The organism is Ensifer sp. (assembly GCF_035999135.1).
Lineage (GTDB): Bacteria > Pseudomonadota > Alphaproteobacteria > Rhizobiales > Rhizobiaceae > Ensifer.
On the sequence record NZ_DASYGZ010000182.1, the window covers coordinates 1 to 57,671 of the forward strand.

A 57,671-nucleotide genomic window follows, 5' to 3' on the forward strand; every position below is an offset into this window, starting at 1 on the left:
GCAATCCACAACATCTTGTGGCCGCGTTCTTGACAAGAGAGCGCGGCCGCTTTTTTGGGCGCCTCCCTTCCCGACGATTCGACGAGGAAGTATGCTCTAACCCATTGATTCGTGATGCCGGTGCGGACCTTGGGCATCGCGAATGGGATGTCTTGTCGAATAGGCGGCAAACAGACGGAGACAGACCGGGGATGCAATCGGAACTGACGCAGGCCCCTGACCAGGGCCTCGATGGACCTGTGCAGGGCGCAACAAGGCCGGCAGCACCTCTCGGACAGACGGGGATGGCAGCGCCATGAACACAGATCAGACAACGTTTCCGGGCACACGCCGCAAGGGCCCGAAGTTCCTGCGCCAGCTCCTCGCCGGCACCGCCCTTTTTGCAGCGACCGATGCGCTTGCGCAGGTCGCTCCGCAGAAGGCCAACATCTTCGGCTCGTCCGAAGTCGTGACCTTTTCCGTGCTGATCGGTGTCATCTCGGCCGCGATGATTTCGGCCATCTGGCTGATCCGCCAGCGCGGCAACATCGAGGCCGAGAACCGGGACCTCCGGTCCGACCTGTCTGACGCCAACCAGCGTCTTTCCCGCTATCAGGCGCTGGTCGCCGACAAGAACCGCCGGATCGTCATCTGGGACGGGCTTGCGGAGCGCGCGGAACTGCTCGGGCAACTGCCGACAGAGACCGGCGCGCCGGCGGATGACCGCGATTTTCTCGCCTTTGGCCGCTGGATCAAGGCGCAGTCCGCCGGCAAACTGGAAAAGGCAATCGACGCCCTTCGTACCCAGGCGCGCAGTTTTGACCTGGTTCTTGAAACCCAGCGCAACGAGGTGCTGGAAGCGCAAGGACGCGTCTCAGGTGGACGCGCCTTTGTGCGCTTCATCGCGCTCAACAACATGCGGGCGGAGCTTGCCGAGCTGAAGCTCGAGCACGACCGGCTCAACTCCGCACTCGTCTCCTTCCGTTCGCTGCTCGACGCGATCGACCTGCCGGTCTGGCAGCGCGGCACCGATGGGGCGCTCACCTGGGTCAACGAGGCCTATGCCGACGCTGTGGAGGCTCCTGACGTGGGCGTCGCCGTCAGCGAGGGGCGCGAGCTGCTCGCCACGGTGGCGCGTGAGAAAATCCGCTCCGTCTCGACCTTCGACACGCCGTTCCGCGACAAGGTTTCGACGGTGGTGCGCGGCAACCGCACCTTCTTCGACGTCGTGGACGCCCGCAGCCGGGCCGGCTCGGCCGGCATCGCCGTCGATGTGTCCGGCATCGAAGCGGTGCGCGAAGAGCTCAACCGCACACTGAAGAGCCATGCCGAGACGCTCGATCACCTCGCGACCCCTGTCGCGATCTTCGACGGCAACCAGCGTCTGCAGTTTTATAACCAGGCCTTCCAGCGGCTCTGGAATCTCGACATCGGCTTCCTCGAGCGCAAGCCCGACAATGGCGAAGTGCTGGATCGCCTGCGGGCCGGTGGCCAGCTGCCGGAGCAACTCAACTGGAAACAATGGAAGGCGAACGCGCTTTCCGTCTACCAGGCGCTCGACACCCAGAGCGACCTCTGGCACCTGCCGAACGGCCAGACGCTGCGCGTCTTTGCCACCGCACGCCCACAGGGCGGCGTGACCTGGGTGTTCGAGAACCTGACCGAGAAAGTCGATCTCGAAACGCGCTACAATACGCTGGTTCAGGTCCAGGGCGAGACCATCGACCATCTGGCCGAAGGCGTGGCCGTGTTCGGGCCCGATGGACGCATCCGTCTGTCAAACCCGGCATTCCGCGCGATCTGGGGCATCAACGAGGCCGAGGCCAAGCCCGGCACGCATATCAAGGCGATCGAGCAGGCCTGCCTGATCTCCTACGACCAGCCGGACGGATGGAAGCGGTTCACCCACATCATCACCAGCTTCGATGACGAGCGCCCCTCGAGCCGCGGCATCCTTGAACTTCGCACCGGGCTGATCCTCGACTACGCCGTCATCCCGCTGCCGAACGCGCAGACGATGCTGACCTTCGTCAACATCACCGACAGTGTCAGGGTCGAGCGTGCGCTGACGGAAAAGAACGAGGCCCTGCGCAAGGCGGACGCCCTGAAAAACGATTTCGTCCACCACGTGTCCTACGAACTGCGCTCGCCGCTGACCAACATCATCGGCTTCGCCGACCTGTTGAAGACACCGGCCTTTGGCGACCTCAACGACAGGCAGGCGGAATATGTCGACCACATCGCCACCTCCTCGTCGCTGCTTCTGACGATCGTCAACGATATCCTCGATCTCGCGACGGTCGACGCCGGCATCGTCCAGCTCGACCTTGCCGACATTAGCCTCACCGACTTCCTCGACGATATCGCCCACCAGATGGCCGACCGGCTGATCGAAAGCGGCGTGACGCTCAGGATCGCAGCACCCGACAATCTCGGCCGCATGGTCGCCGACCAGCAGCGCCTGAAGCAGATCTTCGTCAAGCTCTTGACCAATGCGGCTAACTTCGCGCCGGACGGCAGCGTCATCGATCTCAAGTGCCAGCGCGAGGGCGGGGACTTCATCTTTTCGGTCACCGACAGCGGGCCCGGCATTCCCCAGGATGTGCTCGACACGGTGTTCAACCGCTTCGAAAGCCACGGCCAGCGCGGTGGCGCCGGCCTCGGCCTTTCCATCGTCGAGAGTTTCGTCAGCCTGCACAACGGCACCGTCTCGATCCGCAGCAAGGAAGGCGAAGGCACGGAAGTGACCTGCCGCATTCCTTCGGCGGATGTGCCGACGACCGTTGCGGCCGAATGATGCCGGCGATCGAACGCCATCTTTCGAACGAGGCGGCAACGATCGAACTCGGCGAGGACCTGGCGCTGGCTCTCAAGGCCGGTGACTGCGTGGCCCTTTCAGGCGATCTCGGTGCCGGCAAATCGACCTTTGCCCGCGCCTTTCTGCGGGCGCTGTCCGACGATGACGGGCTGGAAGTGCCAAGCCCGACCTTCACCCTGGTTCAGACCTACGAGCTGCGTATCCCGGTCGCGCATTTCGACCTCTATCGGCTGGCCGATTCCAGCGAACTGGACGAACTCGGTTTCGACGAGGCGCTGTCGCAGGGCATCTGTCTTGTCGAATGGCCGGAACGGGCCGACGACGCCCTGCCCGTCAGCCGCATCACGCTGGCCATACAGCATGAGCAAGACGGTCGGCGCGTCACGATTTCGGGCCCTGAGGACAAACTGCAGCGGATCTCCCGCACGCTCGCGATTCGCGATTTTCTCAACCGGAACGGTTACCCGAACGCGCGCCGCCGTCACTTGAGCGGCGATGCCTCCATCCGCGCCTATGAGCGCATCCACCCTGCCGATGGTTCCGTTAGCCGGATTCTGATGGACTCACCGCGCCACAAGCCAGGTCCGATCCTGGAAGACGGCAAATACTACCAGCAACTCGCGCACATCGCCGAAGATGTCGTCCCCTTCGTCGCGGTCGACCAGCTGCTGCTGGCGCGCGGACTTGCCGCGCCCAAGATTTACGCCAGCGACCTCGCCCAGGGAATCCTGGTGATCGAGGACCTCGGATCCGACGGCATTCTCGATAAGGCCGGGCAACCGATCGACGAGCGTTACGTCGAAAGCGCACGACTGCTTGCGCGACTGCACGCCGAGAGCGCGCCGGGGGAGATCAGCGTCGATCAGGCCATCGTCCACCGCATTCCGGATTTCGACCGCGCGGCGATGAAGATCGAAACCCGGCTCTTGACCGACTGGTACCTGCCCTGGAAACGCGGCGAGCCGGCAAGCGGCGCCGAGAAGCGCGAATTCGGCGAGATCTGGGATGGCCTGATCGATCTTCTCCGGGGCTCCGAGACCAATCTGCTTCTGCGTGATTTCCATTCGCCGAACATCATCTGGCGAGAGGAACGCCAGGGGCTGGACCGGATCGGGCTCATCGATTTCCAGGACGCGATGATCGGCCCGACCGCCTATGACGTGGCCTCACTGATTCAGGATGCCCGCGTCACCATCCCATCTTCATTGTCGAGCCGCATGATGGCGGCCTACCTTGAAGACCGGCGGGCAGACGCCCGCTTTGACGAAGCGACGTTCCTGCGCGACTGGCACCTGATGTCGGCGCAGCGCAACTGCAAGCTTGTCGGCATCTGGGTGCGGCTGATGCAGCGCGACGGAAAGCCCGGCTACATGAAGCACATGCCGCGCACTTTCGCCTATCTTCAGACAGCGCTTTCACATCAATCGCTGAAACCCTTGCACGACTGGTGTATGAAGACCGGAATCCTCGGATCCGAATCAGCGAACTGACAGAGAAGCAATGTCGATCAGCAATGCGATGGTGCTCGCCGCGGGCCTCGGCACCCGGCTGCGGCCAATCACCAACACCATGCCGAAGCCGCTCGTGACGATCGCCGGCAAGCCGATGATCGATTATGTGCTGGACTTGCTGGTTGAGGCAGGTGTGACCCGGGCGGCCGTCAACGTGCATCATTTTGCGGACCGGATGGAGGCGCATCTCGCCCAGAGGCACGCACCGGAGATCCTGATCTCGGACGAGCGCGACGCGCTGATGAATTCCGGCGGCGGCCTGGTCAAGGGGCTGAAACTGCTGCCCGAAGGTCCAGTCCTGGTGATGAACGCGGACCTCTTCTGGGTGGGAGAGAGCGCGGACAAGCCAAGCAATCTGACGCGCCTGGCCGCGGCATTCGATGCGGAGCGCATGGACATGCTGCTGCTATGCGTCCGCGACGAAGACACGACCGGACACAACGGCAAGAAGGATTTTTCGCTCGGCGCAGATGGCAAGCTCACGCGTTACGCTGAAGGCCTGTCAAACCCGGTGGTCTATGCCGGCGCGATTGCACTTCATTCCCGCCTTTTTGCCGATGCGCCCGACGATGCCTTCAACCTCAATATCTACTTTGATCGCGCCGCCGAGAACGGCCGACTCCATGGCTTGCTGCTCGATGGCCACTGGATGACGGTCGGAACGCCTGAAGCGATCGGCGAAGCGGAGGCGGCGATCCGCCGCCACCAGCCGGAGGGATGAGCATGCTCGGCCGCCGGTCCAACGTCTTCACGATCCCGCCCGGCCTCCCCTTCCTGAAGACGCTCGCCGAAAAGCTCTGCGACGGAAGCCTGACACCGGACTTCCGCTACGATGCCGCCGATCCCCTGCCGCTTGCCGGCGTCACGATCTTCGTGCCGACGCGGCGTTCGGCCCGTGTGCTTCGCTCGGAGTTCGTTGATCTGCTCGGTGGCCGCTCCACCATCCTGCCGACGATCAAGGCGCTCGGCGAGACGGACGACGACAGCGGTTTCTTCGATGCCGAAGTGCCGGCTGTCCTCGACCTCGCGCCGCCGCTGCCGGGCACCGCGCGGCTGATCGAGCTTGGCCGGCTCATTCTGGCCTGGCGCAACCGCCTGCCGAAGGTGGTGCTCGACATCCATGCGGAAAGCCCGCTGATCGCGCCTGCCAGCCCGGCCGACGCGATCTGGCTCGCGCGCAACCTTTCCGACCTCATCGACGCGATGGAGACGGAAGAGCTCGACTGGGACAAGCTCGACAGGCTCGACGCCGGCGAGCATGCGCTCTGGTGGCAGCTGACGCTCGAATTCCTGAAGATCGCCCGCACCTACTGGCCGGAACGTCTCGAGGAACTCAAGCAATCCTCGCCCGCCCGCCACCGGAACGCCATCCTCCAGGCCGAGACGCAGCGCATCGCGCTCGGCAAGATCGAAGGACCGATCATCATTGCCGGCTCGACCGGCTCCATCCCCGCGACGGCCGCCCTGATCGCCGCCGTGCAGAAGCTTCACAACGGCACGATCGTGCTGCCCGGGCTCGACCAGACGATGAGCGATACCGAGTGGGACATGATCGTCGCCGACACGGCGCTCGAGGCCAGACCCGATCCGGCAAGCCGCAGCCATCCGCAATACGGCTTTTATCGGCTCTTGAAGCGCATGGCGGTCCTTCGCCGCGACGTGGTTGCGCTTTCCGACGCCAAGGCTGACCTCGACTTCCGCGCCGAAATCCTGTCGCACGCCCTGTTGCCGGCGAAGGCGACCGATGCCTGGACCGAAATGCGCGGCAACCTTAATCGCGACGGATTGCAGGCCGCATTCGGCGACGCCGCCCTCATCGAAACCGCCAACGAACGCGAGGAGGCGGCGGCGATCGCCGTTGCCCTGCGGCTGGCGCTCGAGGGCGACGAGGACAGCCAGGCGGCCCTGATCACGCCCGACCGGAACCTTGCAAGACGGGTTGCAGTCGAGCTTGTGCGCTTCGGCATCGAGGCCGACGATTCCGCCGGCACACCCCTGTCGTCGACGCCACAGGGCAGTTTCATGCGCCTTCTGCTGGAAGCAAGCCTCCGGCCCGGCGATCCCGTTGCCCTGGTCGCGCTGCTGAAACATCCGCAGGCGCGCTTCGGACTTTCCCGTGACGCGATGCGTCGGGGCGCGGATGCGCTTGAACGCATGGCACTGCGCGGGAGCACTGCGACCGTCGATATCCTTGCGCTCGCGCCCCTCATCGACGCGGCGATCGTCCAGCACAAGGCGGATCGCCACCCGCCTGAGTGGCGATCCGGCATCGACGAGGACGATCTCGGTGCGGCACGCGATCTCGCGGAGAAAATCAGCGTCGCAGTGGCGCCGCTGGCCTCGGCACTAACGCGCAGCAAGGACGGCAGCCGCCTCTTCTCGGAGGAATTCACCTTCGCCGACTGGGCGACGCGCACCGGCCAGGCGCTGGAAGCTGCCTCAGCCGATGAACGCGGCGACCTCGGCGGCCTGTGGTCCGGCGAGGCCGCCGATACGCTCGCGACGCTGCTTCGCGGCATCATCGAGACCGACGGACAAATGACCGCGGACGGTCCGCAATGGTGCGACGTGATCGAGGCACTGGCCGCAAGTTCCGCCGTCAAGCCGCGCTCCATGCGCCACCCACGCGTTTTCATCTTCGGCGCGCTGGAATCGCGCCTGCAGAGCATGGATCTGGTGGTGCTTGGCGGCATGAACGAGGGCAACTGGCCGGGCCAGACCGCCAACGACCCGTTCCTGTCGCGCACGATGAAGACCGGCATCGGGCTCGAGCCGCCCGAACGGCGGATCGGCCAGCTTGCGCATGACTTCCAGATGGCGTGCGGCACGCGGCGACTGATCTTCACCCGCTCCATGCGCCAGGGTTCGGCCCCCACCGTCGCTTCGCGCTGGCTGCAGCGGCTGCTGGCGCTCGGAGGCGACGGTCTGGCCGAAGCTTTGCGCGCGAATGGCGCAGACTACCTTGCCTGGGCCCGCATGCTTGACGACGGCGGCCGCCAACCGCTCGCCGAGCGCCCCGCCCCCAAGTCGCCGGCCGACCTGCAGCCGCGCAAGTACTCCTTCAGCGAGGTCTCCCGGCTCCGGCGCGATCCCTACGCCATTTACGCCCGGCGCATTCTTCGCCTGCACCCGCTGCTCCCCTTCAACGCCGATCCGGGTGCAGCTGAACGCGGCACGCTCTACCACGCGATCGTCGAACGTTTCGTCCGCGGAGGAGTCGACGTCCTGTCGCCCGCCGCCGAGGAGACCATGAACCGGCTCTTGAACGAGGCCTTCGACGAAGCACGCCTGCCTGTTCATATCGACACGATCTGGCGTCCGCGTTTCGCTGCTGTCGGCAGCGCCTTCATCGAATGGGAGCGCGAGCGGAAACGTTGGCTCAGACACTCACGCACCGAAGTCGCCGCCTCGATGGAACTCGGCGTCGCCGACATGCGGTTGACCGGCATTGCCGACCGGCTCGACACCCTGACCGACGGCAGCGTCGAGATCATCGACTACAAGACCGGTTCCAGCCCCTCGGTCAGGGAAGCGCGCGTACTGCTTGACCCGCAACTCGCCCTGGAAGCGGCCGCCCTGAAGGCGGGCGCCTTCAAGGGCGTGCCGCCAAGCCACCCGCATTCGCTTCTCTATGTGAGGCTCAAGCCCGGCGCGCGCTTCAAGTCGGAGGCAGTCAACAACGAGGGCAGCAAATCCAAGGAGACCAAGTCCGCCGAACAGCTTGCCGACGAGTCGCTTGGCGAACTCAGAAAGCTGCTGAGCGCCCTGCTCTCGGGCAAGCATGGTTTCGCCTCCCGGCTGATTGTCCAGAAGGAGCGCGACTACGGCGGCGAATACGACCACCTGGCACGGGTCGCCGAATGGTCGACAGCCGACAACGACGAGGAGGACGGCGATGAGGGATGACAGCCTCGGCCCGATCGAGACCACGCCGCAGGCCTGGCTCGACTGGACGTCTCGCCGGCAATCGCTCGCCTCCGACCCTCAGCGTTCCGCCTGGGTTTCGGCCAATGCCGGTTCCGGCAAGACGCACGTGCTGACCCAGCGTGTCATCCGGCTGCTTTTGGCCGGCTGCCGCCCCTCGGCCATTCTCTGCCTGACTTACACCAAGGCAGCGGCATCTGAAATGTCGAACCGCGTCTTCGAGCGGCTGGCGGAATGGGTGACGCTCGACGACCAGGCGCTCGAAAAGCGGATCGAGACCATCGAGGGCGAGCGGCCGTCGCTGTTCAAGTTGCAGGAAGCCCGACGCCTGTTTGCCCGGGCGCTCGAGACGCCGGGCGGCCTGAAGATCCAGACGATCCATGCTTTTTGCGAAGCGTTGCTGCACCAGTTTCCGCTGGAAGCGAATGTCGCCGGGCACTTCTCTGTTCTCGACGACCGCGCCGCGGCCGTGCTTCTCGCCGATGCGCGCCGGCTGTTGCTGACCGCGGCCGCCGCCAAGGACGATCCGGAACTGACGCATGCCTTTGTGAGCGTGCTCGACCTTGCCGATGATACCGGACTGGAAAAGCTGCTGGCGGCAATCGTTGCGAACCGGACCTCCATCCAGACCTTTCTGCAACATGCGTCTGCCCATGGCGGGACCGAAGCCGAGCTGCGCCGGGCGCTGAAGCTGGCGCCTTATGAAAGCGCCGACAGTGCGATGGCTGACGTGTGGCCGCTTGCGGGGCTGAATGGTGCTGCGCTCGAGCGCTACTTCTCTCTGGCAAAGAGCGCCGGAGGGAGCAAGGTTCTGGAGTTTTCGGAGGGTTTGCGCGCCGTCTCCCGACCGATGGATCTCAAGGCCCGCTACGATGGTCTCAGACATCTGTTCTTTACCGGCACCGGCAAACCCCGCGCGCAATCCGCCTTCCTGAACAAGGCCATGCAGACGGCGGCACCCGACCTTGTGGATCTGGTTGACGAGGCCTATCGCCATGTCGTCGCCTGCATCGACCGCGTCAGCATTCTGAAAATGTTCGAAGCGACGCTTGCGGCCCTGACGCTCGCTGAGCGGCTGAACGCCGACTACGAGGAACTCAAGCGACGGCGCAGCCAGCTCGATTTCGAAGACCTGATCAACCGCACCGCCGCGCTCTTTGCCCGCGGCGACGTCAGTGCCTGGGTGCACTACAAGCTCGACCAGGGCATCGACCATATTCTCGTCGACGAGGCCCAGGATACCAGCCCGACGCAGTGGACGATCATCCAGGCGCTCGCCGCCGACTTCTTTTCCGGCGAAAGCGCCCGCGGCACGGAGCGGACGATGTTTGCGGTCGGCGACGAGAAGCAGTCGATCTATTCGTTTCAGGGTGCGCGGCCGGAACGGTTTTCGCGCGAGAGCATCGAGACCGAGCGACGGGTGCGCGACGGCGGCAAGGCCTTCGAGCCGATCCGGCTGCAGCTCTCCTTCCGCTCGACCGTCGACGTGCTTTCGGCCGTCGACGCGGTCTTTGCAAACCCTGTGCATGCGCGGGGCCTCAGCGCCCTGAACGAACCGGTCGTGCATGCCTCGAACCGAATCGGCCACCCGGGCGCCGTCGATATCTGGGATGTGCTTGCCGCCGAGCCGGCCGATACCGACGAGGAATGGACGGCGGCCTTTGACGCCACGCCCGAGAGTGCACCGGTCAATATCCTCGCCCGCCGGATCGCCGGTACGCTTGAGAGCTGGATCGGCAAGGAAACAATCGTCGAGAAGGGCCGCCGCCGGGCCATGCGGCCCGGAGACGTGATCGTGCTGGTGCGCAAGCGGGATGCCTTCGTCAACGCGCTGACCCGGGCGCTGAAGCGCCGCGGCAATATTCCGGTCGCAGGTGCCGACCGCCTGGTGCTGACCAAGCATATCGCCATCCAGGACCTGTTGGCCCTCGGCCGCTTCGTGCTGTTGCCGCAGGACGATCTGTCCCTGGCGGCCCTGATGAAGTGCCCGCTGTTCAACCTTGGCGAGGACGCGCTGTTCGAGCTGGCGGCCCGCCGCCGCGACGGCGAGAGCCTCTGGCAGCGGTTGCAGGACGCAGCCGCCGACGAGATCCTGTTTCATTCGACGGCGCGAACACTGAAATCCTATATCGCGCTCGCCAGTCAGCTCGCGCCACATGATTTTTATGCCCGCGTGCTCGGCGTTCATGGTGGCCGGGCGGCCTTCCTGGCGCGACTCGGCAGCGAAGTCAGCGATATTCTCGACGAGTTCCTGACCTTCGCGCTCGACCAGGAACGAAGCGGCCTGCCCGGTCTGCAGGCCTTCGTCTCGACGCTGGAAATGGAAGCGCCGACGGTCAAGCGAGAGCAGGACAAGGAGCGCGACGAGGTTCGGGTCATGACCGTCCATGCGGCCAAGGGGCTTGAAGCGCCCGTCGTCTTCCTTGTCGACGGTGGCGGTGCGCCGTTCAGCAACCAGCATGTTCCCGCCTTGCGTTTTCTCGAGTTGGCCGAGCGCGACGGCACCCTCCTGTCTCTTCCAGTGTGGCGTGCGCCGGGTTCGGAATCGAATTCGCGTGTCACTGCCGACAACGAGCGGCTGAAGACGCTCGCCGAGGAAGAATATCGCCGGCTGCTCTATGTCGGCATGACCCGTGCCGCCGACCGCCTGATTGTCTGCGGCTACCGGGGTCAGCGAGCGGTCGCCGATACGTGGCACGCCATGGTTCAGGCGAGCCTTTCTCAGGACGAGAAGGGCCGCGGCCACGCGGCAATGTTCCGAGCGGGCAGCGAGGAATGGGGCGGCCACGCCTGGCGCGAGACCCATGTCGATCGCGATATCCCTTTGAGCGAGGCGACATCGGCGGACCACACTCGTTCGGCCGCCGGATTGCCAAAGGCGCTCTCGACGCCGCTACCGCCGCAAAAACGCCTGCCGCGACCGCTGAGCCCCTCCGGCGTCGGCATCGCCGTCGACGAGGACGAGGGCGAGGTGCTGGTCGCATCGGCACTGTTTTCCGAGAAGGCTCCCGCCAACCTCTCGATGCTGCGCGGCGCTATCCTGCATCGCCTGCTGCAGGTCCTGCCGTCGATATCAGCCGATGAACGCCGCGCGGCGGCCGAACGCTACCTGGCCCGCTCCGTTCCGCGCTGGTCGGACGCCGAGCGAGCGGCACTGATCGACGGCGTCGAAACCGTGCTCGACCACCCCGATCTCATCGCGCTGTTTTCCAAGGGCAGCCGCGCGGAGGTGTCCGTCATGGGCACGCTCACGCTTGGAAAACGCGATCACGCCGTCTCCGGTCGCATCGACCGCCTTTCGGCCGGCAATGGTGTCGTGACGATCGCCGATTTCAAGACCAACCGGCACGTCCCCACCACGCCGGACACGGTGCCGTTCGCCTACAGGGCCCAGCTTGCCATCTATCGCGAGCTGTTGCGGCCACTTTATCCCGACCATCGGTTCCGCTGCGTGCTGATCTTCACCGAAGGACCGGCCATCCTTGTCGTTGACGACGAAGCGCTCGACAGGAGCCTTGAAGACCTCGCGACAAAGTGAGATACCGGATATTGAAAATCCAGCCTGTCCCCCTCACATGAGACACAACATCTGGATACTCCCATTCCGAACGCAAGGAGCAGCCTATGGCTACTGTAAAAGTCGATACGTCCAATTTTCAGCAGGAAGTCCTGAACTCCGCCGAGCCGGTGGTTGTCGATTTCTGGGCCGAATGGTGCGGCCCGTGCAAAATGATCGCTCCGAGCCTCGAGGAAATCTCGAACGAGCTCGCCGGCAAGGTCAAGGTCGCCAAGCTCAACATCGACGAGAACCCGGAACTGGCCGCGCAGTACGGCGTGCGCTCGATCCCGACGCTCGCCATGTTCAAGGCCGGCGAAGTGGCTGACATCAAGGTCGGTGCTGCGCCGAAGACGGCTCTCTCCTCGTGGATTTCCACGGCGGTCGCGTGAAGCAGATCTGCTGAAATGCAAAAAGCCCGGCATGCCGGGCTTTTTTGTTGCCTTCAAACCGGCCATTCAGGGGGCCGGCTCGCCGATCACTTCGGCGGCGTGCCGTTGTCGGCCAGAACGTCGCCGACCAGATAGAGCGAGCCGCCGATCAGGATGCGCGGCGGCACCGGATCCTCGTCGACCAGGTTGGCAATGACCGTCAGCGCCTCGGCGACCGAGGAGACGGCCGAGGTTTCGAAGCCGACGGCCGCAGCGTCGCTTGCAAGCGCGACCGGATCGAGCCCGGCGTCCGATGCCCGGATCGGCACGGTGAACACCTGTTCAGCGAGATCGTGGAAGGCCCGGAAGTAACCGACCGGGTCCTTGGTGTTGATCATGCCGATGATCAGGAACAAGGGGCGCGACTCGCGCTCCTCGAAGGTCGCCATCGCTTCGGCAATCACCTGGCCGGCGCCTGGATTGTGGCCGCCATCGACCCAGATTTCCGCGTCGACGGGACCATAATGTGTGAGCTTGCCGCTGGTCAGACGCTGCAGACGCCCTGGCCACTCGACGCGGGCGAGCCCGGTCTCGATCGCCGCGTCCGACACGTCGAAGCCGGCGGCACGAACGGCGCGGATTGCCGCTGCGGCGTTGGCATACTGATGACGTCCCGGCAGCCTTGGCAGCGGCAGATCGGCAAGCCCGGCCTCGTCCTGATAGACGAGCCGGCCAAATTCTTCATGCGCCATGAAATCCTGCCCGTAGACGAAGGTCGGGCATCCCAGCCGTTCAGCCGTCGAGATCAGCACGTCGCGCGCCGTCTCTTCCTCCTGCTGGCCGATCACCACGGGGCAGCCACGCTTCATGATGCCGGCCTTTTCGGCGGCGATCAGTTCCACCCGGTCGCCGAGATAGGCCTGATGGTCGAGCGAGATCGGCATGATGACGGAGACGGCCGGGCGGGCCATCACGTTGGTGGCGTCGAAGCGTCCCCCAAGGCCGACCTCGATGATCGCCACGTCGGCCGGATGCTCGGCAAAGAGCACGAAAGTAACGGCGGTCAGGATCTCGAAAACGGTAATCTTCTCGCCGCCATTGGCTTCCGCCACACGGCGCACCGCGTCGGCGAGAACCGCATCGCTGACGAGCTTGCCCCTGCCGCCCTTGACGCCGAGACGGTAACGCTCGTGCCAGTTGACGAGGTGCGGCGAGGTATGGACGTGGACGCTGAGGCCGGCAGCCTCGAGGATCGCGCGGGAAAAGGCGGTGGCCGAGCCCTTGCCGTTGGTACCGGCGACATGGATCACCGGCGGCAGGCGGTCCTGCGGATTGCCAAGCGCTGCGAGAAGCCGGGTGATCCGGTCGAGCGACAGGTCGAACCCTTTCGGGTGCAGCGCGAGGAGTTTTTCGATCTCGTAGCCTGCTTCGCTGGCTTCCACCGCTGTCATCTCACCCGCCCCGCGCCGATCGAATGCATCACTCTTTCCGCCTGGGCCCCAGCGCGGAAATGTTCAGTCTGCCTTGTCACGCACCTGTCTTCGCCGACCGGTGCGCGAAAACCCGTTAGGCGCTTGCCGCAACCGGAAGCGCTGCAGGCTGCGTGCCGCCGTTGAGCTTGGAGGCTTCCGCCGGCTTCTTCATCAGGATCTTCAGGACCCGGGCAAGCGTCGAGGGAATGTCATGGCGCTTCACCACCATGTCGACCATGCCATGCTCCAGAAGGTACTCCGACGTCTGGAAGCCTTCCGGCAACTTTTCGCGCAGCGTCTGCTCGATCACGCGCTTGCCGGCAAAGCCGATTTCGGCTCCCGGCTCAGCCATGTGGATGTCGCCGAGCATCGCGTAGGATGCCGTGACGCCACCGGTGGTCGGGTTGGTGAGCACGACGATGTAAGGAAGGCCGGCTTCCTTCAGCATGTTGACGGCAACCGTGGTGCGCGGCAGCTGCATCAGTGACAGGATGCCTTCCTGCATGCGGGCGCCACCCGAAGCCGGGAAGATCACCAGCGGGCACTTCTCGGCGATCGCCTTTTCGAAAGCCTTGATGATCGCTTCGCCTGCGGCCATGCCGAGCGAGCCACCGATGAAGTTGAACTCGTGCACGACGGCGACGAGCTTCACGCCCTGAACGCGGCCGAGACCGGCAACGATCGTATCCTCGAGCTCGGTCTTGACGCGGCTATCGCGAAGGCGGTCGGCATACTTCTTGGAATCGCGGAACTTCAGCGGATCCTGGGCAACCTTCGGCTGCGGCAGCGCTTCGAAAATGCCGCCGTCGAACAGGTCCTTCAACCGCGCCTTGGCCGGCATCTTCATGTGGAAGCCGGACTGCGGGATGACCCACTTGTTTTCCTCGAGATCGCGATGGAACACCATCTCGCCCGTTTCCGGGCACTTGATCCAGAGGTTTTCCGGGACTTCCCGGCGGCCCAGCATCGAATTGATCTTCGGCCGAACGTAGTTTGTGATCCAGTTCACTTAGTAACTCCTGAAGATTTCCTTCGGGTTGTGCGCGCTAATATAGGCAATTATTCGGCTGCTGCGAGGCGTGCGGACCGCACGCCTGCCGAGAGCCCTCTGACCAGCGCTTCGACACCCGGAACCGTCGCATCGGTCGCCTTTCCCTCTTCGGTGAGGCTCGACGCGATCTGGTTGACGATCGCCGTTCCGACGACCACGCCATCGGCGGATGCACCGATGGCTCTTGCATGTTCCGCCGTCTTGACGCCGAAACCGACGCAGACCGGCAGAGACGTGTGCGCCTTGATACGCGCGACGGCGCCGCCAATCAACGACGGATCGGGCAGAGCCGAGCCGGTGATGCCGTTCATCGACACGTAATAGACGAAACCGGAGGTGTTTTCGAGCACCTTCGGCAGGCGACGGTCATCCGTCGTCGGCGTTGCCAGGCGAATGAAGTTGATGCCCTTTTCGAGCGCCGGGATGCAGAGCTCGTCATCCATCTCGGGTGGCAGATCGACGACGATGAGGCCGTCGATGCCGACAGCCAGAGCGTCCGTCAGAAAGCGGTCGACGCCATAGATGTAGATCGGATTGTAATAGCCCATCAGCACGATCGGCGTGCGCTGGTCGTCCTCGCGGAAGCGGCGGGCGATCTCCAGCGTCTTTTCGAGCGTCTGGCCGCCCTTCAGCGAGCGCTGACCGGCGAGCTGGATCGCCGGGCCATCGGCCATCGGGTCCGAGAACGGCATGCCGAGCTCGATGACGTCGGCGCCGGCCTTCGGCAGCGCCTTCATGATCGACACCGATGTCTCGAAATCCGGATCGCCGCCCATGAAATAGGTGACGAGGACCGGACGTCCTTCGGCCGCAACATCGGCAAAACGCTTGTCCATGCGTGCGGTCATGATCTTACTGCCCCATTCCCAGCAATTTGCCGACGGTGAAGATGTCCTTGTCGCCACGGCCGGACAGGTTCATCAGGATGATCTCGTCCTTGCCCATCTTCGGCGCGCGCTTGATGACCTCGGCGAGCGCATGCGACGGCTCGAGCGCCGGGATGATGCCTTCAAGCCGTGTCAGCGTCTGGAAGGCTTCGAGCGCCTCGTGGTCCATGATCGGTACGTATTCGACGCGGCCGACATCGTTCAGCCAGGCGTGCTCCGGGCCGATGCCGGGATAGTCCAGGCCGGCCGAAATCGAGTGGCCTTCCTTGATCTGGCCGTCGCCATCCTGCAGCAGATAGGTGCGGTTGCCGTGCAAGACGCCCGGCGAGCCGGCGGTGATCGAGGCGCAATGCTCGTCGCCGTCGATACCCTTGCCGCCGGCTTCGACGCCGACGATCTTGACGCTCTTGTCGTCAAGGAAGGGATGGAAGATGCCGATCGCGTTCGAGCCACCGCCGACGGCGGCAATGACGAGATCGGGAAGCCTGCCTTCGGCGGCCAGCATCTGTTCCTTGGCTTCCTGGCCGATGACGGCCTGGAAGTCGCGGACCATTTCCGGATAGGGATGCGGACCGGCGGCCGTGCCGATCAGATAGTAGGTGTTGTCGACATTGGTGACCCAGTCGCGCAGCGCCTCGTTCATGGCGTCCTTGAGCGTGCCGCTGCCGGCGGTCACCGGCTTGACCTCGGCACCGAGCAGCTTCATGCGGAAGACGTTCGGCGCCTGGCGCTCGACATCGGTCGCGCCCATGTAGACGACGCAGGGCAGGCCGAAGCGGGCGGCGACGGTCGCCGACGCCACACCGTGCTGGCCCGCGCCGGTTTCGGCGATGATGCGGGTCTTGCCCATGCGCTTGGCGAGCAGGATCTGGCCGATGCAATTGTTGATCTTGTGAGAACCGGTGTGGTTCAGCTCTTCGCGCTTGAAGTAGATCTTGGCGCCGCCAAGTTCGGCAGTCAGCCGTTCGGCGAAATAGAGCGGGCTCGGCCGGCCGATGTAGTGGGCGCCGAGATGTTCCAGTTCCGCCTTGAAGGCAGGGTCGTTCTTGGCGTTGTCCCACTCGTTCTGCAGGTCGAGGATCAGCGGCATCAGGGTTTCGGCGACGAAGCGGCCACCGAAGATGCCGAAACGACCGTCTTCATCCGGGCCACCCCGGAAGGAATTCAACTTTGGCGCCTGGTTCACGTCCTGCTCCCTGACCGTGGCATGCCCGCCTCCGCCTGGCGAACGGCATTGAAAAACGATTCCATGAGCTTCAGATCCTTGACGCCCGGCGCGCTCTCGACGCCGGAGGAGATATCGATGGCGCGGGCGCGGGTCTGCGCCATGGCCTCGCCGATGTTGTCGGCGTTGAGACCCCCGGAAAGCATGTAATCGACGCTTCCGTCAAGCGCATCGAGCAGCTTCCAGTCAAAGGAAACGCCGTTGCCGCCGGGCAAATCCGACCCTGCCGGGGCCTTGGCGTCGAACAGGAAGCGATCGGCGATACCGATATAGGCGTCGATCTTGTCGAAATCGGCAGCTTCCCGGACCGAAAAAACCTTCATGACCGGAAGGCCGTACATCGCCTTGACCGTCAGCAGCCGTTCCGGGCTTTCGCCGCCGTGCAGCTGCAGGATATCGGGATTGAGTGCCGAGACGATCTCATCGAGTTCGTCGTTGTCGGCATTCACCGTGACGGCAACGATCTTCGCTTGGCCACGGATCCGGTCTGCCAGACGGCCGGCGTCGTCGGGCTCGATGTTCCTCGGGCTCTTCGGGAAAAAGATGAAGCCGGTATGCGACGCGCCAAGCGCGACCGCGCGCTCCAACGCTTCCGCGGTCTTCAGCCCGCATATCTTCACTTCGGTTTTCATGAGAAGCGACCTTGCATGAAATGTCACGGGAGTCGAGCCAAAAACCGACGCGCAACGCCACTGCCAACGCCCTCAGATGCGGTTCGGCGCGGCGCTGTGAAAGACCCCGCCAGGACATCCGCCACCCACTTGCGGATGCGGCCGGCACAACGACTGGGCGGGTACTGGCCCTTGTTCCGCGCTCCGGCTTTCACCATATGCATTTTACCACAACGGAGACACATATGCGCCTTTTGCTCGCGCTTATCCTGCCCTGGCTGCAGTTTTTCACCATCGGCCGCCCCTTTGCCGGCCTCATCTGCCTGATCCTGCAGCTGACCCTGATCGGCTGGGTACCGGCCGCAATCTGGTCGGTCTATGCACTGAGCCAGTACAAGACCGACGAGAAGATCCGCGACGCCATGCGTGTTCGCGGCTAAGGGCATCTCCTCTTGGCGGCTGGCGACGGGATCGGCGCTGGTTCAGTCGAAATCGATCGCGTGCAGCATGGTGCCATTGCGGCGCAGCCAGCGTTTGGCATCCTCGGTGTCAGGGCAGAGCCGCGCGCACAGCGCCCAGAAATCCGGTCCGTGGTTCATCTCTTCGAGATGCGCAACTTCATGCGCCGCCAAGTAGGCAATGACCTTCGGCGGCGCCATGACGATGCGCCAGGAGAAACTGAGAGCGCCATCGGCCGAGCAGGATCCCCAGCGGCTGCGCGTATCCTTGAGCGAGAGCGACTTCGCGCGCCGACCGATACGGCCGGTGTAGATCGCCACCAGCCGATCGAGATCCTGTCGCGCTTCCTTCTTCAGGAAATCGACGATGCGTCGGTTGAGATGTTCCTCCCCACCACCGACACGAAGGACCGGCTCGTCGTCGACGATCACCGCTTCGGTTATCCCACGGATCTTGCCGGTGCGCTCGATGCGATGCGAAACGCCGCGGATCAGGAGCGAGCCACCTTCCTCGATCTCGCTATCGCCGGAAAAGCGGGCAAGCTTGGTCATCAGCCAGCCCTGATGACGGTTGAGAAAGGCATTGACTTCGCGCTCGGGAAGGCCCTGCGGCACCGTCATCTTCAGGGCCCGGCCGCCAGGCTCGATGCGCAATGTCATGCGGGTCGCGCGCGCATTCTGCTTGATCGTCAGCGGCAGGGATTTGCCGGCAACGACGATCTGCCGCGTCTGTGCGGGTGGAGCAGGTTGGATGCGCCGCTTGAAGGAAGGGAACATGCAGGCTTTCTAACCGATTCGCTGGGCCTTCGCCTACAGCGCCGTAAGGCGCGAACAAGATAATCCGGCGTTTCATGTGAAACGCCGGAAGCATTTTTCTTCAGGATCGTTACGCTTCGACAATCGGGCCGGAGCCGCCGTTCTTGCGGTCGCGCATGAAGCGGTCGAACTCTTCCTGGTCCTTGGCACGGCGAAGCTCGCGCGCATAGGCATCGAATTCCTCGCGCATTTCATCGAGCTTGCGGCGCTCCTCGTCGAGACGGGCGAGCTCGGCTTCGCGCCAGTCGTCGAAGGCGACGTTGCCGGTGCGATGCGTCCAGTTGGAGCGGCGTCCGCCGCGCTTGAACGCCGAGCACATGCCGTCCACCGTCTCGTTCGCGTCCTTCTTGAAAGTCTTCAGCTTTTCACCGAACAGGATGTAGGCGAGCATGGCCAGGCCGAGCGGCCAGAAGACCACGAAGCCAAGCACCATCAGGGCGATGGTCGCGGGCGTCCAATCCGGACGGATCATTGCAGATTGGTTCATCTTCAGGATTCCTCGCAATCATCCGGGCCGCCCATGCGACCCGATGAAAACGATGTGGGAAGGCGGCGTTGTCTGTACAAGACGCCCTCCCCCGGAATCGGACAAACCCTTGACTCTGCGCGGTCAAAACGCCCCGGTCGTGCGAGGATCAGGCCGACTTGCCGCCCTTGATGAGCTGCTTCACCGGCTTGGCATGGCGCGAATGCTCGCGTTGGAAGGCGACGATGCGCGGCGCGATCTCGCGGCGGAAACGCGATCCGTTGAAGACGCCGTAGTGGCCGACATCCGGCTGCATGTAGTGCAGGCGCATATGGTCGGGGATGTTGGTGCAGATCGTCTGCGCCGCCTGGGTCTGGCCGACGCCGGAGATATCGTCGTTCTCGCCTTCGACCGTCAAAAGGGCGACCTTCCTGATGGCGGTCGTATCGACACGGCGGCCACGGTGCATCATCTCGCCCTTCGGCAGCGCGTGCTGCATGAACACCACCTGCACGGTCTGCAGATAGAATTCCGCCGTCAGGTCCATGACGGCGAGATATTCGTCATAGAAGTCGCGGTGCTTTTCGGCAGCATCCCCGTCGTTCTTCACCAGATGGGCAAAGAACTCCTTGTGGGCGATCAGATGGCGGTCGAGGTTCATCGACATGAAACCCGAGAGCTGCAGGAAGCCCGGATAGACCATGCGCATGAAACCGGGCTGCGGCCACGGCACCGGCATGATGACATTGTCGCGGAACCATTCGATCGACCGCTCTTCGGCGAGCTGGTTGACGCCGGTCGGATTGATACGGGTGTCGATCGGCCCGCCCATCAGGGTCATCGAGGACGGCGACAGCGGATCATCGGCCGCTTCCATCAGGGCGACGGCGGCCAGCACCGGCACCGCCGGCTGACAGACGCCGATCACGTGGGTGTCGGGCCCGAGGAAGTGCAGCATCTGAATGACGTAGTCGATATAGTCGTCGAGGTCGAAGGTGCCTTCGCTCAGCGGCACCACGCGGGCGTCGATCCAGTCGGTGATGTAGATGTCGGAATGCGGCAGCAACGCCTCGACGGTGCCGCGCAGCAGCGTCGCATAGTGGCCGGACATCGGCGCGACGACCAGTACTTTCGGGTCGGCCGCACGGCCCTTTGGCAGGGCGCGCTCGAAATGAATGAGATTGCAGAAGGGCTCGCGCCAGACGATCCGCTCCTGAACGGCGACGGGCTGCCCGTCGATCAGCGTTTCGGGAAGCCCGAACTCCGGCTTGCCATAGCGGCGCGTCGAGCGCTCGAAGACTTCGAGGCCGGCAGCAGCCGCGCGCCCAAAGTAGGTGTGCGAGACGGGATTCATCGGATTGCTGAAGGCAAGCCGCATGGCGTCAGCCGCCGTGCGCCACGGCGCCATCATTGCGTGGTTCAGTTCATAGAGCTGGTAGAACATGGGAAGCGTACCCCTTGGTTCAATCAACGACAACGCCGCTCCCGGTCGGACGCAAGCTTGCGATTGTTTGTCTTGGTGTCCGCAATCGCTGCAAGACTACCATGTTTCTTGTGCATCGCAACAAATATACCCGTTTCATCGCGATGCAAGGCCTCGGCCCAGCATGGGCCGGGTTTCCTGACGATTTGCAAACGAGCTTGTGCCAAACTGGCCGAGTTTCGCTATTTCGCCGCGAAACGAGGGTGTTCCGGCACTTTTGCGGTTGTTTTCCCGACGATGGCGGCATGGTGCTTCTGTCGCAATGCAACAACGAACCGTCACGCGCCAACGATCCTGACGACGGCCTTGACCAGGCCCGCCTTCTCCTGCGCCCATCGCGGCAGATCGTGCACCACGCCATCGATCGTGGTGCGATGAGTGATCAGCGCCTCGATCGGCACGTGACCGGCCCGCAGGGAAGCCACGACGTGGTCGAAATCCTCGCGCGTCGCGTTGCGGCTGCCGATGAGCGTCATTTCACGCTTGTGAAACTCCGGATCGGAAAAGCGGATCTCGTCCTTAACGACACTGACGAAAACCAGCGTACCGCCGTGGGCCACATGGGCAAAGGCCGCCGTCATCGAGCCCGCATGGCCGGTGGCGTCGAAGACCACGTCAAAGCCGTCCCCGCCCGTCGCCACGGCAATGCGTGCTGCGACATCCGCATCCACAACGACGCCACCAGCGAACCCGAGTTTGTCCGCAGCAAAGTCCAGCCGCTCGGCACTCGTATCGGCAAGCCTGACTTCATGGCCGGCGATGCGTGCGAAAATCGCCGTGCCAAGGCCGATCGGGCCCGCCCCGATGACCAGCGCCCGCGCGCCCGCACCGGTCGACGCGCGCCGCACGGCGTGCGCGCCGATCGCCAAGAATTCCACGGTCGCCGCCGCCTCCGGCGACAGATCCTGCACGGGGTAAAGGTTGCTCTCGGGGACCAGGACCTCCTCGCAGAAGGCGCCATCGGTATGTACGCCCAGGACCTTGATCGCCGTGCAGCAATTGGGCTTGCCCTTTCGGCACGCAATGCACGCGCCGCAGGAAAGATAGGGATTGACCACCACCGGCGTTCCCCGTGGGATTGACGTTCCCCGCCCCCCGGCAACGACAGTCGCGGAGATTTCGTGCCCCATGACCCGCGGATATTCGAGGAACGGGTGCTTGCCCTCAAAGATATGGTAGTCGGTGCCGCAGATGCCGACATGGCTGACAGCGAGGCGAACCCAGCCGTCCGCTATGGCTTCGATGGGCGCGCGGTCGACGATCTCCAGCCGACCGGGTTGCGGGCAGAGCACGGCTTTCATGGCAATTCTCACGAATGGCGGCAGCGGCGCCCTAACGGGCGCTGCGGCGGCGAAGTTGGTCGAAGTAGACGATGACGATGATCAGCACCCCGGTGATGATGCGCTGCCAGAACGAGTTGACGTTCAAGAGATTGGCGCCGTTGTTGATCGTCGCGAGGATGAAGGCGCCGAGCAGCGGCCCGTGCACCGAGCCGACCGCACCGAACAGGCTGGTGCCGCCGATGACAGACGAGGCGATCGCCTGCAATTCCCAGCCTTCCGCTTGCGTGGCGTTGCCGATGCCGATGCGCGAGGCGAGCAGCAGTCCGACGAAAGCGGCGCAGGTCGAAGACAGGATATAGGCCAGATAGATGGTGCGATGGACGTTGACGCCGGAAAGGCGCGCCGCCTCGCTGTTGGAGCCGACGGCGAAGAGGTACCGGCCGAAACGGCTTAAGTGCAGGAAGACATAGGCCGGGATCGCCACCACGATCACCATCCAGAACAGGCTTGGCACGCCGAGGAAATCGGCGCGCGAGAAGTTGGTGAAAGCCTCGTTGGTGATCGAGATCGTCGAACCGTTGGTAATCAGAAGCCCTATGCCGCGCAGCGACGTGAGGGTCGCCAGCGTGATGATGAAGGGCGGCAGTCCCATGCGCACGATTCCGAAGGCGTGGAAGGCGCCGATCAGCACGCCGAAGGCGAGCGTGAGGATGATGGCGGCCCAGAGCGGCACGCCGGCGGCCAGCAGCCAGGCGACGATGACGCTGGTGAAGCCGACCACGGCGCCCACGGAAAGGTCGATGCCTGCGGTGATGATCACGAAGGTCTGGCCGACGGCGAGGATGGCCGTCATCGCGCCCTGTCGCAGCAGGTTGCTGATGTTGTTCGGCGTCCAGAAGCTGTTGGTCGCAAACCCCAGGAGCAGCCAGAGAAACAGAAGCAGCCCCAGGAGCGTGAGTCCAAACAGGATGCTCACGCCCTTCCTTGGCGCAGCACCCGCACCGCTCTCAACCGTTTCCGCACTCATCGCCTTCCTCCCTGCGTCCCTCAAATGTCCTGGAGCGGTATAGGGGCGGATAACCGTCCGCACCTTTCCGCATCCCGCCCGTCCTGATCCTGCTCCCGGCGTTCAAACGCCGATTGCCTGCGTCAGCACTTCCTCGTGGCTTGCGGCGCGATAGTCGTGGCTGGCCACCAGTTGCCCGCGCCGGAAGACGTGCAGACGGTCGGCGAGTTCGTAGACTTCAGGCAGATAGGAGGAGATCAGGATGATGCCCGCCCCCTTCTCCAGCAGCCGCGCGAACAGACGGTAGATTTCCGCCTTGGTCCCGACATCGACGCCAACGGTCGGCTCGTCGAAGATGAACAGCTTGGCGCCATGGCTCAGCCACTTGCCGATGACGATCTTCTGCTGGTTGCCGCCGGACATGGCCGACGCCAGCACCCGGCGCGACGGGGTCTTGATCTTCAGGTCGCGGATCTGCCGGTCGGCATTCTCGCGCTCCTGCTGGCCGTTGATCGTCAACCCACGTGTCAGTCGGTTGAAGACCGGCAGGTTGATGTTGAGGCCGATCGGCAGGTTGAGGCAGAGGCCCTGGTCACGCCGGCTTTCCGGCGCAAGCGCGATGCCGAGATCCATTGCGGTGCGCTCGCTGGCAATATCCACCTTGCGTCCCTGCCAGTAGATCTCGCCTGCCGTCGGCCGGTGCCGGCCATAGAGACCGAGGGCGAACTCGCTGCGCCCTGCTCCGATCAAGCCGTAGAGGCCGACGATCTCGCCGGCACGCACGCTCAGCGACACGTCCTGAAATCCCGGTCCGCTCAGCTTTCGCGTTTCGACGATCACTTCGCCGGCCGGAAAATGTTCCTTGTGGTAGATCTGCTCGATCGTGCGGTTGATCATCAAGGCGATCAGTTCGGCCTCGTTGGTCTCGCCGATCCCGCGCGTCCCGACATGGGTGCCGTCCCGCAGCACCGAAACCCGATCGGCTAGCTCGAAGACTTCCTCCATGCGGTGACTGATATAGACGATGGTCACGCCTTCGGCCTGGAGTCTCCGGATCAGCCGGAAGAGCTGCGCCGATTCCTGACGCGTCAGGTAGGCGGTCGGCTCGTCGAAGATCAGGAACTGGGTTCCGCGCATCGCCGCGCGCGCGGTGGCGACCAGTTGCTGCTGGCCGATGGTCAGGCTGCCGAGAACGGCGCCGGCCGGAAGATTGAAGCCGAGATCGTCGAGCACGCGCTGCGCCGCGTCGGTCATCGTGCGCTTGCGCATCAAGCCATTGCTGCTGATCTCGTCGCCGAGAAACATATTGGCCGCCACTGTCAGATGGGCGCAAAGCACCACCTCCTGGTGCACCGCATTGATACCGCGCTCGATCGCCTCGTGCGGCGTACCGAGTTGCACGGGTTTGCCGCACCAGAAGATTTCGCCCGACGTGCGCTTGATGACACCGGTCAGGAGCTTGATCAGCGTCGACTTGCCAGCACCATTCTCGCCGACGATCGCATGAATCTCACCGGAGAGAAACGTCAGCGAAGCCGGCTTCAGCGCCTCGACGGCACCGTATTTCTTCTGCAGGGCGCGCAGTTCCAGGATCGGCTCGCCCTTGGGAACAGGATGGCGCGTCGCCACATGCAGCCCTTCGGTCCTGACATCGCGTGCCTCATGCAACTCGGTCATCTGCGCATTCCTCCCATGGCAGAGATCGCTTGCGACCGGCCTCGTTCCGATCGCAAGCGACGCAGCGGACTAAAAGCCCGCCGCGGTCGTCGTCACTTGACCTTCGGGTTCAAGAGAGCGTCGATCTTCGGGTCGGCCATGTTGGCCTTGGTCACCAGATTGGCGCCGGTATCGACATTCGCCTCGACCTTTTCCTTCTTCGAGACAGCGAGCGCCGTCTTCACGCCATCATAGCCCATCCGATAGGGATCCTGAACGACGAGACCAGCCAGAACGCCTTCCTTGAGGAAACCGACCGTCTTGTCGTCGCTGTCGAAGCCGATCACCTTGATCTTGTCGCCGAGCTTGTTTTCGGCGATCGCCTGGCCGACACCCTGCGCCATGATCAGGTTCGACGCAAACACGCCGACGAGGTTCGGATTGGCGGTGATCAGGTCGGTCATGATGTTGAGGCCGGTGGTCGCCTGACCGTCGGCATATTTATCCACGACGACCTTGAAGCCCGGATACTTGGTCTTGACCTGATCGAGGAAACCTTCGCGGCGCTGGTCGAGCGAACCGACGCCCGGGAGGCTTGTGATGATGGCGATTTCGCCCTCTTCCTTGCCGGTCATTTCCTTCACCGCCGCCGCGAGGCCATCGGCAGCGATGCGGCCGCCCTGGACGTTGTCGGTGGTCAGGAACGACGAGAAGGCCTTGGAGTCGGCGCCGGAGTCGATGCCGATGATCGGAACGGCCTTGGCAGCCTCATCGATCGGCTTGCCGAGCGCCTTGAATTCCGTCGGCGAGATGACGACGGCGGCCGGAGCTCCAGCGACCGCATTCTCGAGAATGCTGATCTGGCCGTTGATATCGGACTCGGATTGGGCGCCGAGTTCCGGTACATTGACGCCGAGATCCTTGCCGGCGGCGCGGGCGCCGGCGAGCACGATCTGCCAGTAGAAGGACGTGGTGTCCTTGACGATGATCGGGATCGTCACGTCCTGCGCGAAGGATGCGACCGGCGTCATGCCGGCGATCATTGCCGCACTTGCAAGAGCGGTGAAGGCACGACGGGTAAGGCTGCTTTTCAGAATGCTCATCCCAGGTTTCTCCTCTTAGTGCACCCTGTTCCGCTTCTTGCAGATCGATCGCTGGTGCTGGCTCATCGACCTTTTATCGATAAAAAACATATTGGAATGCTAATACGACAATTCCGGCTTGGCAAGCCGCACCGGAAGCATTTCAGGGCGCCTCGCGGCACCCCGGATCAGACCCGAACCGGCGCGTCGCCAAGCTCGGGTGCAACCAGCGTGTAAGGGTCAAACGCGGCCAAATCGTCAGCCGAAAACCGGTGCCCGGCGAGCGCCATGTTGCGGTTCAGGCTCTCGGGCTTGGCAGTCCCGAGGAGAACGGAGGCGACCAGCGGACTGGAAAGCGGAAACTGCATCGCCGGGGCCGCAAGCGGCACATTCATCGTGCGCGCGACCTCTTGCATCGCGCCGACCTTCTGCCTGACCTCTGCAGTTGCGGGCATGTAGTCGAAGTGCGCGCCTTCGACCGGACCTGTTGCCAGGATGCCGGAATTGAAGACACCGCCGGCAACGAGCGATGTTCCTCTTTTCTCGCAAAGCGGCAGCAGTTCGGCGACGGCCGAACGGTCAAGCAGCGTGTAGCGGCCGGCCAGCAGGATGCAGTCGAGATCAGCCCGGTTCAAAACCTCCAGGCAAACAGGAACTTCGTTCACGCCAAGACCGTAGGCGGAGATCGCGCCTGCCGATTTCAGTTCCGCCAGCGCCTTCAGGCCACCCTCCAGCAATTGCCGGAGATAGACGGCGTTGCGGGCAGCGCCATGGGTGTAGACGCCGATGTCGTGCACATAGAGGATATCGATGCGGTTGAGCCCGAGTCGGGCGTAGCTGAACTCGACGGAGCGCATGATGCCGTCATAGCTGTAGTCGTAGGCAACGTCGAAGTTGAGCGGCTTCACATAGGAGTAATCGGGCACCTTGTCTTCCGGCACCGGATAGAGGAGCCGCCCGACCTTGGTCGACAACACGAATGCGTCGCGCGGCTTGTCCCGCAGGAAATCGCCGACACGGCGCTCGGCAAGGCCGAGGCCATAAAAGGGTGCGACGTCGAAATAGCGCATGCCCGCCTGCCAAGCGGCATCGAGCGTCGCCAGCGCCGCATCGCGGGTGCATTCCCGGTAAAGCCCGCCAAGGCCCGCGGCGCCGAAGCTGTATTCGGTCACCGACAGTCCGGTTCGGCCGATCCGTCTCGTCTGCATTCCCTGTTCTCCTCCTCCAAGGATGCCAGTCTTTTCGTCTTTAGAGCGTGGCTCCCAGATGCCAGGGCACGAATTCGTTGTCGCCGTAACCGAAGAGCTCGCTCTTAGTCTTGCGGCCGGAAGCAGTCTCGACGATCAGATCGAAGATTTCCCGGCCGAGCCCGGCGATGCTCGCCTCCCCCGAAGCGATCACGCCGCAGTCGATGTCCATGTCCTCTTCCATCGCCCGAAACAGCGCCGTGTTGCTTGTGAGCTTGATCGACGGCGTCGGCCGACAGCCAAAACAGCTGCCGCGGCCGGTGGTAAAGGCGATGATGTTGGCGCCGCCGGCGACCTGGCCGGTTGCCGACACCGGGTCATAGCCGGGCGTGTCCATGAACACGAGCCCGTGTTCGGTTACCCGCTCGGCATAGCGATAGACCGCATTCAGCGGCGAGCGGCCGCCCTTGGCGACGGCGCCCAGCGACTTCTCGAGGATGGTCGTCAGGCCGCCGCGCTTGTTGCCCGGCGAAGGATTGTTGTCGAGTGAGGCGCCGTGCAGCGCCACATAGCTCTCCCACCAGGCGATCAGGTCATCGAGTTTTTTCGCGACGGTCTCGGTGACGGCGCGGCTGCGCAGCAGATGTTCGGCGCCATAGATTTCCGAGGTTTCCGAAAGGATAGCGGTGCCTCCGGCCGATGCGAGGATATCGACCGCAGCGCCCAACGCCGGGTTGGCCGTAATGCCCGACAGGCCGTCCGAACCGCCGCATTGCAGGCCGACGACGATTTCGCTGACGGGAATGGCGATGCGACGCTCTTTGCCCACTTCCGCCGCGATCTCGTCCAGAATGCCGAGCGCCCGCTCCACCGAGCGCCGCGAACCGCCCGCCTCCTGGATGTTGAAGTGACGCTTCTCGGCGCCGGCTCCGCTCTGGCCATAGAGCGTCAACTGGTTGACCTCGCAGCCGAGACCCACCATCAGCACCCCGCCAAAATTGGCGTGGCGGGCATAACCGGCTAGCGTGCGGTGCAGGTTGGCCATGCCATCACCCGTCGACGACATGCCGCAGCCCTGATCGTGCACGATCGGCACGAAACCGTCGATGCCATCATGTTTCGGCAGGATGCGGCGGTTCGCCTCCTCGGCGATGGCACGACAGACGGTGGTGGAACAGTTCACGCTGGCGACGACGCCGATGTAGTTGCGCGTTGCCGCCCGGCCATCACCGCGCCGGTAGCCCATGAACGTGCGCGCCTTGTCGGCATCGCTTGCCGCTTCCGGCATCCCCTGCGCGCCGATCGCGAGACGGTCGCGGTCAAAGGCGAGATTGTGGGAATGTACATGCTCTCCAGGCGCAATATCGACGGTCGCGCGGCCAATCGCCTGGGCATATTTCACCACCGGCTCGCCAGCCTTGATGGGGCGGATCGCAATCTTGTGGCCGGCGTCGACCTTCGCGGTCGCCCGCGCGCCGTTCGGCAAGACGTGACCGGCGGCGATCGCGAGCGTCGCCACGACCACATTGTCTTCCGGTGCGAGCAGAATAGTCGACGGCTGAGACACCCGGGTTCCTCCCTGAACGATCCGGTCAGTGCTTCTGTCTTTTATCTACAATAGACAGATTTCCGTCAATGGGTATTATGGGCCATGGCCGGCCAAACGGTCGCGCCACGGGACGAGGAACGGAAATTGACGGCGAATGCAGGACAAATTGGGAGCGAAGCGATAGAGGGGCCTCTGCAAGAGCGCTGACACCTTCGAGCGAGCCGGACATTACCGATGGCAAAACAGAACACCGTCTTCAAGGATGCCTACAACCGCTGCCTCAAGCTTTTGGCGGACACATCCTCGCTGCCATCGGAACCGGAGCTAGGGCAGCTGCTCGGCATCAGCCGCACAACGGTCAGGGCAATCCTCAGCCGCTTCGAGGAAGCGCAGCTGATTGCCTGGGACAAGCGCAAGAAGAACGTCCTGCGGCAGCCGCGTCCCGACGATTATTTCCCGACCGAGGAAACCGATTCGCTTGCCGAAATCATCGAGCGCAGTTTCATGCGCCGGATTCTCGCCGGCGGCGCCGAGCCAGGCATGCAGATCAACGAGCTCGAACTGGCGCGCGAGATCGGCACCGGCACGACGAGCGTGCGCGAATTCCTGATCCGCTTCAGCCGCTTCGGTCTGATCGAGAAACGGCCGAACAGCCATTGGGTGCTCAAGGGCTTCACGCGCGAGTTCGCTCTGGAGCTGACGGAAGTGCGCGAGATGTTCGAGCTGCGTTCGGCCGCACGTTTCGTAGCCCTTCCCGCCGACCACGCCGCCTGGGAAGAGCTGACGAAAATCGAAGCGCTGCACCGCGACATTCTCGCCGACATCGACAGCCGCTACCGGGAATTCTCCGAGCTCGACGAGAAGTTCCATCTGCTGGTGCACCGGGCGTCCAGCAACCGCTTCATCGTCGACTTTTACGACATCATCGCCATCGTCTTCCACTATCACTACCAGTGGAACAAGACCAATGCGCGCCAGCGCAACGCCCGCGCGCTCGAAGAACACCTCGCCTATATCGAAGCGCTGCGCTCACAGGATCCGGCAAGGGCGGAGCAAGCCTGCCGGCGCCACCTCCAGTCTGCGCGCGAGACTCTGCTTCAGTCGATTCCATAGCCAGCTATCGGAGTAATGAATGCCGACGCCCATCGTGCAATTCGGAACCAGCCGGTTCCTGCAGGCCCATGCCGACCTCTTCATCAGCGAGGCGCTGAAGACGGGCCAGGCACCGGGACGGATCACCGTGGTGCAGACAACAGGATCAAAGGAGCGCGCGAGCCGACTGGCCGCTCTCGCCGATCCCGATGGTTTTCCGGTCATCATTTGTGGCCTTCAAGGCGGCGAGCGGATCGAGCGGACGGAGCGGGTCAAGAGCGTGGCGCGGGCGATTTCGACGGGAGAAAACTGGAAGGAGGTCCGCGATATCGTTGCCAAAGAGGCAGAAATCCTGATCTCCAACACCGGCGACACCGGCTACCAGATTGGCGACGAGGATCGGACCGCGGAGGTCCCCCCTTCGTTTCCGGGCAAGCTTCTCCTGCTGCTCAAGGCCCGGTTCGATGCCGGTCGCCGGCCGCTGACCATCCTTCCCTGCGAGCTCGTCTCACGCAATGGCGACGTGCTCAGGGCGCTCATCCTGCGGCTCGCTGCAGAGCGCGTCAACGATCCCGCATTCGCCGACTGGCTCCGCCGGGAAATCGTCTGGGCGAATACCCTGGTCGATCGCATCGTCTCCGAACCGCTGGAGCCGGCCGGCGCCATTGCCGAACCCTATGCGCTCTGGGCGATCGAGAGCCAGCCCGACTTGCAGCTTCCTTGCGTCCACCCAGCGGTGAAACGAGTCGACGACCTGACACCTTACGAGAAGCTGAAGCTGCACATCCTCAATCTCGGCCACACGGTCCTTGCCGAACTCTGGCTGAAGGGAGCTCGTGACCCGCACGAGACCGTTCGGGAGATCCTCGCCAATTCCGACATCTCAGCGCAGCTCGATCGCATTTACAGGTCGGAAGTGATTCCCGGTTTCGCTGCGAAGGGGCTGGAGAGCGAAGCGACAGACTACGTTGCCGCCACGCTGGAACGCTTCAGAAACCCGTTCCTCGACCACCGCCTCAGCGATATCGCCAACCACCACCGACAAAAGACGGAGCGTCGCATCTCCGACTTCCAGCGCTGGAGCCCGGGTATCGCGATGCCCGAACTCTCGGCGATTGCCGATCAGTAGCCGGATTCGTTCTTCTTCGGTGTTTGTGTCGCTTCGCCGACAAACGCCTGGCGCAGCATCGTCGTCGCCCGTACGAGCGCGGTGACATCCGTGCCGATCGCCATGAAATCGGCGCCCATGTCGCGATAGTCGCGCGCCTGATCGAGATCGAGCGTCATGATGCCCCTCGCCTTGCCCGCGCGCGCGATACGGACGAACGCGTCGGCGATCGCATCCCGCACCTGCGGATGGCCCGGCTGGCCGAGAAAGCCCATGTCCGCCGCGAGGTCCGAAGGACCGATGAACAGTCCATCGACGCCGTCGAGTGCTGCGATCTCGTCGATCGCGGCAAGGCCTGCCTTGCTCTCGATCTGCAGGATGAGGCAGATCTCGTCGTTGGCGGTGTGCAGATAGTCACCGATACGGCCAAACTGCGACGCGCGACCGAGGGCCGCTCCGACGCCGCGGACGCCATGGGGCGGGTAGCGGGTGGCGCGCACCAGCTGCTCGGCCTGCGCCGCGCTCTCGACCATGGGGATCAGCAGGGTCTGCACGCCGGTGTCGAGGATCTGCTTGATCAGCACCGTATCGCCGACCGGCAGGCGAACCATGGGATGACTCGTCGAACTGGCGACGGCCCGAAACTGCGCTGCCAAAAGCGGGATATCGTTCGGCGCGTGCTCACCGTCGATCAGCAACCAGTCATATCCACTGCCCGACACGACTTCCGCCGCATAGGGGCTGGCAAGCGCCACCCAGAGCCCGAGCTGAAAGCGGTTTTCGCGGAGCGCCGCCTTGAAGGGGTTTTTCGGGGCCGGCATGACGATATCCTCCTGCATTTCAACGGGATGCGCATTGCCGCACATCCCTCGATCACAGGGTTTCTAGCGGCAAAGAAAAAAACCGGCCAGAGCTTTCTGGCCGGTTTTGCGATTGGTTGCGCCAGTCCTCAGGCAACGCCGCCGAGGCAGACGTATTTGATCTCGGTGAACTCCTCGATGCCGTAGCGCGATCCCTCGCGCCCGAGGCCGGAGAGCTTGACGCCGCCGAACGGCGCTTCCGCCGTCGAGATGAGACCGGTGTTGACGCCGACCATGCCGTATTCCAGCGCTTCGGCCACGCGGAACACCCGGGCGAGATCCTTGGCGTAGAAGTAGGAGGCCAGGCCGAATTCGGTGTCGTTGGCCTTTTCGACCACATCAGCCTCGTCGGTGAATCGGAACAGCGGCGCGACCGGACCGAAGGTCTCTTCGCGTGCCACCGCCATCGCCTGGGTGACGTCGGCCAGAACCGTCGCCTCGTAGAAGGTGCCGCCGAGCGCGTGGCGCTTGCCGCCCTGGATCACGCGGGCGCCCTTGGACGTCGCATCGGCGATGTGCTCTTCGACCTTGTCGAGCGCCGCCTTGTCGATCAGCGGGCCGAGGATGACGCCTTCGTCGACGCCGTTGCCGATCTTCAACTTGGCGACCGCCTTGGCGAGTTTGTCGGCAAAGGCGTCATAGACCTTGTCCTGCACGTAGATGCGGTTGGCGCACACGCAGGTCTGGCCGTTGTTGCGGAACTTGGCGATCAGCGCGCCTTCGACCGCCGCATCGAGATCGGCATCGTCAAAGACGATGAACGGCGCATTGCCGCCGAGCTCAAGGCCGAGCTTCTTGATGGTGCCCGCGCTCTGGCGATAGAGCTCGGCGCCGACTTCGGTCGAGCCCGTGAACGTGAGCTTGCGCACGACGGGGTTCGAGGTCATCTCGGCGCCGATCTCGCGGGCCGAGCCGGTGATGACGCTGAACAGGCCCTTCGGCAGGCCGGCGCGCTCGGCGAGGATGGCGATGGCGATCGCCGAGAACGGCGTCTGGGCCGCGGGCTTCAGCACCATGGCGCAGCCGGCGGCAAAGGCCGGGCCGGCCTTGCGGGTGATCATCGCGTTCGGGAAGTTCCACGGCGTGATCGCCGCGACGACACCGATCGGCTGCTTCATCACCAGGATACGCTTGTCGGGCTGGTGGCCCGGGATCAGGTCGCCATAGAGACGGCGTCCCTCTTCGGCGAACCACTCGACAAAGCTTGCGCCATAGACGATTTCGCCGGTGGCTTCCGCGAGCGGCTTGCCCTGTTCGAGCGTCAGGATGCGGCCGAGATCCTCCTTGTTCTCGATCATCAGGTCGAACCACTTGCGAAGCACGCCGGCGCGGTCCTTGGCGGTGCGGGCGGCCCAACCCTTCTGGGCAAGGCGCGCGGCCTCGATCGCCGCCTTGGTTTCCTTGGCGCCGAGCTTCGGCACGCGGCCGATGATCTCGCCCGTCGCCGGGTTGTTCACCTCGATCGCGTTTGCCGCGTCCGCCTCGATCCACTCCCCGCCAACAAGGGCTGCCTGGCGAAACAATGATGGGTCCTTAAACGACATGATCCGTCCTCTCTCGAAATCTACAGAACTTATACAACTTTTTTCTTGGAAACAGCAATGACCCAATGATGCGGTTTCTTCACTTTCCCGAGACCCGCCTCCGCCGCACCGAAGTCGGTTTCATGATGCCCGCTCCTCATGTAGCGTCCGAAGCGAATCGGGCCACGGGCGGTCCTCGCCGGGCCAAGGGATTTCGCCATTCGCAGGAGAGCCATGTCATGACGGCGACCGACAACAGAAAAGCCGACCATCCGATCGATGCGATGTTCATCGAGCGATGGTCGCCCCGCGCCTTCACCAGTGAGGAGATCGAGGACGGCGTGTTGCAGTCCTTCTTCGAGGCCGCCCGCTGGGCGCCATCGGCGAGCAACCGCCAGCCCTGGCGCTTTGTCTATGCCCGCCGCGGCACAAAACATTTTCCGGTGCTGCTCGACATTCTCGACGACGGCAACCAGCGCTGGGCCAAAAATGCCGCCGCCCTTCTGATCGTGATTTCACGGACGCACAACGCTGCGCAGAACGGCGAGATGCGCCACGCCTTCACCCACGCTTTCGACACGGGCTCTGCCTGGTACAGCCTTGCGCTCCAGGCTTCGCTCGCCGGCTGGCATACCCACGGCATGGCCGGCATCGACCGCGACAAGGCGATGCAAGTCCTGAACGTCCCCGAGCATCACCGCGTCGAAGCCGCCGTCGCCATCGGCCGGCTCGCCGATCCGTCGACCCTTCCCGACGACCTCAGGGCGCGCGAGATCCCGAGCCAGCGCAAACAGGTCAGCGAATTCGCCTTCGAGGGCCAGTTCAGGGGCGAGTAATTCAAGCGCGATACGTTCAAAGGCGAACGAAGCACCAACAAAAATCCCGGCTCAAGGCCGGGATTTTCCTTTGTCTCTGCAAGACCTCGATCAGATGTCGAGGTTGGCGACGCTCAGCGCGTTTTCCTGGATGAAATCGCGACGTGGCTCGACCTCATCGCCCATCAGGCGCGAGAACAGACCATCGGCGTCCGTGGCGTCGGTGACCCGGACCTGCAGCAGCGAGCGGACGTTCGGATCGAGCGTCGTTTCCCAGAGTTGCTCGGCGTTCATTTCGCCGAGACCCTTGTAGCGCTGCATTGACAGACCCTTGCGGCCGGCGGCGAAAATCGCATCGAGAAGCGCAAGCGGACCGCTGACCTCCTGCCCGCCGTCACGACGACGCAGCACCGGCGGCGCCGCGTAAACCTCTTTCAGCTTGGACGCCAGCTGGTCGATGTAACGCGCATCGGAGGATCCGATCAGCGCCATGTCGAGCACGGCGACTTCCTTGACGCCACGAACCATGCGTTCAAACCGCAAGCCGCCTTCGGTGGTGACCGTGCCGGTCCAGCCGCGCTCGGTTTCCTCGGCGATCACGTCGAGGCGACGGGCGATTTCCGCAGCTGTCTTTTCGTACTCGTCGCGCTGGCCGTTGAGTTCGACGTTCAATGCGCCGGCGATGGCCGCCTGTTCGACGATCGCACGGTTGTAGCGCGAATGAAGTCCATTCATCAGGTTTCGCAGCCGCAGCGCGTCGTTGATGACCTCGCGCAGGTCCTGGCCGGCGCGCACTTCGCCCGATTCAAGCTGCAACGTCGCTTCTTCGAGACCCATCGAGATCAGGTAATCTTCGAGCGCCTGTTCGTTCTTCAGGTACTGCGCCGACTTGCCGCGCGTCACCTTATAAAGCGGCGGCTGGGCGATGTAGATGTGGCCGCGTTCGATCAGCTCCGGCATCTGCCGGAAGAAGAACGTGAGCAACAGCGTGCGGATGTGGGCGCCGTCGACGTCAGCGTCCGTCATGATGATGATCTTGTGGTAGCGCAGCTTGTCGGCGTTGAACTCGTCCTTGCCGATCGAGGTGCCGAGCGCGGTGATCAGCGTGCCGATTTCCTGGCTCGACAGCATCTTGTCGAAGCGCGCACGCTCGACGTTGAGGATCTTGCCGCGCAGCGGCAGGATCGCCTGGTTTTCGCGCGACCGGCCCTGTTTGGCCGAACCACCTGCCGAGTCACCTTCCACCAGGAAGACTTCGGACTTTGCCGGGTCGCGTTCGGAGCAGTCCGCCAGCTTGCCGGGCAGCGAGGAAATGTCGAGCGCGCCCTTGCGGCGGGTCAGTTCGCGGGCCTTGCGGGCGGCTTCGCGGGCAGCAGCCGCTTCGACAACCTTGCCGACCAGGATCTTGGCTTCGGTCGGATGCTCCTCGAACCAGGTGCTCAGCGCCTCGTTGACAAGGCTTTCGACCACCGGCCGCACTTCCGACGACACCAGCTTGTCCTTGGTCTGCGACGAGAACTTCGGATCGGGAACCTTGACCGAGAGCACTGCGGTCAGGCCTTCGCGGCAATCTTCGCCCTGGAGCGTGACCTTTTCTCTCTTCGTGATGCCCGATGTGTCGGCATAGGACGTGACCTGCCGGGTCAGCGCGCCGCGGAAGCCGGCCATATGGGTGCCGCCGTCGCGCTGCGGGATGTTGTTGGTGAAGCAAAGCACGTTTTCGTGGTAGCTGTCGTTCCACCACATCGCCACTTCGACGGTGATACCGTCCTTTTCGCCACGGATGGCCACCGGCTTGTGAACCAGCGGCTTCTTCGCGCGATCGAGATAGGCGACGAAGGCTTCAAGGCCACCCTCATACATCAGTTCGTCCTGGCGGATGTCGGAATGGCGCTTGTCGGTCAGCATGATGCGGACGCCGGAATTGAGGAAGGCGAGTTCGCGCAGGCGGTGTTCGAGCGTGCTGTAGTCGAACTCGGTCTTGGAGAAGGTTTCGGCGCTCGGCAGGAACGTCACCTCGGTGCCCGTCGCGTCACCCGCATCACCGGTGACGGTGAGCGGACGATCGGCAACGCCGTGGGTGAAGCTCATCTCGTGGATCTTGCCGTCACGGCGGATCTTCAGCTTCAAGGAAACCGAAAGCGCATTGACCACCGACACGCCAACGCCGTGCAGGCCGCCCGAAACCTTGTAGGAGTTCTGGTCGAACTTACCGCCGGCGTGCAGCTGGGTCATGATGACCTCGGCGGCCGAGATGCCCTCTTCCTTATGGATACCCGTCGGGATGCCGCGACCGTTGTCGGTCACGGTTACGGACCCGTCGGGATTGAGCGTCACCGTCACGACGTCGGCATGACCGGCAAGCGCCTCGTCGATGGCGTTGTCGACCACTTCGTACACCATGTGGTGCAGGCCGGAGCCATCGTCCGTGTCGCCAATGTACATGCCCGGCCGCTTGCGTACGGCGTCGAGGCCCTTCAACACCTTGATGGAATCGGCACCATATTCGGCGCTGGCGCCGGTTGCGGTCTCAGGAGTATCGGTCATACGGTACGGGTCTTTCCAGGTTCTTCGGACATGGTGATTCGTTGCGAATCACGTCTCGGACGCCTCGCGGACTATAGAAAATTTGTCCACGGTTCCAAATCCCGGACCGCCAGGCGACGGCCGGAAACGGGCATTCATCCCCTGTCATTATCAGGAAATGTGGCTTTTTCCAAAACATCTTCCAGGGCGCGGATCGTCTCGGCCGACAAACCGCGGATCTGTTCGCTGAGGCGGTTGGCAAATGCCGTGTGCTCCGGCGTCAGGCCCGACGTGTCGAGCAGCACTTTCGGCGCAGAGACGTTGGCGATGCGGAAAAGATCTTCCGCCTCGTCCCAGATGACATTGAAGTACCCGGCGACGCGCTGGAGGAAATCGAAGCTCGGCGCACCGCGCTTTCCGTGCTCGAGCGCGGAGAGATAGGCAGCCGATACGCCGATCGCGGCCGCCATCTGCTTTTGCGATACGCCCTTCCGGCGCCTGAGGTCGCGCAGCGCCTCGCCGAAGGGCGTCATGTCGCGCTTCCCCTGACACGCGCCAGCCGGACATAGAGGGCGCCCTCGCCGCCGTGATTGCGCGCGGCCGGCTCATAGGACGAGATCAACGGCCGGAACTCGGGCAGGGAGAACCAGAGCGGTACCGCCCGCTTCAGGGCGCCATCGCTGCCGAGCGACGTGCCCTTGCCGGTGATGATCAGTACGTGGCGCAGCCCGCGCTGGTGCGCTCCCAAAAGAAACTGCAACAGCAGGCCATGGGCCTCGCTCTGGATCATGCCGTGCAGGTCGAGCCGCGCCTCGAGCGTCACGCGCCCCTTGGCGATCTTGCGCTTGACCGGCCTTTCAAGCGGTTGGTGGTGCCTTTCGCCCGGCTTTGTCGTCAGCGCGATGCCCGGACGGTCGACGGGGCCGGTCGGTCGCTGTTGCGGTTTTGGCTCCGACTGATCCTGCGGCTTGGTCGCTTCAACCTCCGACAGCAGCTCCGTCAGCTCGTCGAGCCGACCCGGCATCGGCCGCGCCGAGCGGGCAACCTTGCCCCAGAGTATGCGATCCTCGGCCGAGAGTTTCTTATCCTTCGGCATGGCCAAATCGCGCTGCGGCAGCCCTTGGTACGAAGACGTAGAAATCGGCAATGTTGCGCACGGCCCCTGCCCGTTCGCCGGCGTCATATCCGGAGCCGGTGAAGATATCGCCGCGCGCCGGTCCAACGATTGCCGAGCCGGTATCGAGCGCCAGCATCAGGCGCTGGAAGGGCTTGCCGTCGTCGAGGCGCGTCAGGCTGGGGCTCGCGACATAGAAGGGCACCCCGAAGGTATGGATCAGACGATCCACCGCCAGCGAGCGCCCGGGTTCAAGCGAGACCTTCGCGGCGGCGATCGGTCCCAGGCGCTCGTCTTCGACGTCGGCCTCGCGGAAGAAGATGAAGGACCGATTGTGCCAGAGAACCTCGTCGACCTGGTCCGGATGCGCCTCAAGCCAGTCGCGAATGCTCATCATAGAAACGGTCGCGGCATCGATATCGCCACGGTCGATCAGGAGCTTTCCGATCGGCGAAAAGTAGTGTCCGCTCTTGCCTGAATAGGTCACACCGCGCCGTTTTCCGTCCGGAAAGACCAGGCGCGCTGCTCCCTGGACATGGACGAAGAAGACTTCGACCTTCGACTTTGCATAGGCGATCTCAAGGCCCCGGCCTGCGAGGTATCCCTGTTCGATCGCCCGCCTGTCCGGATACTCGCTGACTTCGCCGTCCTTCGAAAGGCCAAAGGCGAAATAGGGATCCATTCCGTCTGGCCTGTTGGCATCATCGATATCGATCAGATCGGCCGGACGTCGATAGAGCGGGTAACGATAGATTTCGTCCGCTTCGGCGCGAACGTGGATTTCCGGCTCGTAGAATGCCGTGACAAAACCCGAGCCGCCGTCAGGGCTGATGCGAAAGGGCACGAACTGCCTTTCGAAGAACGCCCGGGCGCCTTCGGCATCGTCAACATCCGCCGAAGAAGCCGAGAATGCCGGAAGCAGGTCATCGACGGCGATGCCCAATGAACCGGCGCGATACGGCTTGACCGTCGACACATGCCGATGACAGCGCCGCATTGCCTCGATGACCGCCGTCGGGTCGTCGTCGCGCCAGCCCGGAAGGTCGTCAAAGCCGACGGGTGTTAGTCGAAAGGACATCGTCGCCTATCCGCTCAGTTTTCGGATTCGGTCGCGATCAGCTTCCAGTTCGGGTCGCGCGAACGGATGTCGCGGGAAAAGGTCCAGAGGTCGTTGACCTCGGCCACCGATTCGGCGTCGCCGTCGATCAGGCCGCCCTGCTTGTCATAGGTCGCCGAGATCAGCTGGCTGACGATGCGAACGGTGATGTTCTCTTCGCTATCCTTGGCTTCGGCGTGAATGATGTCGGCCTTGTCGATGCCAACGAAGGTGGACTTCACCACTTCGCCCTTGCGCTCACGATCGGTGATCGCCGCATCAAAGCCCTCGTAGACTTCCCGCGAGAGGAGATTCTTGAGCGTCTTGCGATCGCCATCTGCAAAGGCCATCACGATCATCTCGTAGGCCATCTTGGCGCCGTTGATGAACTCCTTGGGGTCGAAGCTCGGGTCGGCGTCGCTCACCGCCCGCAACTGGGTGTTCAAGGTCGTTCCGGCCTTGGCGAAGGCGTCGACCGTTTCGTAACGGTTCGCATCCTCGTCGGTATTGTCGCGTCGAGGCAACTGCACGACCTTGCCCTTGTCGCCGTTGTCCGGCCCCTGGCTCATGTCGCGCTGCGAGTAGGGATCGAGGGGCTGCCGTTCGTTGCCAGTCCGACGCCCAAGGACGCTGCGCAGTTGCAGAAAGATGACCACGGCAGCGATCAGGAAAAAAAACGTGATGAAGTCGAAAGAGCCCATTTCCACCCGGAACCGCTGTTAGAATTTCTCGTAGCTATTCCATATAGTCCGCAAGATCAGATCATTCAAATGGCGATGTCGCACCTTTGGCAAGGGATGTGGCGCCAATTTTCATTTCAGGCAGCACCATGCGCTCACTTCTTATACCCCTTATCGTCCTCGGCCTGCCACTGGCCGAGATCGCCGGCTTCGTCGTGGTCGGTCGCGAAATCGGCCTTCTCATGACGCTGCTCTTGGTGCTCGCAAGCGCATTTGTCGGCATATTCCTCCTGAGAGTCCAGGGCTTTACCGTCATTCGGCGGATGCAGCAGGCCACACAGGCCGGACGCGACCCGGGCGGCGAGGTGCTCGGCGGCGCCTTGCTCGTCGTGGCGGCCATATTGCTCGTCATTCCGGGGTTCGTCAGCGATGTCATCGGCCTCCTCCTGTTTCTGCCCTTTGTTCGCGATGCGGTGGCCGCGTTTCTTCGCCGGCGGATGACGATCGTCACGGCGGCCTCGCAGCCCCGCTGGCAACATCGTGAGGATCCCCGCGACCCCCGTCCGTCGCCGGGTGTCATCGATCTCGACGAGGGCGAATTCTCGCGAACGGATGACGAAGATCCGCAGGGCACGGAAGACCGTCAGCGACGCTAGCCCCGATGCGCAACATGGCAACGCGCTATCGCCCAGATTTGCGCGCATGGTGACTGCCCTGTCATCGAGGCCGCAGACACGGGTTATCGGCTGAAAGCCGCGGGGCCGCAGGGTTGTAAGCCATAGGCCGAAATGCTAGATGGCCTCACCGAATTATGTCGAGGAACCCTTATGACGACTGATACCGCATCCAATGGCAACGGCAGCGCACAGAGCCCGTCGCTGAACATCCTCGCCCAATACATCAAGGACCTTTCCTTCGAGAACCCGGGCGCTCCGCGTTCGCTGCAGGCTCGTGACAAGGCGCCGTCGATCAACATCAACGTCAACGTCAACGCGAACCCGCTCGCAGAGAACGATTTCGACGTCGTTCTCTCGCTGAACGCGGAAGCCAAGGACGGCGACCGGGTTCTGTTCAACGTCGAGCTCGCCTATGGCGGCGTCTTCCGCGTTGCAGGCTTCCCGCAGGAGCACATGCTGCCGCTGCTCTTCATCGAGTGCCCGCGCCTGCTGTTCCCGTTCGCGCGCCAGATCGTTGCCGACGCGACCCGCAACGGTGGTTTCCCGCCGCTGATGATCGACCCGATCGACTTCGCGCAGATGTTCGCGCAGCGCATGGCCGAAGAAAAGGTCCGTGCCCAGGTTTCGAACGAAACGGCGAACTGATCGTCGATCAAGTCACGGATACAAGAAAGCCCGGTCTCGCCGGGCTTTTTTTGTTCCTGAGGTTCGTGCTTTTATTCCTGCGGTTCGTACTTGGCCCAGATCGCCTTTCCGCCAATTTTTGCAACCAGCGCCGCGTGGGCGGCGAGATCCGCCTCCGACAGGCGGCTTGGCAAAGGGCGCGGGCGCAGGCCGATGGTGATCGGCGCATCGTCAAATTCAATTGCCTGACCGGACGACTTGTTCGAAACAAGACCGAGCGCCGCCTGACGGCCACCGATCATCTCGATGTAGACTTCAGCGAGAAGCTCGGAGTCGAGCAACGCCCCGTGTTTTGCGCGATGCGAATTGTCGATGCCGTAACGACGGCACAGGGCATCGAGCGAGTTCGGTCCCATCGGATGCTTGCGGCGGGCAAGCGCCAGCGTATCGGTTACCCGATCGACCGCAATCGGCGGCATGCCGAGACGGGCAAATTCCGCGTTGACGAAACCCATGTCGAAGGTGGCGTTGTGCGCGACCCAGCGGGCATCGCCGAAAAATTCGAGAATCTGGTCGACGACATCGGCGAAGGGCGGCTTGTCCTTGAGGAAGTCATCGGTGATCCCGTGGATCGCCAGTGCGTCAGGATGGACCTTGCGATTGCCCGGATTGACGAAGAGGTGAAGGGTGCGGCCGGTCGGGAACTGGTTTTCGAGCTCGACGCCGCCGATTTCGATGACCCGGTCCTCTCGATTGTCGAGGCCCGTGGTTTCCGTATCGAAGATGATTTCACGCATCGGCGGCTCCGTTCTTGGCCAAGAGCTGATCGACGATGGCCTTCACCCGGCCGCGCGTGACGTCGAAGCTGTCGCTGGTATCGATAATGTAGTCGGCGCGCTTGCGCTTCTCGCTGTCTGGAACCTGGCGCGCAAGGATCATCGCCAGTTTTTCCTCGGTCATTCCCGGTCGCTTCAACGCTCTTTCACGCTGGAGTTCGGCTGAGCAGGTCACGACGGCGATGCGGTCGACGCGATTTTCCGCACCGGTTTCGAACAGGAGCGGAATATCGAGCACCACGAAGGCCGCGCCGGCTGCGCGGTGCGTTTCGAGGAACGCCTGTTCCTTTTCGCGAACGAGCGGATGAACGATGGCCTCGAGCTCGCGCAACCGTTCCGGTGCACCCATCAACTGGCGCGACAGTTCCGCCCGGTCGACAGATCCGTCCTTCGTCGTTCCGGGAAAGGCAGTGCCGACAGGCCCGACGGCCGCGCCGCGATAGAGCTCATGCACGACTTCGTCGGCATCGTTGACCGGCACCCCGAAATCACGAAACATCTGGGCCGCGGTCGACTTGCCCATCGCGATCGATCCTGTAAGCCCGACGATGATCATCAATGCCTGTCCATGTCGTCGATAATGAGTTGTCGAAGCGTCGCATCGACGCTCGGGCGACAGCCGAACCAGAGTTCAAATCCCGGTGCGGCCTGATGCAGCAGCATGCCCAATCCGTCGACCGTTGTGAATCCCTGCGCCTCGGCTTGGGCGAGGATCGGCGTTTTCAACGGGACATAGACGATGTCGGTTACGACGGCGCTTGCGGCCATGACGCCGAAATCGAGCTCCGGCGCTTCGGCCCCATCCATGCCGAGCGACGTGGTGTTGATGAACAGGCCAGCGCCGGTCATGACCTCGCCGAGCGCTCCCATCGGATGGGCTGCGATCGACGGACCGAAGCGGTCGGCGAGTTCCTGCGCGCGTTCGACGGTGCGGTTGACGACATGGATGGTCTTGATGCCGCGGTCGCGAACGGCCTGGATGATGGCGCGGCTGGCGCCGCCGGCGCCCAGCACCACGGCCGTCGACGCCCGGTCCCAGCCGGCCGCGCGTTCGTCAAGATTGGCGACGAAACCGCGACCGTCTGTGTTGGTCGCATGAACGTCACCCTCTTCCAGCCACAGGGTGTTGGCAGCGCCCAGTTCCCGGCTGAGGTCATCCGGGCGATCGGCCAGGCGGCAGGCCATTTCCTTGTGGGGGATGGTGACGTTGCCGCCGCAGAAGCCCGAGGCTCCTTCTTTCAGGCTTGCGATGAAGGCTGCGAAATCCTCCGGTCTTACCTCGTGGGCGCGATAGCTGCCAGGAAGGCCCAGCTGTTTCAGCCAGTAGCCATGGATCAGCGGCGAGCGCGAGTGCTTGATCGGATAGCCGGTAACGAAGGCGTGGTTAACAAATGTTTCACGTGAATCACGCATCGATCGTTCCCAGTTCGCGCAGTTTGGCCAGCAGCGACAGCATCGGAAGACCGAGGATGGTGAAGTAATCGCCCTCGATCGCCTCGAAGAGCTGGATGCCCTCACCCTCCAGCTGATAGGCGCCGACGCTCGAAAGCGCCTTTTCGCCGACCCGTTGCAGATGGCGGTCGACGAAGGCGGCCGTGAGCGGTCGCACCGTCATGTGGGCCGAAGAAACGTGTCGCCAGATGACCGCGTTATCGCGAACGAGAACGATCGCGCTGTTCAGACGATGGGTCCGTGCGGAAAGCGAGAGAAGGTGGTCGGCGGCTTCCGCCATCGTCTTCGGCTTGTGATAGACGCGCGACCCGAGAGACATCGTCTGATCCGAACCGATCACCAGCGAACCGGGATAGTGGCTGGCGACATTCAGCGCCTTTGCTTCCGCCAGTTCCAGCGCCACGGTCTCGGGCGTAGCACCCGCATCTTCCAACGGCTTTTCCAGCGCGCGTTCATCGATGCTGGCGGCCTTGGCCTCGAAAATGAGGCCGGCGTTTTCCAGCAGCGCCCGGCGAAACGGGCTGGCCGAGGCGAGGACCAGCGAAAGTGTCATTGTTCAGGTTCCCGAATTGTTCGATTCCGCTCTAACGCAGACGCGGACGCAGGGCAACGATGGCAGCGGCAGTTTCCTCGATCGATCGGCGCGTGACATCGATCAGCGGCCAGTTGTTGCGGGCGCACAGAGCGCGCGCATATTTCAGCTCCTCGGAGATCGCCGCCCGGTCGGTGTACTGGTCGGCCTGATAGCCATGCGTCGTTCCAAGCACGCGATGCTGGCGGACCTGCGAGATCCGGTCGGCCGTCGCAATCAATCCGACAACGAGGGGCTTGGTCGCCACCATCAGCCGCTCGGGAAGCGGCACGCCCGGCACGATTGGGATATTGGCCGTCTTGATGCCGCGGTTGGCGAGATAGATGCTGGTCGGTGTCTTTGATGTCCGGCTGATCCCGACCAGAACGACGTCAGCCTCGTCGAAATCGGCAGGCAACTGGCCGTCATCATGATCCATGGTGAAGTTGAGCGCGTCGATGCGCGCAAAATACTCCGCGTCCATCACATGCTGCGCACCGGAGCGGCGACGGGACGGCGATCCGAGATAGGACTGAAAAAGGTCGATGATCGGGTCGAGCACCGAAACGCAGGGCACGCCCATGTCGCGGCAGCGCCGGTCGATCACATCCGCAAGTTCGCGATCGACGATCGTGTAGAGAACGATGCCCGGTGCACCGTCGATCGCGTCCAGGACCTGCAGCAGCTGCTTGCGGTTGCGGATCAGCGGATAGACGTGCTCGAGCGCATGCGAGCTCTGGAATTGCGCGGCCGCGGCCCGTCCGGCAGCGATGAGAGTCTCCCCGGTTGAGTCCGAAATCAGGTGAAGGTGGAAGTAGTTTTTCTTGTTCTCCACGCTATTCTCCTGCTGCTGTTGATAAGCCGGGATGAAAGACAGCTAACGACGCAGGGCTGAGCCAGGCAAGTGGAAAACAGCCGAGTTATTCACAATTGGCGCTCTCGCGGAAAATGCTCCGGGGCGAATGTGGAAAAGACTCGCGGCGAGGACAAAGTGTCACGCTTATCGACCGGATATCCACAAGCGGCGCAAAATTCGGTGCTGATATAACACGCTGATTCAGATGACTTATCTTGGCTCCTCCGCATTGTTTGCACAAAGCGCCACATCAGTCTCCCGTCAGATCGCGCTGTGATCGCCCGTCGTGGAAAAGTGAGCGGCCAGTTTTAATCCTTGATACCCACCGACTCTAAGAAATAGAAACCTTCTAAATATCTTTGATTTTATATTGGGAGAGACCATCCGTGACCGAAACGCGCCGAAAGGTTCTCGAAGTTTTGGCAGGGAAGACGATCACACCGCCACCGATCTGGCTGATGCGCCAGGCCGGCCGGTATCTTCCCGAGTATCGGGCGACGCGCGCTGTTGCGGGCAGTTTCCTCGACCTCTGCTACACGCCCGACCTCGCCGTCGAGGTGACGCTTCAGCCGATCCGGCGGTATGCTTTCGACGCAGCCATTCTCTTTTCCGATATCCTGGTCATTCCGGATGCCCTGAAGCGCAATGTCCGTTTCGAGGAAGGGCACGGACCGCGCATGGACCCGATCGATGTCGACGGCATCGGTCGCCTGAAGCCTGAAGGCATCGCTGAGCACCTCCAGCCGGTCTTCGAGACGGTTTCGCGGCTGCGGGCCGAATTGCCCCAGGAAACGACGCTCTTGGGCTTCTGTGGCGCTCCCTGGACCGTTGCGACCTACATGATCGCCGGACACGGGACGCCCGACCAGGCCCCGGCGCGCCTCTTCGCCTACCGGAACCCTGAGGCGTTCGATTACCTTCTGTCTTTCCTGGCGGATGTCTCGGCCGATTATCTCGTGCGCCAGATCGATGCCGGGGCTGACGCCGTTCAGATCTTCGATTCCTGGGCGGGCGTGCTTGGCGAGGAGGAGTTTGCCCGTTTTGCCGTCAAACCGGTGCAGCGGATCATCGCTTCGGTGAGAGCGCAGCGGCCGAACGCCCGGATCATCGCCTTTGCCAAGGGCGCCGGCCAGCTGTTGAAGGGCTATCGCCAATCGACCGGAGCAGACGCCATCGGCCTTGACTGGACCGTTCCCCTCGCTTTCGCCAAGGAATTGCAGCAGGAGGGTCCGGTTCAGGGCAATCTTGACCCGATGCGGGTCGTGGCGGGTGGCGTTGCACTCGATGAAGGCATCGACCGTATTCTCGATGCGCTCGGCCAGGGGCCGCTGATCTTCAATCTTGGGCACGGCATCACCCCGCAGGCCGATCCGGAGCACGTTTCGGCGCTCGTCGCCCGGGTTCGCGGAGCGCGATGATGGCCGAGAAGCAGACCGATCAGGCGCCAGGCAACCGCGCCCGCCTCAGGGCCGCCATCGCGATCGGCTGCTTCGCGGCGCTTCTTGCGGGTCTGTTTATCTGGCAGCCCGATGATCTCTATCTCTGGATCAAGGCGCTGCATGTGATCGCCGTCATGTCGTGGATGGCGGCGCTGCTCTACATGCCGCGCCTGTTCATCTATCACACCGATGCCGAACCGGGCTCGCCGCAGTCGGAAACCTTCAAGATGATGGAACTGCGCCTCCTGAAGGTCATCATGAACCCGGCAATGATGATCTCATGGGTACTCGGCCTGTATCTGGCGTGGAGCGTCTACGGCTTTCAGGGTGGCTGGCTGCACGCCAAGCTGCTGTTCGTGGTGCTGCTGACGCTCGTGCACGTGCGTTTCAGCCGCGCCGTACGCGCGTTTGAGCGCGACGAGAACCGGCACGATGCCCGCTACTGGCGGCTGATGAACGAGGCCCCTACCCTTCTGATGATCGTCATCGTGATCATGGTCGTGGTGAAGCCGTTCTGAATTTAATCGATTCATGGCCTGCGATAGTCGGTCCTAATTTGCGACAGCCCCTTGCAGGGTTTCACGTGAATCGCTATTTTCTGCCATCTCCTCTTCATGGCTTGTGACAAAGACAAGAGCCTGCCCCTCCAGCTGCAGCTCCCTGACGAATACTCGCCATCTCTCCATTCCCCATACTGAACATGGATCCTTCATGGCTGAAATGAAGCTACAAGAACTCAAGAACAAGACGCCGACCGATCTGCTCGCCTTTGCCGAGGAGCTCGAGGTGGAGAACGCCAGCACGATGCGCAAGCAGGAGCTGATGTTCGCGATCCTCAAGATGCTCGCGGCCCAGGATATCGAGATCATCGGTGAAGGCGTCGTCGAAGTGCTGCAGGACGGCTTCGGCTTTCTCCGCTCGGCGAACGCCAACTACCTTCCAGGTCCGGACGACATCTACATCTCGCCCTCCCAGATCCGCCGCTTCTCGCTGAAGACCGGTGACACGGTCGAGGGCCCGATCCGCGGACCGAAGGAAGGCGAACGTTACTTCGCGCTGCTCAAGGTCAACACGATCAACTTCGACGATCCGGAAAAGATCCGCCACAAGGTTCACTTCGACAACCTGACGCCGCTCTATCCGAACGAGCGCTTCAAGATGGAACTCGACGTCCCGACGTCGAAGGATCTGTCCGCGCGCGTCATCGATCTGGTGGCGCCGCTTGGCAAGGGCCAGCGCGGCCTGATCGTCGCGCCGCCGCGCACCGGTAAGACTGTACTGTTGCAGAACATCGCGCACTCGATCACTGCCAACCATCCGGAATGTTATCTGATCGTTCTGCTGATCGACGAACGGCCAGAAGAAGTGACGGACATGCAGCGCTCCGTGAAGGGCGAAGTGGTGTCCTCGACCTTCGACGAGCCGGCTACCCGCCACGTGCAGGTCGCCGAAATGGTGATCGAAAAGGCCAAGCGTCTTGTCGAACATGGCCGCGACGTCGTCATTCTGCTCGACTCGATCACCCGTCTTGGCCGCGCCTATAACACGGTTGTTCCCTCATCCGGCAAGGTTCTGACCGGTGGTGTCGACGCCAACGCGCTTCAGCGCCCGAAGCGCTTCTTCGGCGCCGCGCGTAACATCGAGGAAGGCGGCTCGCTGACGATCATCGCAACCGCGCTCATCGACACCGGCAGCCGCATGGATGAAGTCATCTTCGAAGAGTTCAAGGGTACCGGCAACTCCGAAATCGTGCTCGACCGCAAGGTCGCCGACAAGCGCATCTTCCCGGCGATGGACATTCTGAAGTCCGGTACGCGTAAGGAAGATCTGCTGGTGCCGCGTCAGGATCTGCAGAAGATCTTCGTGCTCCGCCGCATTCTGGCGCCGATGGGCACGACCGACGCGATCGAGTTCCTGATCGACAAGCTGAAGCAGACGAAGAACAACGGCGATTTCTTCGACTCTATGAACACCTAAGAGCACTGGAAACAGAGTTCGCTCGGACCGGTCGTCTCAGGACGGCCGGTTTTTGTTTAGCCGGATTCCACAGAGATGATCGATTCGTCTCCGATACGATGTGGAAAATTCTGGTTGCGCAGCGTCACCGTGATTCACGTGAAACACGCTGTGCGGTGAAACGCGGATCGGTTGGACCTTGATCTTTCGACCTTGTTTCGGCATAAGCACCACCACCGACCCTTCCGGCTGTTGTCATCTCGCGTGAGCTTATCCGCAGATTGACGCGCTGCGGTCTCTACTTCGACGATCTCAAGCTCTCTGACCGCAGGACGCACTTCCGCGGTCATCAGGTGAACCAATGACGGCAGTGGACACGATCTATGCGCTTTCCAGCGGTGCGCTGCCCGCTGGGGTCGCGGTCGTCCGCATCAGCGGGCCGCAGACTGTCTCGGTTATCGAGGCGCTGTGCGGGCGGCTTCCGGCGCCACGCATGGCCACGCTGAAATCGATTCGGTCTCGCAACGGTCTGGAGATCGACCGCGGCCTGGTGCTCTACTTCCCTTCACCGGCTTCGTTCACCGGCGAGGACTGCGGCGAGTTTCATATTCATGGCGGTCGCGCTGCCGTTGCCGCCCTGCTCTCGGAGCTGGCGGCGTTTTCAGGTCTGCGGCATGCGGAGGCCGGAGAGTTCTCCCGGCGGGCGTTCCAGAACGGCAAGCTGGATCTGGTGGAAGTCGAGGGTCTGGCCGATCTGCTCACTGCCGAAACCGAAATGCAGCGAAGGCTCGCGATCGAACATTCGAGCGGCGGACAATCGAAAGTCTACGCCACCTGGGCCAAGCGCCTGACCCATGCGCGGGCAATGATCGAGGCTGAGCTTGACTTCGCGGACGAGGATGACGTGCCAGGTTCTGTCAGTGAACGCATCTGGCAAGACATGTCGCTCCTCGCGCGGGAGATTGCCGCCCATATTGCCGACGCCCCGATCGCCGAGATCATTCGTGACGGTCTGAAGATCGTCATTGCTGGTGAACCCAACGCCGGCAAGTCGAGCCTGCTCAACGCGCTGGCGAAGCGAGACATCGCAATCGTCACCGAGATCGCAGGCACGACGCGCGACGTTCTTTCTGTCGACCTTTCGTTAGCCGGATTCTCTGTCAAGCTCTATGACACTGCCGGATTGCGCGAAACCGCCGAACGCGTTGAGCAAGAGGGTATTCGTCGTGCACGAGAAGTTATCGAGAGTGCAGATCTGATCCTTCTGCTCGCTGATACACCGCAAGGTTTTGCTTCCGTTGCTGACTCGCTGTCGCCAGACACACCCGTGTTGCGGGTCGCGACGAAGATCGACCGGGACGAAAAGAGCGGAGCCACAGATGCTGCCGACGTCTTCATTTCGACCCGGACCGGTGAAGGCATGCAGCAGCTTCTTGACGCTATCGAGCGCCACCTGCCGGACTTGAGCAGCCGAACGTCGCTGTCCATGCCGTCGCGCCGGCGGCACGTGGACAGCCTGCGACAGGCGCTTCGGGCGCTGGACGGCAGTCTCGTCGATCCGAACCAGGGACTCGATATTCGTGCTGAGCAGTTGCGCATTGCCGGTGACGCGATCGGGCGAATAACCGGCCGCGTGGATGTCGAGAACCTGTTGGATGTGATATTTTCCGAATTCTGTATCGGAAAATAACGCTGTGGAAACCGCGATACAACGTTTGCGAGTCCTGCGTTGTGTTTCACGTGAAACGATTCGTGTCAGAGAACGGCTCTGACTTGGAGTGAAGGCAATGATGCAGTTCGACGTAATCGTCATCGGCGGCGGACATGCCGGCTGCGAGGCCGCGGCCGCGGCCGCACGACTCGGCGCGAAGACCGCGCTTATCACGCATAAGGCATCGACGATCGGCGTCATGTCCTGCAATCCGGCAATCGGTGGATTGGGCAAGGGTCACCTTGTGCGAGAGATTGACGCGATGGACGGCCTGATGGGTCGGGTCGCGGATGCCGGCGGAATTCAGTTTCGATTGCTCAATAGACGCAAAGGTCCCGCGGTTCGCGGTCCTCGCACACAGGCCGATCGGCGGCTCTATCGCGAAGCGATGCAGGCTGAGATTGCGGCGATCGACAATTTGAGCGTCATCGAGGGGGATGCGTTCGATCTGATCGACACCAATGGGACGATCAGCGGTGTGGTAATGAAGGATGGCCGCAGTTTTGTGGCGGCGTCCGTGGTGCTGACCACGGGCACCTTTCTCAGGGGCCTGATCCACATCGGTGATCAGAAGATTCCGGCCGGCCGCGTCGGAGAAGAGCCCTCCGTCGGCCTGTCCGGCACCCTGCTGCGCTATGGTCTTCGGCTGGGGCGCTTGAAAACCGGCACGCCGGCTCGCCTGGACGGGCGTACGATCGATTGGGATCAGGTTGGCCGGCAAGGACCTGACGAGGATCCGGTGCCCTTCTCCTTCATGACGGACAAGATCCTGAACCGGCAGATCGACTGTGGTGTGACCCGCACAACCGAAGCGACCCACAAGATCATTGCCGACAACATTGGCAAGTCTGCGATGTATTCCGGCCAGATCGAGGGCGTCGGCCCGCGCTACTGTCCTTCGATCGAAGACAAGATCGTGCGCTTCGGCGAGCGCGACGGTCACCAGATCTTTTTGGAGCCGGAAGGGTTGGATGACGACACCGTCTACCCGAATGGTATTTCGACGTCATTGCCGGCTGACATTCAGGATGCCTTCATCAAGACGATCCCGGGACTGGAGAACGTCACCATCCTGCAACCGGGATATGCGATCGAGTACGATCATGTGGATCCACGGGAGTTGAGCGCCACGCTTGCGGTTCGCAAGATGCCCGGTCTGTACCTCGCCGGGCAAATCAACGGCACGACCGGCTATGAAGAAGCGGGCGCCCAGGGCCTGGTCGCAGGCCTGAATGCCGCACTCTCTGCGACCGGTCGTCCCGACATCGTGTTTAGCCGAACGGACTCTTACATCGGCGTGATGATCGACGATCTGACGTCACGCGGCATTACCGAGCCCTATCGCATGTTCACGTCGCGGGCGGAGTACCGTCTGTCCCTGCGCGCCGACAACGCGGATGCGCGGTTGACGCCCTTGGCGATCCAACTTGGCTGCGTCTCCGAAGCGCGCCGTGATCGCTTCCTCGATTGGCGGGAGGGCTTTGATGCGGGCCGCAGAATTCTGAAGAACCTGTCACTGACTCCGGCGGAAGGTGCACGTCACGGCCTCAAGCTGAACCAGGATGGCCAGCGCCGCACGGCGTTCGAGATCCTGTCCTATGCGGATCAATCCATTTCTGCCTTGCTCCCCATCTGGCCGGAGCTTTCCGACATCTCTCCCCGCGTGGTCGAAGCGCTCGAGATTGATGCGGCCTATTCGGTTTACATGGACCGTCAGGCCGCCGATATCGCCGGTATCCGCCGCGAGGAGAATCTCATCATTCCCGAAGACTTCGACTTCGATGCGTTGTCCGGTCTCTCCAACGAACTAAAACAGAAACTCAGACAACAGGCCCCCCGCAACCTCTCCCAGGCCATGAAGGTGGACGGCATGACCCCGGCAGCCGCCTCGCTCCTTCTCGCCTGGTTGAAGCGACACGGCAGAACCGTAGAACGCGAAGAGAAGGTCGGCATGCAATGAAGACGAGTCCAATCGATGTGTTGAACGGACTGCGTGTTTCACGTGAAACGCATGAACGGCTCGACCACTTTGCCCGGCTGTTTCAGAAGTGGGCGAAGTCGATCAATCTGGTTGCCCCGTCGACCGTCGAAGATCTATGGGGCCGCCACATCGTCGACAGCTTGCAACTGGCGCAGCTCGCTCCTGGCCCGAAGACATGGGTCGATCTCGGTAGCGGCGGCGGTTTCCCCGGCGTGATCACGGCAATCTATCTGTCGGAATTCGCCGACGGTTGGGTGCACCTCGTGGAAAGCAACAACAAGAAGGCGGCTTTTCTGCGTGTCGCTCTGGCGGAGACCGGAGCCCGTGGCTCGGTTCACCCGATCCGAATCGAGGAGGCTGGAGCCGTCGTCCCGCTTGCCGACGCCATCTCTGCCCGGGCGCTTGCCGATTTGAGCCTTCTTCTCGACTACTCTTCCCCCTGGCTGATGGCGCAGGAGCGAAAAGCGGTGGCCTATTTCCACAAAGGGCGGGATTACCAACGCGAAATCGACAAAGCCGTTGGCCGCTACGGATTCGATCTGGTAAAACATCAAAGCGTTGTCGAGCCGGATTCTGTCGTGCTCGAGATCGCAAATCTGTCACGCAAGGTTCAGTGATCGGCGAGCGAAAAGATGTTTGGGGCAAGAAACCGGATTATCACTATCGCAAATCAAAAGGGCGGCGTGGGCAAGACCACGACGGCCATCAATCTCGCAACCGCTCTGGCTGCTATCGGCGAAAAGGTCTTGATTGTTGATCTCGACCCGCAGGGCAATGCCAGCACCGGACTGGGAATCCAGCGGCGGGACCGCAATCTCTCGTCCTACGAGCTGATGATGGGGTCGCATGGGATTGGCGAGATCGTTCAGGACACGGCTGTGCCCAACCTGGCGATCGTTCCGTCGACCATGGATCTGCTCGGCGTGGAAATGGAGATCGCCCAGGAAGCGGATCGGGTTTTCCGTCTGCGCAAGGCGCTCGTGAGCCCTGCGGCGATGGAATACTCCTATGTGCTCGTTGATTGCCCCCCATCGTTCAATCTGTTGACGATGAATGCGATGGCCGCGGCTCACTCGGTGCTGGTACCTCTGCAGTGCGAGTTCTTTGCCCTCGAAGGTCTGAGCCAGCTCCTGGAAACGGTCGATCAGATTCGCCGCACGGTCAATCCTGCACTCGATATCCAGGGCATCGTTCTGACGATGTTCGACTCGCGCAACAATCTCGCGCAGCAGGTGGTGAGCGACGTGCGCACGCACCTTGGCGACAAGGTCTACCACACGCTGATCCCGCGCAATGTGCGCGTTTCGGAGGCGCCGTCCTACGGCAAGCCCGCCATCCTCTATGACCTGAAATGCGCCGGCAGTCAGGCCTATCTTCAGCTGGCGTCTGAAGTGATCCAACGCGAGCGGCAGCGCAAAGCGGCCTAATCATTTCGGTAGCGTAATTTAACTCGGGTGACGATATGAACGACGATAGCTCGAAGAGACGGCTTGGTCGCGGACTGGCGGCCTTGATCGGCGAAATGGATCAGCCATTGCAGACGGGCGCATCCGCCCCTGCCCCGGTCAATCCGGACCGTCGCGTGCCGATCGAGTTCGTTTCACGCAACCCGCGCAACCCGCGCCGGCAGTTCGACGAGGCCGAATTGCAGGACCTGGCCAACTCCATTCGCCAGCATGGGATCGTCCAGCCGGTCGTCGCGCGCACGATCGGCGCCGATCGCTATGAGATCATCGCTGGCGAGCGCCGCTGGCGTGCTGCGCAGTTGGCCGGCTTCACCGAGATCCCCGTCATCATCCGCGACGTGGATGACCGCACGGCGCTCGAAATCGCGATCGTCGAAAACGTTCAGCGCTCCGATCTCAATCCACTGGACGAAGCGCTCGGCTATGAGCAGCTGATTGCCGAGCATGGCTACACGCAGAACGATCTTGGCGAGATCATCGGCAAAAGCCGTAGCCACGTCGCCAACAGCCTCCGTCTCCTGAAGCTGCCGGAACCGGTGCGCGACATGCTGTCGGATGGTGCGCTCTCGGCGGGACATGCGCGCGCGCTTATTCCAACCTCGGATCCGGCGACGCTTGCCCGCGCGATCATCGCCAAGGGCCTGTCAGTGCGTGACGCCGAACGCATGGCGCAGAACGATATCCGCGCACAGAACGATCCCAATTTCGGCAAGGCCGCCCGGCGCGACGAGAAGGATGCGGATACGCTTGCACTCGAGCGGACCCTCTCCGACAGCCTGGGCCTCGAGGTCACGGTCAACCACAAGGCATCGGGTGGCCACCTTCGCATTGCCTACAAGACGCTCGATCAGCTCGAAGAGATCTGCCGCCTGCTTGAGCGGCGCTAATCGTCGCGACGGTATCAAAGGCCGTCTTCCAGGAGACGGAACTGTCGGCTAAGTTGTTGTCTGCGTTGATGAATCGGTGCGACGTCCGGCCCCGAAGGCTCTGTGCGCATTCCGGACGTCAACCCCTTGGACAACTTCATTCCGTGCCGGTGCAAGGACCCTTGTTGCAGGGTGGTGCGAACTTCAGCGCCCTGCGACGCCTCAGCTTCGCATTCATAGCTGCCTCGACCGTTTGAGATCGAGACGGTGTCATGACTTGAACGGCGGTCAGTCCGGCTTGCAGGGTATTGCGCCCTCTCTCCCGAAAGAGGTCTGTCGTGACGCTCCGCGTGGAAAAGCTGTTGAAGCGCACCCCGTTCCATGTCTTGCACGTGAGACTTTTCGGGCGTCCGATCGGGACGGCAGCGCTTACGGCTTCGGGGCATTCGACGCTGAATGGAGAGTGGGTCGGCCCGCCTGGTAACGCTTCGGTTCCCGGCAACTAGCGGCGCGCCGATTGCACCGCAATTGCCATGAGGTTCTGGAGCACAAGGCTTTCCTCGAGGCTGGCTCGGCTGCGGCTTTGAAAAATCGTGGTCTGCAGGCGAGTGAGCTCGCGACGAATGGCAGGCGCCGACCAGTGTTTCAGCGCGGCTTCGACGATCGGTTTTCTCCGGAAATGCAGGCCGCGGCCGAGCGTGGCGATCACCTGGCCTGGCTGTTGGCGGCTTGCGTCCATCTCGGCACGCATCACATCCAGCTGCTGGAACTGTCGCAAGCACGCCTGCAAGACCAGAAAGGCCGGTGTCTTAGAGGTGGTAATCTTCTGCATGGCATGCAGCAGACCATCGAGATCGCCCTTCAACACGGCATCGACAGCGTCGTCGACGGAGATCGCGCTCGCATCGCCGACAATGTCGAGAACATCACCCTCCTCTACCGTCGCCTTTCCGCGGCAGTAGAGCGCGAGCTTGCGCAGTTCGTTTCGCGAGGCGATGCGGTCTCCGCCCAGCGCCTCCAGCAGCCGTTGCCGCGCCGCCGGAGTGATTGCCAGCTTCTCGTCGCCGAGCTCCTTGTCGATCAACGTCTGCAGGCTGCGGATATCGTCGCTGTAGCAGGCGATGCAGGCGACCGACCGCGCGGTCTCGCCGACCTTGCGCAGGGCGGCACCCTTCTTCAGGTCGCCGGCCTCGATGATCACATAGCTTCCGGTTGGTGGTTCGGCTGCAAGGATCTGCAGTCCATCCACGAGCGCCTTTTCGTTGGCGGCACCACGCACCCATATGAGCTTTTCGCCGCCAAAGAGACCGATCGCGTTCACTTCGTCCAGCAACCGGCCAGGCGACTGTGTCAGTTCGCTCACGTCGAGCTTCAGCAGGGCAAAGGGATCGTCGAGCGGAACACCGGTGCGTGAAGCGATCGCGGTCGCGCGCTCAGACACGAGCCCGCGATCGGGCCCGTACAAGATGAAGAGGCGGTAGACGCCGGCCGACTTTTGCAGGAATGAGTCGAACTCGTGCGATTTGACTTCGCTCATTCCAGCACCGCCTAGCGGCTGAGCGCCGCTGCGATGTCGGCGCGAATGAGTTCAGCCAGTTCCTTGGCTGCACGGTTCTCGCCGTCTCGGATCGCCCGCACCTTGGCGAATTCCTGAACCGGGAAATCGACGAGCGCAACGGCGGAACGGTTGCCAGACTTGATGGTTTCACCCGTGCCGATCTTCGTCAGGTTATAGTCCGCCTTGACGACGATCCGGCCCGCACCGGCCCGGTCCTTGGCCTGGTCGTAGAGCACGCCCATGGCCCGGTTGGTGACGTTCAGCGCCAGGTGATACTGCGGATTGGTCGGCTCGCCCTGTCCACCGGCGACGAGGAAGATCAACGCATTGCGGACTTCCTGTTCGACACGGTCGTCGGCGTCCGAAATCTCGATCGCAGCCAGCGCAGACGACGTGCCGACGCTGTCGGAATAGAGCGGCCTGACCTGGCAACCGGCGAGCGCGGTCAACATGAGCGCGCCAGCCAGCACCGGAAGCGACCGGAAGCGGAAACCAGCTCTATCAGACAACGACATTGACGATCCTCTGCGGCACGACGATGATTTTCTTGGGATTGCTGCCGTTGAGCGCGGACTTGACGGCATCGAGCGCCAGGACGGCGCTTTCGATCGCACTCTGATCCGCATCGCGGGCGATTGTCAAATCGGCGCGCTTCTTGCCGTTGATCTGGACCGGCATGGTGACTTCGTTCTCGACCACGAGCGCTGCGTCGAAGGTTGGCCAGCCCTGTTCGGCGATCAGCCCCTCGCCGCCGATTTCGCGCCAGCACTCTTCGGCCAGATGAGGCGTCATCGGCGCGATCAGGTTGATGAGGATCGTCGTTGCGTCCTTCACGGCTGCGGCAAGCGCCGGGTCCGCCTTCCCTGCAGCGACCTGCGTGAGCGGTGCAGCAAGCGTGTTGACGAGCTCATAGATGCGCGCCACGGCCTTGTTGAAGGCGAGCTTGTCATAATCCGTTTCGACGGCGCGCAGCGTGCGGTGAGCCGCCTGGGAAACGCCAAGTCCCTCTCCATCGCGCGCCGGTGCTGCTTCGACCGCGCGCAGCATTTCGGCCGCTTCGCTGATCAGGCGCCAGGCGCGCTGAACGAAGCGATGCGATCCTTCGACACCGGCTTCGGACCAGATGACGTCGCGGTCCGGCGGTGAATCGGAAAGAACGAAGAAGCGCGCCGTGTCGGCGCCATAGGAGGCAATGATGTCGTCGGGATCGACGACGTTCTTCTTCGACTTCGACATCTTCTCGATCGAGCCGATGGCGACGTCCTCGCCGGTTTCGATTAGCGTGGCGCGCCGCTTGCCGTCGATCTCTTCGATGCGAATTTCGGCCGGCGTGACCCATTCGCGCTGGGCGCCCTCGCCGCGGCTATAGGTCTCGTGCACGACCATGCCTTGGGTAAACAGGCCCTTGAACGGTTCGTCGATGGCGACGTGGCCCGTGGCCTTCATCGCCCGGGTGAAGAAGCGCGAATAGAGCAGGTGCAGGATCGCGTGCTCGATGCCGCCGATATACTGATCGACCGGCAGCCAGTGGTTGGCAACCTTCGGGTCGGTCGGATTGTCTTCCCACGGTGCTGTGAAGCGGGTGAAGTACCAGGACGAGTCGACGAAAGTGTCCATCGTGTCCGTCTCGCGACGGGCGTCCTTGCCGCAATGCGGGCAGGCGACGTGGCGCCAGGTCGGATGGCGATCGAGCGGATTGCCCGGCTTGTCGAAGGTGACATCCGGCGGCAACACCACCGGCAGGTCTGCCTTCGGCACCGGCACGACGCCGCAGTCTTCACAATGGATGACCGGGATCGGGCAGCCCCAGTAGCGCTGGCGGGAAATACCCCAGTCGCGCAGGCGGAAGTTGACCTTACGCTCGGCGCGCGGCGTATTGCCCAGCGTTTCCTGCTCAAGCTTCAAGGCAACGGTTTCGAAGGCTTCCTCGGTCGACAGGCCGTCGAGGAAGCGCGAATTGATCATCACGCCGTCGCCGATATAGGCCTCGTCGCCGATAACGAAGGTCGCGGCATCACCGTCCTTCGGCATGACGACGGGGACGACCGGCAGGTCGTACTTGCGCGCGAAGTCGAGGTCGCGCTGGTCGCCGGAGGGGCAGCCGAAGATCGCGCCCGTGCCGTAGTCCATCAAAACGAAATTGGCGACGTAAACCGGCAGCTCCCAGCTCGGGTCGAGCGGATGCCTGGCGCGGATACCGGTGTCGATACCCTTCTTCTCGGCCGTCTCAAGTGCGGCGAGCGACGTACCCGCGCGCCGGCATTCGTCACAGAATGCCTCGATGTCCGGGTTGCTTGCGGCCACCTGTCTCGCCAGCGGATGGTCGGCGGCGATCGCCAGGAAGGAGGCGCCGAAAAGCGTGTCGGGGCGGGTCGTGTAAACCGTGACTTCAGTCTCGTCGCCGGCGGTACCGTTCACCAGTTCCCAGCGCAACGACAGGCCCTCAGAGCGACCGATCCAGTTCTTCTGCATC

General features: G+C 62.9%; 49 protein-coding genes (1 of these 49 running past the window's edge). 20 read left to right on the forward strand and 29 right to left on the reverse strand.

All coding sequences use genetic code 11. From position 1 onward, the window contains the following. Positions 1-295: 295 nt before the first annotated feature. From VGO12_RS23875 to trxA, 6 genes are all read left to right on the forward strand, one after another. Complete coding sequence (locus VGO12_RS23875) at positions 296-2,776, forward strand: PAS domain-containing sensor histidine kinase (RefSeq protein ID WP_327515220.1); 2,481 nt, start codon at positions 296-298, stop codon at positions 2,774-2,776. After that, positions 2,776-4,287: a tRNA (adenosine(37)-N6)-threonylcarbamoyltransferase complex ATPase subunit type 1 TsaE gene (tsaE, locus tag VGO12_RS23880; RefSeq protein ID WP_327515269.1), complete on the forward strand. Its 1,512-nt coding sequence runs from the start codon at positions 2,776-2,778 to the stop codon at positions 4,285-4,287. Before VGO12_RS23875 ends, tsaE begins: the two co-directional genes overlap by 1 nt. Positions 4,288-4,297: 10 nt before the next feature. Further along, positions 4,298-5,029: a nucleotidyltransferase family protein gene (locus VGO12_RS23885; protein ID WP_327515221.1), complete on the forward strand. Its 732-nt coding sequence runs from the start codon at positions 4,298-4,300 to the stop codon at positions 5,027-5,029. 2 nt (positions 5,030-5,031) lie between these two features. Further along, positions 5,032-8,214: a double-strand break repair protein AddB gene (addB, locus tag VGO12_RS23890; protein ID WP_327515222.1), complete on the forward strand. Its 3,183-nt coding sequence runs from the start codon at positions 5,032-5,034 to the stop codon at positions 8,212-8,214. Then, complete coding sequence (gene addA, locus VGO12_RS23895) at positions 8,204-11,770, forward strand: double-strand break repair helicase AddA (protein WP_327515223.1); 3,567 nt, start codon at positions 8,204-8,206, stop codon at positions 11,768-11,770. Before addB ends, addA begins: the two co-directional genes overlap by 11 nt. Before the next feature lie 86 nt (positions 11,771-11,856). Then, on the forward strand, positions 11,857-12,180 hold the full coding sequence (trxA, locus tag VGO12_RS23900; protein ID WP_034801674.1) for a thioredoxin: 324 nt from the start codon (positions 11,857-11,859) through the stop codon (positions 12,178-12,180). Between the two features lie 86 nt (positions 12,181-12,266). Here the strand turns inward: trxA and VGO12_RS23905 are convergent, their stop codons facing one another. The 5 genes from VGO12_RS23905 to VGO12_RS23925 form a co-directional block, all read right to left on the reverse strand. After that, positions 12,267-13,610 carry a folylpolyglutamate synthase/dihydrofolate synthase family protein gene (locus VGO12_RS23905; protein WP_327515224.1) on the reverse strand — a complete coding sequence of 448 codons (1,344 nt, stop codon included), beginning with the start codon at positions 13,608-13,610 and terminating at the stop codon, positions 12,267-12,269. Between the two features lie 115 nt (positions 13,611-13,725). Beyond that, complete coding sequence (gene accD / locus VGO12_RS23910) at positions 13,726-14,640, reverse strand: acetyl-CoA carboxylase, carboxyltransferase subunit beta (protein WP_327515225.1); 915 nt, start codon at positions 14,638-14,640, stop codon at positions 13,726-13,728. A 50-nt stretch (positions 14,641-14,690) separates the two neighbouring features. Continuing rightward, entirely contained in the window at positions 14,691-15,530 is an 840-nt protein-coding gene (gene trpA / locus VGO12_RS23915) for a tryptophan synthase subunit alpha (protein WP_327515226.1), read from the reverse strand. A gap of 4 nt (positions 15,531-15,534) precedes the next feature. Beyond that, positions 15,535-16,755, reverse strand: coding sequence for a tryptophan synthase subunit beta (trpB, locus tag VGO12_RS23920; protein WP_327515227.1), 1,221 nt, complete (start codon positions 16,753-16,755; stop codon positions 15,535-15,537). Then, positions 16,752-17,426, reverse strand: a complete 675-nt coding sequence (locus VGO12_RS23925) for a phosphoribosylanthranilate isomerase (RefSeq protein WP_327515228.1) — start codon at positions 17,424-17,426, stop codon at positions 16,752-16,754. Before VGO12_RS23925 ends, trpB begins: the two co-directional genes overlap by 4 nt. A gap of 224 nt (positions 17,427-17,650) precedes the next feature. Here VGO12_RS23925 and VGO12_RS23930 point away from each other — a divergent pair, with 224 nt between their 5' ends. Next, positions 17,651-17,845: a YqaE/Pmp3 family membrane protein gene (locus tag VGO12_RS23930; protein ID WP_327515229.1), complete on the forward strand. Its 195-nt coding sequence runs from the start codon at positions 17,651-17,653 to the stop codon at positions 17,843-17,845. Between the two features lie 42 nt (positions 17,846-17,887). Here the strand turns inward: VGO12_RS23930 and VGO12_RS23935 are convergent, their stop codons facing one another. From VGO12_RS23935 to VGO12_RS23975, 9 genes are all read right to left on the reverse strand, one after another. After that, entirely contained in the window at positions 17,888-18,640 is a 753-nt protein-coding gene (locus tag VGO12_RS23935; protein ID WP_327515230.1) for a M48 family metallopeptidase, read from the reverse strand. 109 nt (positions 18,641-18,749) lie between these two features. Continuing rightward, a complete protein-coding gene (locus tag VGO12_RS23940) occupies positions 18,750-19,166 on the reverse strand; it encodes a DUF2852 domain-containing protein (RefSeq protein WP_327515231.1) in 417 nt (138 codons plus the stop codon). 148 nt (positions 19,167-19,314) lie between these two features. Continuing rightward, positions 19,315-20,589, reverse strand: a complete 1,275-nt coding sequence (gene phaZ / locus VGO12_RS23945; protein WP_327515232.1) for a polyhydroxyalkanoate depolymerase — start codon at positions 20,587-20,589, stop codon at positions 19,315-19,317. A gap of 317 nt (positions 20,590-20,906) precedes the next feature. After that, positions 20,907-21,929 (reverse strand): zinc-binding alcohol dehydrogenase family protein, encoded by a 1,023-nt coding sequence (locus VGO12_RS23950; RefSeq protein WP_327515233.1) that lies wholly within the window; start codon positions 21,927-21,929, stop codon positions 20,907-20,909. A gap of 31 nt (positions 21,930-21,960) precedes the next feature. Next, positions 21,961-22,938, reverse strand: coding sequence for an ABC transporter permease (locus VGO12_RS23955; protein WP_327515234.1), 978 nt, complete (start codon positions 22,936-22,938; stop codon positions 21,961-21,963). A 102-nt stretch (positions 22,939-23,040) separates the two neighbouring features. After that, the gene (locus tag VGO12_RS23960) at positions 23,041-24,594 is read right to left on the reverse strand and encodes a sugar ABC transporter ATP-binding protein (protein ID WP_327515235.1); all 1,554 of its coding nucleotides are present in this window, start codon (positions 24,592-24,594) and stop codon (positions 23,041-23,043) included. Between the two features lie 92 nt (positions 24,595-24,686). Further along, positions 24,687-25,676 carry an ABC transporter substrate-binding protein gene (locus tag VGO12_RS23965; RefSeq protein WP_327515236.1) on the reverse strand — a complete coding sequence of 330 codons (990 nt, stop codon included), beginning with the start codon at positions 25,674-25,676 and terminating at the stop codon, positions 24,687-24,689. A 167-nt stretch (positions 25,677-25,843) separates the two neighbouring features. Then, positions 25,844-26,863, reverse strand: coding sequence for an aldo/keto reductase (locus tag VGO12_RS23970; RefSeq protein ID WP_327515237.1), 1,020 nt, complete (start codon positions 26,861-26,863; stop codon positions 25,844-25,846). A gap of 40 nt (positions 26,864-26,903) precedes the next feature. Further along, complete coding sequence (locus VGO12_RS23975) at positions 26,904-28,409, reverse strand: altronate dehydratase family protein (RefSeq protein WP_327515238.1); 1,506 nt, start codon at positions 28,407-28,409, stop codon at positions 26,904-26,906. A 216-nt stretch (positions 28,410-28,625) separates the two neighbouring features. Here VGO12_RS23975 and VGO12_RS23980 point away from each other — a divergent pair, with 216 nt between their 5' ends. Beyond that, positions 28,626-29,504: a GntR family transcriptional regulator gene (locus VGO12_RS23980; protein WP_327515239.1), complete on the forward strand. Its 879-nt coding sequence runs from the start codon at positions 28,626-28,628 to the stop codon at positions 29,502-29,504. A gap of 19 nt (positions 29,505-29,523) precedes the next feature. Then, positions 29,524-30,612, forward strand: coding sequence for a mannitol dehydrogenase family protein (locus tag VGO12_RS23985; protein WP_327515240.1), 1,089 nt, complete (start codon positions 29,524-29,526; stop codon positions 30,610-30,612). On the opposite strand, the gene hpaI is transcribed toward VGO12_RS23985, so the two are convergent. Both hpaI and gabD read right to left on the reverse strand, forming a co-directional pair. Further along, positions 30,606-31,412, reverse strand: coding sequence for a 4-hydroxy-2-oxoheptanedioate aldolase (gene hpaI, locus VGO12_RS23990; protein ID WP_327515241.1), 807 nt, complete (start codon positions 31,410-31,412; stop codon positions 30,606-30,608). The two genes, VGO12_RS23985 and hpaI, sit on opposite strands and share 7 nt — an antisense overlap. 128 nt (positions 31,413-31,540) lie before the next feature. Next, positions 31,541-32,995, reverse strand: a complete 1,455-nt coding sequence (gabD, locus tag VGO12_RS23995) for an NADP-dependent succinate-semialdehyde dehydrogenase (RefSeq protein ID WP_327515242.1) — start codon at positions 32,993-32,995, stop codon at positions 31,541-31,543. A gap of 218 nt (positions 32,996-33,213) precedes the next feature. Between gabD and VGO12_RS24000 the strand changes: the two genes are divergently transcribed. Then, entirely contained in the window at positions 33,214-33,810 is a 597-nt protein-coding gene (locus VGO12_RS24000) for a nitroreductase family protein (RefSeq protein ID WP_327515243.1), read from the forward strand. A gap of 90 nt (positions 33,811-33,900) precedes the next feature. Here the strand turns inward: VGO12_RS24000 and gyrB are convergent, their stop codons facing one another. From gyrB to VGO12_RS24025, 5 genes are all read right to left on the reverse strand, one after another. Continuing rightward, positions 33,901-36,336: a DNA topoisomerase (ATP-hydrolyzing) subunit B gene (gyrB, locus tag VGO12_RS24005; protein WP_327515244.1), complete on the reverse strand. Its 2,436-nt coding sequence runs from the start codon at positions 36,334-36,336 to the stop codon at positions 33,901-33,903. A 134-nt stretch (positions 36,337-36,470) separates the two neighbouring features. Continuing rightward, positions 36,471-36,848 carry a helix-turn-helix transcriptional regulator gene (locus tag VGO12_RS24010; protein ID WP_327515245.1) on the reverse strand — a complete coding sequence of 126 codons (378 nt, stop codon included), beginning with the start codon at positions 36,846-36,848 and terminating at the stop codon, positions 36,471-36,473. Next, entirely contained in the window at positions 36,845-37,411 is a 567-nt protein-coding gene (locus VGO12_RS24015; RefSeq protein WP_327515246.1) for a Smr/MutS family protein, read from the reverse strand. Before VGO12_RS24015 ends, VGO12_RS24010 begins: the two co-directional genes overlap by 4 nt. Beyond that, the gene (locus VGO12_RS24020) at positions 37,398-38,507 is read right to left on the reverse strand and encodes a murein transglycosylase A (RefSeq protein WP_327515247.1); all 1,110 of its coding nucleotides are present in this window, start codon (positions 38,505-38,507) and stop codon (positions 37,398-37,400) included. Before VGO12_RS24020 ends, VGO12_RS24015 begins: the two co-directional genes overlap by 14 nt. 14 nt (positions 38,508-38,521) lie before the next feature. After that, a complete protein-coding gene (locus VGO12_RS24025; protein ID WP_327515248.1) occupies positions 38,522-39,226 on the reverse strand; it encodes a Tim44/TimA family putative adaptor protein in 705 nt (234 codons plus the stop codon). 128 nt (positions 39,227-39,354) lie between these two features. Here VGO12_RS24025 and VGO12_RS24030 point away from each other — a divergent pair, with 128 nt between their 5' ends. After that, complete coding sequence (locus tag VGO12_RS24030; RefSeq protein ID WP_327515249.1) at positions 39,355-39,861, forward strand: FxsA family protein; 507 nt, start codon at positions 39,355-39,357, stop codon at positions 39,859-39,861. A 171-nt stretch (positions 39,862-40,032) separates the two neighbouring features. Continuing rightward, positions 40,033-40,527: a protein-export chaperone SecB gene (gene secB / locus VGO12_RS24035; protein ID WP_065376366.1), complete on the forward strand. Its 495-nt coding sequence runs from the start codon at positions 40,033-40,035 to the stop codon at positions 40,525-40,527. A gap of 71 nt (positions 40,528-40,598) precedes the next feature. On the opposite strand, the gene dnaQ is transcribed toward secB, so the two are convergent. The 5 genes from dnaQ to VGO12_RS24060 are packed head-to-tail and all read right to left on the reverse strand — an operon-like array spanning position 40,599 to position 44,200. Next, positions 40,599-41,303 carry a DNA polymerase III subunit epsilon gene (gene dnaQ, locus VGO12_RS24040; protein ID WP_327515250.1) on the reverse strand — a complete coding sequence of 235 codons (705 nt, stop codon included), beginning with the start codon at positions 41,301-41,303 and terminating at the stop codon, positions 40,599-40,601. Then, positions 41,296-41,898 carry a dephospho-CoA kinase gene (gene coaE / locus VGO12_RS24045; protein ID WP_327515251.1) on the reverse strand — a complete coding sequence of 201 codons (603 nt, stop codon included), beginning with the start codon at positions 41,896-41,898 and terminating at the stop codon, positions 41,296-41,298. The genes dnaQ and coaE overlap by 8 nt, the downstream gene beginning before the upstream one ends. Then, positions 41,898-42,755: a shikimate dehydrogenase gene (locus tag VGO12_RS24050; protein ID WP_327515252.1), complete on the reverse strand. Its 858-nt coding sequence runs from the start codon at positions 42,753-42,755 to the stop codon at positions 41,898-41,900. Before VGO12_RS24050 ends, coaE begins: the two co-directional genes overlap by 1 nt. Further along, positions 42,748-43,347: a Maf-like protein gene (locus VGO12_RS24055; protein ID WP_327515253.1), complete on the reverse strand. Its 600-nt coding sequence runs from the start codon at positions 43,345-43,347 to the stop codon at positions 42,748-42,750. The genes VGO12_RS24050 and VGO12_RS24055 overlap by 8 nt, the downstream gene beginning before the upstream one ends. 31 nt (positions 43,348-43,378) lie before the next feature. Beyond that, complete coding sequence (locus VGO12_RS24060; protein ID WP_327515254.1) at positions 43,379-44,200, reverse strand: pyruvate, water dikinase regulatory protein; 822 nt, start codon at positions 44,198-44,200, stop codon at positions 43,379-43,381. Positions 44,201-44,607: 407 nt separating this feature from the next. On the opposite strand from VGO12_RS24060, the gene hemE reads away from it, so the two are divergent. The 8 genes from hemE (at position 44,608) to VGO12_RS24100 (ending at position 53,661) form a co-directional block, all read left to right on the forward strand. Further along, on the forward strand, positions 44,608-45,639 hold the full coding sequence (hemE, locus tag VGO12_RS24065) for a uroporphyrinogen decarboxylase (protein WP_327515255.1): 1,032 nt from the start codon (positions 44,608-44,610) through the stop codon (positions 45,637-45,639). Next, entirely contained in the window at positions 45,636-46,178 is a 543-nt protein-coding gene (gene hemJ, locus VGO12_RS24070; protein ID WP_327515256.1) for a protoporphyrinogen oxidase HemJ, read from the forward strand. The genes hemE and hemJ overlap by 4 nt, the downstream gene beginning before the upstream one ends. 193 nt (positions 46,179-46,371) lie before the next feature. Further along, the gene (gene rho, locus VGO12_RS24075) at positions 46,372-47,637 is read left to right on the forward strand and encodes a transcription termination factor Rho (protein WP_089044254.1); all 1,266 of its coding nucleotides are present in this window, start codon (positions 46,372-46,374) and stop codon (positions 47,635-47,637) included. Between the two features lie 340 nt (positions 47,638-47,977). Next, entirely contained in the window at positions 47,978-49,306 is a 1,329-nt protein-coding gene (mnmE, locus tag VGO12_RS24080; protein WP_327515257.1) for a tRNA uridine-5-carboxymethylaminomethyl(34) synthesis GTPase MnmE, read from the forward strand. Positions 49,307-49,403: 97 nt separating this feature from the next. Further along, positions 49,404-51,287, forward strand: a complete 1,884-nt coding sequence (mnmG, locus tag VGO12_RS24085) for a tRNA uridine-5-carboxymethylaminomethyl(34) synthesis enzyme MnmG (RefSeq protein WP_327515258.1) — start codon at positions 49,404-49,406, stop codon at positions 51,285-51,287. After that, entirely contained in the window at positions 51,284-51,925 is a 642-nt protein-coding gene (gene rsmG / locus VGO12_RS24090; protein ID WP_327515259.1) for a 16S rRNA (guanine(527)-N(7))-methyltransferase RsmG, read from the forward strand. Before mnmG ends, rsmG begins: the two co-directional genes overlap by 4 nt. A gap of 15 nt (positions 51,926-51,940) precedes the next feature. Beyond that, positions 51,941-52,735 (forward strand): ParA family protein, encoded by a 795-nt coding sequence (locus tag VGO12_RS24095; RefSeq protein ID WP_327515260.1) that lies wholly within the window; start codon positions 51,941-51,943, stop codon positions 52,733-52,735. A 35-nt stretch (positions 52,736-52,770) separates the two neighbouring features. Then, positions 52,771-53,661, forward strand: a complete 891-nt coding sequence (locus VGO12_RS24100; RefSeq protein ID WP_327515261.1) for a ParB/RepB/Spo0J family partition protein — start codon at positions 52,771-52,773, stop codon at positions 53,659-53,661. A 481-nt stretch (positions 53,662-54,142) separates the two neighbouring features. On the opposite strand, the gene holA is transcribed toward VGO12_RS24100, so the two are convergent. The 3 genes in view from holA to leuS are tightly spaced (at most 11 nt apart) and all read right to left on the reverse strand, a layout consistent with a single transcriptional unit that may run on beyond the window. Continuing rightward, on the reverse strand, positions 54,143-55,177 hold the full coding sequence (gene holA, locus VGO12_RS24105) for a DNA polymerase III subunit delta (RefSeq protein ID WP_327515262.1): 1,035 nt from the start codon (positions 55,175-55,177) through the stop codon (positions 54,143-54,145). Between the two features lie 11 nt (positions 55,178-55,188). Continuing rightward, the gene (lptE, locus tag VGO12_RS24110) at positions 55,189-55,713 is read right to left on the reverse strand and encodes an LPS assembly lipoprotein LptE (RefSeq protein ID WP_327515263.1); all 525 of its coding nucleotides are present in this window, start codon (positions 55,711-55,713) and stop codon (positions 55,189-55,191) included. Then, on the reverse strand, positions 55,700-57,671 hold the 3' portion of the coding sequence (gene leuS, locus VGO12_RS24115) for a leucine--tRNA ligase (RefSeq protein ID WP_327515264.1). Its footprint extends 656 nt past the window's final position; the window shows 1,972 of its 2,628 coding nt (coding positions 657-2,628); the start codon falls outside the window, past its right edge; it ends in the stop codon at positions 55,700-55,702. Before leuS ends, lptE begins: the two co-directional genes overlap by 14 nt.

Bases quoted from the DNA above. Each gene is read 5' to 3' on its own strand.
- VGO12_RS23875 (WP_327515220.1), top strand. From the start codon at position 296: ATGAACACAGATCAGACAACGTTTCCGGGCACACGCCGCAAGGGCCCG.
- tsaE (WP_327515269.1), top strand. From the start codon at position 2,776: ATGCCGGCGATCGAACGCCATCTTTCGAACGAGGCGGCAACGATCGAA.
- VGO12_RS23885 (WP_327515221.1), top strand. From the start codon at position 4,298: ATGTCGATCAGCAATGCGATGGTGCTCGCCGCGGGCCTCGGCACCCGG.
- addB (WP_327515222.1), top strand. From the start codon at position 5,032: ATGCTCGGCCGCCGGTCCAACGTCTTCACGATCCCGCCCGGCCTCCCC.
- addA (WP_327515223.1), top strand. From the start codon at position 8,204: ATGAGGGATGACAGCCTCGGCCCGATCGAGACCACGCCGCAGGCCTGG.
- trxA (WP_034801674.1), top strand. From the start codon at position 11,857: ATGGCTACTGTAAAAGTCGATACGTCCAATTTTCAGCAGGAAGTCCTG.
- VGO12_RS23905 (WP_327515224.1), bottom strand. From the start codon at position 13,610: ATGACAGCGGTGGAAGCCAGCGAAGCAGGCTACGAGATCGAAAAACTC.
- trpA (WP_327515226.1), bottom strand. From the start codon at position 15,530: ATGACCGCACGCATGGACAAGCGTTTTGCCGATGTTGCGGCCGAAGGA.
- VGO12_RS23925 (WP_327515228.1), bottom strand. From the start codon at position 17,426: ATGAAAACCGAAGTGAAGATATGCGGGCTGAAGACCGCGGAAGCGTTG.
- VGO12_RS23930 (WP_327515229.1), top strand. From the start codon at position 17,651: ATGCGCCTTTTGCTCGCGCTTATCCTGCCCTGGCTGCAGTTTTTCACC.
- VGO12_RS23935 (WP_327515230.1), bottom strand. From the start codon at position 18,640: ATGTTCCCTTCCTTCAAGCGGCGCATCCAACCTGCTCCACCCGCACAG.
- VGO12_RS23940 (WP_327515231.1), bottom strand. From the start codon at position 19,166: ATGAACCAATCTGCAATGATCCGTCCGGATTGGACGCCCGCGACCATC.
- phaZ (WP_327515232.1), bottom strand. From the start codon at position 20,589: ATGTTCTACCAGCTCTATGAACTGAACCACGCAATGATGGCGCCGTGG.
- VGO12_RS23950 (WP_327515233.1), bottom strand. From the start codon at position 21,929: ATGAAAGCCGTGCTCTGCCCGCAACCCGGTCGGCTGGAGATCGTCGAC.
- VGO12_RS23955 (WP_327515234.1), bottom strand. From the start codon at position 22,938: ATGAGTGCGGAAACGGTTGAGAGCGGTGCGGGTGCTGCGCCAAGGAAG.
- VGO12_RS23960 (WP_327515235.1), bottom strand. From the start codon at position 24,594: ATGACCGAGTTGCATGAGGCACGCGATGTCAGGACCGAAGGGCTGCAT.
- VGO12_RS23965 (WP_327515236.1), bottom strand. From the start codon at position 25,676: ATGAGCATTCTGAAAAGCAGCCTTACCCGTCGTGCCTTCACCGCTCTT.
- VGO12_RS23970 (WP_327515237.1), bottom strand. From the start codon at position 26,863: ATGCAGACGAGACGGATCGGCCGAACCGGACTGTCGGTGACCGAATAC.
- VGO12_RS23980 (WP_327515239.1), top strand. From the start codon at position 28,626: ATGGCAAAACAGAACACCGTCTTCAAGGATGCCTACAACCGCTGCCTC.
- VGO12_RS23985 (WP_327515240.1), top strand. From the start codon at position 29,524: ATGCCGACGCCCATCGTGCAATTCGGAACCAGCCGGTTCCTGCAGGCC.
- hpaI (WP_327515241.1), bottom strand. From the start codon at position 31,412: ATGCCGGCCCCGAAAAACCCCTTCAAGGCGGCGCTCCGCGAAAACCGC.
- gabD (WP_327515242.1), bottom strand. From the start codon at position 32,995: ATGTCGTTTAAGGACCCATCATTGTTTCGCCAGGCAGCCCTTGTTGGC.
- VGO12_RS24000 (WP_327515243.1), top strand. From the start codon at position 33,214: ATGACGGCGACCGACAACAGAAAAGCCGACCATCCGATCGATGCGATG.
- gyrB (WP_327515244.1), bottom strand. From the start codon at position 36,336: ATGACCGATACTCCTGAGACCGCAACCGGCGCCAGCGCCGAATATGGT.
- VGO12_RS24010 (WP_327515245.1), bottom strand. From the start codon at position 36,848: ATGACGCCCTTCGGCGAGGCGCTGCGCGACCTCAGGCGCCGGAAGGGC.
- VGO12_RS24015 (WP_327515246.1), bottom strand. From the start codon at position 37,411: ATGCCGAAGGATAAGAAACTCTCGGCCGAGGATCGCATACTCTGGGGC.
- VGO12_RS24020 (WP_327515247.1), bottom strand. From the start codon at position 38,507: ATGTCCTTTCGACTAACACCCGTCGGCTTTGACGACCTTCCGGGCTGG.
- VGO12_RS24025 (WP_327515248.1), bottom strand. From the start codon at position 39,226: ATGGGCTCTTTCGACTTCATCACGTTTTTTTTCCTGATCGCTGCCGTG.
- VGO12_RS24030 (WP_327515249.1), top strand. From the start codon at position 39,355: ATGCGCTCACTTCTTATACCCCTTATCGTCCTCGGCCTGCCACTGGCC.
- secB (WP_065376366.1), top strand. From the start codon at position 40,033: ATGACGACTGATACCGCATCCAATGGCAACGGCAGCGCACAGAGCCCG.
- dnaQ (WP_327515250.1), bottom strand. From the start codon at position 41,303: ATGCGTGAAATCATCTTCGATACGGAAACCACGGGCCTCGACAATCGA.
- coaE (WP_327515251.1), bottom strand. From the start codon at position 41,898: ATGATCATCGTCGGGCTTACAGGATCGATCGCGATGGGCAAGTCGACC.
- VGO12_RS24050 (WP_327515252.1), bottom strand. From the start codon at position 42,755: ATGCGTGATTCACGTGAAACATTTGTTAACCACGCCTTCGTTACCGGC.
- VGO12_RS24055 (WP_327515253.1), bottom strand. From the start codon at position 43,347: ATGACACTTTCGCTGGTCCTCGCCTCGGCCAGCCCGTTTCGCCGGGCG.
- hemJ (WP_327515256.1), top strand. From the start codon at position 45,636: ATGATGGCCGAGAAGCAGACCGATCAGGCGCCAGGCAACCGCGCCCGC.
- rho (WP_089044254.1), top strand. From the start codon at position 46,372: ATGGCTGAAATGAAGCTACAAGAACTCAAGAACAAGACGCCGACCGAT.
- mnmE (WP_327515257.1), top strand. From the start codon at position 47,978: ATGACGGCAGTGGACACGATCTATGCGCTTTCCAGCGGTGCGCTGCCC.
- mnmG (WP_327515258.1), top strand. From the start codon at position 49,404: ATGATGCAGTTCGACGTAATCGTCATCGGCGGCGGACATGCCGGCTGC.
- rsmG (WP_327515259.1), top strand. From the start codon at position 51,284: ATGAAGACGAGTCCAATCGATGTGTTGAACGGACTGCGTGTTTCACGT.
- VGO12_RS24095 (WP_327515260.1), top strand. From the start codon at position 51,941: ATGTTTGGGGCAAGAAACCGGATTATCACTATCGCAAATCAAAAGGGC.
- VGO12_RS24100 (WP_327515261.1), top strand. From the start codon at position 52,771: ATGAACGACGATAGCTCGAAGAGACGGCTTGGTCGCGGACTGGCGGCC.
- holA (WP_327515262.1), bottom strand. From the start codon at position 55,177: ATGAGCGAAGTCAAATCGCACGAGTTCGACTCATTCCTGCAAAAGTCG.
- lptE (WP_327515263.1), bottom strand. From the start codon at position 55,713: ATGTCGTTGTCTGATAGAGCTGGTTTCCGCTTCCGGTCGCTTCCGGTG.